Annotated in this window: 46 protein-coding genes, 1 tRNA gene and 2 pseudogenes (1 of these 49 running past the window's edge); 28 read left to right on the top strand and 21 right to left on the bottom strand. The window is 65.7% G+C overall.

Annotation, left to right across the window (positions count from 1 at the left end; genetic code table 11):
• Window positions 1-18, top strand: partial view of an alpha-L-fucosidase gene (locus C8J25_RS06795; protein ID WP_244186894.1) — the 3' portion only. It extends 1,614 nt beyond the left edge of the window; only the last 18 of its 1,632 coding nucleotides appear in the window; its start codon lies off the left edge, out of view; it ends in the stop codon at window positions 16-18.
• A 65-nt stretch (window positions 19-83) separates the two neighbouring features.
• On the opposite strand, the gene C8J25_RS06790 is transcribed toward C8J25_RS06795, so the two are convergent.
• The 4 genes from C8J25_RS06790 to C8J25_RS06775 are packed head-to-tail and all read right to left on the bottom strand — an operon-like array spanning window position 84 to window position 8,581.
• Window positions 84-2,333, bottom strand: a complete 2,250-nt coding sequence (locus C8J25_RS06790) for a WD40/YVTN/BNR-like repeat-containing protein (protein WP_244186849.1) — start codon at window positions 2,331-2,333, stop codon at window positions 84-86.
• Entirely contained in the window at window positions 2,330-3,874 is a 1,545-nt protein-coding gene (locus C8J25_RS06785; protein ID WP_107953533.1) for a tryptophan halogenase family protein, read from the bottom strand. Before C8J25_RS06785 ends, C8J25_RS06790 begins: the two co-directional genes overlap by 4 nt.
• Window positions 3,871-5,421, bottom strand: a complete 1,551-nt coding sequence (locus C8J25_RS06780) for a tryptophan halogenase family protein (protein ID WP_107953531.1) — start codon at window positions 5,419-5,421, stop codon at window positions 3,871-3,873. Before C8J25_RS06780 ends, C8J25_RS06785 begins: the two co-directional genes overlap by 4 nt.
• Window positions 5,422-5,476: 55 nt before the next feature.
• Window positions 5,477-8,581, bottom strand: a complete 3,105-nt coding sequence (locus C8J25_RS06775; protein WP_107953529.1) for a TonB-dependent receptor — start codon at window positions 8,579-8,581, stop codon at window positions 5,477-5,479.
• A gap of 415 nt (window positions 8,582-8,996) precedes the next feature.
• Here C8J25_RS06775 and C8J25_RS06770 point away from each other — a divergent pair, with 415 nt between their 5' ends.
• Window positions 8,997-10,541 carry a GH39 family glycosyl hydrolase gene (locus tag C8J25_RS06770; RefSeq protein WP_244186848.1) on the top strand — a complete coding sequence of 515 codons (1,545 nt, stop codon included), beginning with the start codon at window positions 8,997-8,999 and terminating at the stop codon, window positions 10,539-10,541.
• A 466-nt stretch (window positions 10,542-11,007) separates the two neighbouring features.
• Window positions 11,008-11,266, top strand: a pseudogene (locus C8J25_RS06765) (aldo/keto reductase); the annotation flags it as partial.
• 144 nt (window positions 11,267-11,410) lie between these two features.
• Here the strand turns inward: C8J25_RS06765 and C8J25_RS06760 are convergent.
• Complete coding sequence (locus C8J25_RS06760) at window positions 11,411-12,085, bottom strand: outer membrane protein (RefSeq protein ID WP_167397680.1); 675 nt, start codon at window positions 12,083-12,085, stop codon at window positions 11,411-11,413.
• Window positions 12,086-12,262: 177 nt separating this feature from the next.
• Between C8J25_RS06760 and C8J25_RS06755 the strand changes: the two genes are divergently transcribed.
• The 9 genes from C8J25_RS06755 (at window position 12,263) to C8J25_RS06710 (ending at window position 22,854) form a co-directional block, all read left to right on the top strand.
• The gene (locus tag C8J25_RS06755) at window positions 12,263-12,958 is read left to right on the top strand and encodes a response regulator (RefSeq protein ID WP_107953521.1); all 696 of its coding nucleotides are present in this window, start codon (window positions 12,263-12,265) and stop codon (window positions 12,956-12,958) included.
• Window positions 12,943-14,088 (top strand): sensor histidine kinase, encoded by a 1,146-nt coding sequence (locus C8J25_RS06750; RefSeq protein ID WP_107953519.1) that lies wholly within the window; start codon window positions 12,943-12,945, stop codon window positions 14,086-14,088. Before C8J25_RS06755 ends, C8J25_RS06750 begins: the two co-directional genes overlap by 16 nt.
• A 145-nt stretch (window positions 14,089-14,233) precedes the next feature.
• Window positions 14,234-14,662, top strand: coding sequence for a DUF2147 domain-containing protein (locus C8J25_RS06745; protein ID WP_107953991.1), 429 nt, complete (start codon window positions 14,234-14,236; stop codon window positions 14,660-14,662).
• A 24-nt stretch (window positions 14,663-14,686) separates the two neighbouring features.
• Window positions 14,687-15,511, top strand: a complete 825-nt coding sequence (locus C8J25_RS06740; protein ID WP_107953517.1) for a TauD/TfdA dioxygenase family protein — start codon at window positions 14,687-14,689, stop codon at window positions 15,509-15,511.
• Between the two features lie 268 nt (window positions 15,512-15,779).
• A complete protein-coding gene (locus C8J25_RS06735) occupies window positions 15,780-17,273 on the top strand; it encodes an FAD/NAD(P)-binding protein (RefSeq protein ID WP_146173306.1) in 1,494 nt (497 codons plus the stop codon).
• Window positions 17,270-18,202: an AEC family transporter gene (locus C8J25_RS06730; RefSeq protein WP_107953513.1), complete on the top strand. Its 933-nt coding sequence runs from the start codon at window positions 17,270-17,272 to the stop codon at window positions 18,200-18,202. The genes C8J25_RS06735 and C8J25_RS06730 overlap by 4 nt, the downstream gene beginning before the upstream one ends.
• Before the next feature lie 1,283 nt (window positions 18,203-19,485).
• The gene (locus tag C8J25_RS06720) at window positions 19,486-20,583 is read left to right on the top strand and encodes an Acg family FMN-binding oxidoreductase (RefSeq protein WP_107953509.1); all 1,098 of its coding nucleotides are present in this window, start codon (window positions 19,486-19,488) and stop codon (window positions 20,581-20,583) included.
• Window positions 20,584-20,614: 31 nt separating this feature from the next.
• On the top strand, window positions 20,615-21,349 hold the full coding sequence (locus C8J25_RS06715) for a DUF6920 family protein (protein WP_146173305.1): 735 nt from the start codon (window positions 20,615-20,617) through the stop codon (window positions 21,347-21,349).
• A complete protein-coding gene (locus C8J25_RS06710) occupies window positions 21,346-22,854 on the top strand; it encodes an acetyl-CoA hydrolase/transferase family protein (RefSeq protein WP_107953505.1) in 1,509 nt (502 codons plus the stop codon). The genes C8J25_RS06715 and C8J25_RS06710 overlap by 4 nt, the downstream gene beginning before the upstream one ends.
• 6 nt (window positions 22,855-22,860) lie before the next feature.
• On the opposite strand, the gene hemN is transcribed toward C8J25_RS06710, so the two are convergent.
• Window positions 22,861-24,180, bottom strand: coding sequence for an oxygen-independent coproporphyrinogen III oxidase (gene hemN / locus C8J25_RS06705; protein ID WP_107953990.1), 1,320 nt, complete (start codon window positions 24,178-24,180; stop codon window positions 22,861-22,863).
• Window positions 24,181-24,312: 132 nt separating this feature from the next.
• Here hemN and C8J25_RS06700 point away from each other — a divergent pair, with 132 nt between their 5' ends.
• Entirely contained in the window at window positions 24,313-25,005 is a 693-nt protein-coding gene (locus C8J25_RS06700) for an OmpW/AlkL family protein (RefSeq protein WP_244186893.1), read from the top strand.
• Between the two features lie 59 nt (window positions 25,006-25,064).
• Window positions 25,065-25,793, top strand: coding sequence for a sterol desaturase family protein (locus tag C8J25_RS21070; RefSeq protein WP_107953989.1), 729 nt, complete (start codon window positions 25,065-25,067; stop codon window positions 25,791-25,793).
• Window positions 25,794-25,890: 97 nt separating this feature from the next.
• Here the strand turns inward: C8J25_RS21070 and C8J25_RS21065 are convergent.
• Window positions 25,891-26,298, bottom strand: a pseudogene (locus tag C8J25_RS21065) (ATP-binding cassette domain-containing protein); the annotation flags it as partial.
• A 1,019-nt stretch (window positions 26,299-27,317) separates the two neighbouring features.
• Window positions 27,318-29,105, bottom strand: coding sequence for an ABC transporter ATP-binding protein/permease (locus C8J25_RS06685; protein WP_107953988.1), 1,788 nt, complete (start codon window positions 29,103-29,105; stop codon window positions 27,318-27,320).
• Between the two features lie 120 nt (window positions 29,106-29,225).
• On the opposite strand from C8J25_RS06685, the gene C8J25_RS06680 reads away from it, so the two are divergent.
• From C8J25_RS06680 to C8J25_RS06665, 4 genes are read left to right on the top strand one after another with little or no spacing between them, the layout of a single operon-like run.
• Window positions 29,226-30,797, top strand: a complete 1,572-nt coding sequence (locus tag C8J25_RS06680; RefSeq protein WP_107953500.1) for a cytochrome ubiquinol oxidase subunit I — start codon at window positions 29,226-29,228, stop codon at window positions 30,795-30,797.
• Window positions 30,798-30,811: 14 nt separating this feature from the next.
• Complete coding sequence (gene cydB, locus C8J25_RS06675; protein WP_107953498.1) at window positions 30,812-31,951, top strand: cytochrome d ubiquinol oxidase subunit II; 1,140 nt, start codon at window positions 30,812-30,814, stop codon at window positions 31,949-31,951.
• 25 nt (window positions 31,952-31,976) lie between these two features.
• Window positions 31,977-32,099, top strand: a complete 123-nt coding sequence (gene cydX, locus C8J25_RS06670; RefSeq protein WP_107953496.1) for a cytochrome bd-I oxidase subunit CydX — start codon at window positions 31,977-31,979, stop codon at window positions 32,097-32,099.
• A gap of 55 nt (window positions 32,100-32,154) precedes the next feature.
• On the top strand, window positions 32,155-32,865 hold the full coding sequence (locus tag C8J25_RS06665) for a Crp/Fnr family transcriptional regulator (RefSeq protein WP_107953493.1): 711 nt from the start codon (window positions 32,155-32,157) through the stop codon (window positions 32,863-32,865).
• Here C8J25_RS06665 and C8J25_RS06660 read toward each other — a convergent pair.
• Both C8J25_RS06660 and C8J25_RS06655 read right to left on the bottom strand, forming a co-directional pair.
• Entirely contained in the window at window positions 32,862-33,398 is a 537-nt protein-coding gene (locus C8J25_RS06660; RefSeq protein ID WP_107953491.1) for a hemerythrin domain-containing protein, read from the bottom strand. The genes C8J25_RS06665 and C8J25_RS06660 overlap by 4 nt on opposite strands.
• A gap of 60 nt (window positions 33,399-33,458) precedes the next feature.
• Window positions 33,459-34,073: a hypothetical protein gene (locus C8J25_RS06655; RefSeq protein ID WP_208622539.1), complete on the bottom strand. Its 615-nt coding sequence runs from the start codon at window positions 34,071-34,073 to the stop codon at window positions 33,459-33,461.
• Window positions 34,074-34,239: 166 nt separating this feature from the next.
• Here C8J25_RS06655 and C8J25_RS06650 point away from each other — a divergent pair, with 166 nt between their 5' ends.
• Complete coding sequence (locus C8J25_RS06650; protein ID WP_107953489.1) at window positions 34,240-34,803, top strand: GNAT family N-acetyltransferase; 564 nt, start codon at window positions 34,240-34,242, stop codon at window positions 34,801-34,803.
• Here the strand turns inward: C8J25_RS06650 and C8J25_RS06645 are convergent.
• From C8J25_RS06645 to C8J25_RS06625, 5 genes are all read right to left on the bottom strand, one after another.
• Entirely contained in the window at window positions 34,795-36,399 is a 1,605-nt protein-coding gene (locus C8J25_RS06645) for a SulP family inorganic anion transporter (protein WP_107953487.1), read from the bottom strand. The genes C8J25_RS06650 and C8J25_RS06645 overlap by 9 nt on opposite strands.
• The gene (locus C8J25_RS06640; protein ID WP_107953485.1) at window positions 36,396-39,014 is read right to left on the bottom strand and encodes a cation-translocating P-type ATPase; all 2,619 of its coding nucleotides are present in this window, start codon (window positions 39,012-39,014) and stop codon (window positions 36,396-36,398) included. The genes C8J25_RS06645 and C8J25_RS06640 overlap by 4 nt, the downstream gene beginning before the upstream one ends.
• On the bottom strand, window positions 39,011-39,952 hold the full coding sequence (locus C8J25_RS06635) for a L,D-transpeptidase (protein ID WP_107953483.1): 942 nt from the start codon (window positions 39,950-39,952) through the stop codon (window positions 39,011-39,013). The genes C8J25_RS06640 and C8J25_RS06635 overlap by 4 nt, the downstream gene beginning before the upstream one ends.
• Window positions 39,953-40,108: 156 nt before the next feature.
• Window positions 40,109-40,810, bottom strand: a complete 702-nt coding sequence (locus C8J25_RS06630; protein WP_107953481.1) for a VIT1/CCC1 transporter family protein — start codon at window positions 40,808-40,810, stop codon at window positions 40,109-40,111.
• A 1-nt stretch (window position 40,811) separates the two neighbouring features.
• Complete coding sequence (locus tag C8J25_RS06625; protein WP_107953479.1) at window positions 40,812-41,462, bottom strand: BON domain-containing protein; 651 nt, start codon at window positions 41,460-41,462, stop codon at window positions 40,812-40,814.
• Window positions 41,463-41,635: 173 nt separating this feature from the next.
• Between C8J25_RS06625 and C8J25_RS06620 the strand changes: the two genes are divergently transcribed.
• The 8 genes from C8J25_RS06620 (at window position 41,636) to C8J25_RS06585 (ending at window position 51,271) form a co-directional block, all read left to right on the top strand.
• Complete coding sequence (locus C8J25_RS06620) at window positions 41,636-42,454, top strand: universal stress protein (RefSeq protein WP_107953477.1); 819 nt, start codon at window positions 41,636-41,638, stop codon at window positions 42,452-42,454.
• A gap of 262 nt (window positions 42,455-42,716) precedes the next feature.
• Window positions 42,717-44,291: a PAS domain-containing sensor histidine kinase gene (locus C8J25_RS06615; RefSeq protein WP_107953475.1), complete on the top strand. Its 1,575-nt coding sequence runs from the start codon at window positions 42,717-42,719 to the stop codon at window positions 44,289-44,291.
• A gap of 7 nt (window positions 44,292-44,298) precedes the next feature.
• Window positions 44,299-44,931 carry a response regulator transcription factor gene (locus tag C8J25_RS06610; RefSeq protein WP_107953472.1) on the top strand — a complete coding sequence of 211 codons (633 nt, stop codon included), beginning with the start codon at window positions 44,299-44,301 and terminating at the stop codon, window positions 44,929-44,931.
• A gap of 80 nt (window positions 44,932-45,011) precedes the next feature.
• The gene (locus tag C8J25_RS06605; protein WP_107953470.1) at window positions 45,012-45,428 is read left to right on the top strand and encodes a response regulator transcription factor; all 417 of its coding nucleotides are present in this window, start codon (window positions 45,012-45,014) and stop codon (window positions 45,426-45,428) included.
• Window positions 45,429-45,467: 39 nt separating this feature from the next.
• Window positions 45,468-47,114 (top strand): oleate hydratase, encoded by a 1,647-nt coding sequence (locus C8J25_RS06600; protein WP_107953468.1) that lies wholly within the window; start codon window positions 45,468-45,470, stop codon window positions 47,112-47,114.
• Between the two features lie 69 nt (window positions 47,115-47,183).
• Window positions 47,184-47,774: a general stress protein gene (locus tag C8J25_RS06595; RefSeq protein ID WP_208622538.1), complete on the top strand. Its 591-nt coding sequence runs from the start codon at window positions 47,184-47,186 to the stop codon at window positions 47,772-47,774.
• Window positions 47,771-50,275 (top strand): magnesium-translocating P-type ATPase, encoded by a 2,505-nt coding sequence (gene mgtA / locus C8J25_RS06590; RefSeq protein ID WP_107953466.1) that lies wholly within the window; start codon window positions 47,771-47,773, stop codon window positions 50,273-50,275. The genes C8J25_RS06595 and mgtA overlap by 4 nt, the downstream gene beginning before the upstream one ends.
• Entirely contained in the window at window positions 50,276-51,271 is a 996-nt protein-coding gene (locus tag C8J25_RS06585; RefSeq protein WP_107953464.1) for a lysylphosphatidylglycerol synthase transmembrane domain-containing protein, read from the top strand.
• Here the strand turns inward: C8J25_RS06585 and C8J25_RS06580 are convergent.
• From C8J25_RS06580 to C8J25_RS06560, 5 genes are all read right to left on the bottom strand, one after another.
• Window positions 51,268-51,552 carry a hypothetical protein gene (locus C8J25_RS06580; RefSeq protein ID WP_107953462.1) on the bottom strand — a complete coding sequence of 95 codons (285 nt, stop codon included), beginning with the start codon at window positions 51,550-51,552 and terminating at the stop codon, window positions 51,268-51,270. The two genes, C8J25_RS06585 and C8J25_RS06580, sit on opposite strands and share 4 nt — an antisense overlap.
• Window positions 51,553-51,681: 129 nt before the next feature.
• The gene (locus C8J25_RS06575) at window positions 51,682-52,707 is read right to left on the bottom strand and encodes an acetate/propionate family kinase (RefSeq protein ID WP_107953460.1); all 1,026 of its coding nucleotides are present in this window, start codon (window positions 52,705-52,707) and stop codon (window positions 51,682-51,684) included.
• Window positions 52,695-55,079 carry a phosphoketolase family protein gene (locus C8J25_RS06570; RefSeq protein ID WP_107953458.1) on the bottom strand — a complete coding sequence of 795 codons (2,385 nt, stop codon included), beginning with the start codon at window positions 55,077-55,079 and terminating at the stop codon, window positions 52,695-52,697. Before C8J25_RS06570 ends, C8J25_RS06575 begins: the two co-directional genes overlap by 13 nt.
• 2 nt (window positions 55,080-55,081) lie before the next feature.
• Window positions 55,082-56,113 (bottom strand): alcohol dehydrogenase AdhP, encoded by a 1,032-nt coding sequence (adhP, locus tag C8J25_RS06565; protein ID WP_107953455.1) that lies wholly within the window; start codon window positions 56,111-56,113, stop codon window positions 55,082-55,084.
• 26 nt (window positions 56,114-56,139) lie between these two features.
• On the bottom strand, window positions 56,140-56,823 hold the full coding sequence (locus tag C8J25_RS06560) for an NAD(P)H-dependent oxidoreductase (RefSeq protein WP_107953453.1): 684 nt from the start codon (window positions 56,821-56,823) through the stop codon (window positions 56,140-56,142).
• 220 nt (window positions 56,824-57,043) lie between these two features.
• Between C8J25_RS06560 and C8J25_RS06555 the strand changes: the two genes are divergently transcribed.
• Window positions 57,044-57,238: a hypothetical protein gene (locus C8J25_RS06555; RefSeq protein ID WP_107953451.1), complete on the top strand. Its 195-nt coding sequence runs from the start codon at window positions 57,044-57,046 to the stop codon at window positions 57,236-57,238.
• Between the two features lie 338 nt (window positions 57,239-57,576).
• On the opposite strand, the gene C8J25_RS06545 is transcribed toward C8J25_RS06555, so the two are convergent.
• Window positions 57,577-57,653 (bottom strand) — tRNA-Met (locus tag C8J25_RS06545).
• Between the last annotated feature and the right edge of the window lie 18 nt (window positions 57,654-57,671).

The following is a 57,671-nucleotide window of genomic DNA, read 5'->3' as shown; positions in this document are numbered from 1 at the left end:
GGCCGTGGCCTGGTCTAGCATTCGACGATCTGCTCGTTCGAGCCGCCCCTAGCGACGCATGCCGGGCGTTCGCGAGTGCCGGATTATCGCACTGCCACCGGATCACCGTAGAACAGGCCGCGGCCGTCCGTGCCAATATAGACCCGCCCCTCGCGCCTGGGATCGCCGGAGATGACGCGGTAGCGGCCGCCCCAGCGATGCGCGTCGTCGTCGATCCGCGCCCAGGACCGTCCTTGATCCACCGAGCGCCAGGCCCCCCGGACACCGGCGAGCGTTCCTATCGCGAACATAGCGTTCCGGCCGAGACCGAAGAGTTCGACCCGCAGCTCACCATTCGCGAGCGTGAAGCTCGCGCCGCCGTCGACGCTCCGGAACAGTCGCTCGCCCGCCAGCAGCCACAATGTTCCCGTGCGGTCGGGGTCGGCCACGAGGCCGCTTTGCGCTTCGCGACCTTGCCTGCCGACCGGCTTGAGATCGGCCGGCAGCCCTCGTCCCGCGACAACGGAAAAACTGGCCGCAGCATCGCGCGACACCAGCACCCGCCCATGCAGGACGTCGACCGCGTAGAAAATCCTTGGGTCGCGTTTGTCGGCGACCGCACGGATCTTGCCCGGCAGCCCGGCGACGATCGACCAATGGCGACCAGCGTCGCGCGACACCTGCGGGACCGGGGTCGCCACGACCATCGTCGTGCCGTCGGCGGATACGGTGATCGGCCAATCGCCGTTCATGTCCTCGCGCCGCGGCGGGTTGCCCATCGGCGGCACGGTGATCTCGGTCCAGGTGCGGCCGCCGTCCTCCGACCGCCCCATCGACGCGTCACGCGGCCTGTCCAGGTAGAGGCTGCCGCTTCGGACGATGACGTTCGGCGCCATCCCGGCGTAGTCGATGGTGTTGGTGTTCGACATGTACGGATCGACGAACGTCGGCCGCGGCGAGCGGTCGAGATCGTCGTGTACGAAACCGGCGAGATCGCCGAACCCCGAGATCAATGGCGCGCCCCCGGTCGGCGACGCGAGCGTGATGATCGCCGTCTGTTCGATCCCGCGGGTCCAAGGCATCCAGTCGACCGCGCCCGAACGCCTGAGCGCCCGGGTCGCGTAGACCGTCGCACCGGTCGTGTAGGCGACATGATCAGGATCGAACGGATCGATCGCAAGGCCGGAAATCCAGTGGCCGAAATCGGCGCCCTTGCCCTCATGCAACAGGAACGGCGTCGCCGACACGTCGCGCCGGCTGCGCGGCCCGACATCGTCCCAGCTTCGGCCGTCGTCGCGGCTGATCCAAAGCGAATCCCGGTGTTTGTAGCGGTCGACGGTGCTGACCGCGACGGTTCCCGGCGATATCGCGGACACCGCAACGCCGAGGAATGCGCCCTCCGCCCCGGTATCGCGCCACGCGGCAGGGGTCACGTCGCGGCCGGTGCCGTCGGGATCGTAGCGCCACACCGCGCCGGTCGCGATGCCGCTCGGCCCCAGCCCGCTCGCATAGCCGACCCACAGCACGCCCCGCGGATCGATGACGCCCTTGGCCGCGAGCAGCGCCGGGCCCGTCACCGCGACCCACGTCTCGCCGGCATCGTCCGAACGATACAGATGCGTGGCGCCGGGATCGGCAACTCCGGCCCACACGCGCCGCGACGGTCGGCCTGCCCTGCCGCTGGTATCATCGACCACGACGAAGGCGACCCCGCCATGCGTCCGGTGGGAACCGGGGCGTCCCAGCCCCGCGACCGGAAAGCGCGCGACCTTTGCCCATGTCGCGCCCGCATCGTCGCTGCGCCACAAGCCGTCGTGCCGCGAGCCGAAGAACAGTCGCTGCGTCGCGTTGGGATCGATCGCGAGCCGCTCGCCGAGCCCGCGACCATCCTCATTGCCACCCATCGCGAACGGGACGGGCGTTATCCGCCAGGATCGTCCCCGGTCGGAGGATCGCAGGATTGCCGCGGGCTGGCTGGCACCCACCCCTGCCGCCATGTAGACGACATCGGGATCGCGGGGATCGGGCGCGATGCTCTCGATACCCATGTAGCTCGGCACCGCGTTACCGTCCTGCAGCGGCACCCAGCGGGCGTTCTTGTCGTCCCAGCGATACGCGCCACCCATGTCGGTCCGGAGATAGACGAGCCCCCGCTCCACCGCGCTGAAGACGATGTTGGGCGCGTACCCGCCCGCGCCGACTGTCACGTTGGTCCAGCGATACGGCATCGCGTCCGGCGCACGGGCGGACCCCGGCGTTGCGAGGGACGCCAGTAGCAACGCCGTCGTCGCGACGATGCGCAGCCGCCTTGTCGAGGCCAGCCGTCCGCCTGTGCGCCGCCGCGACGGGATCATGCCGCCTGGTGCGTTCGTGCAGCGCAGTTCTGGGCGATGAACGCCTCGTGCGTCGGCATCGCCGCAGCGGTCTTGTCGATCATGTCCCGAACATGCGCCAGGAACCGCGCGGACTCGTCGGCCGGCAGCGCGCTCGCCAGGGGGTCGAACGACACCGGCCGGATGCCTTGACCGAGCAGCACGGCGATCCAGCTGTCGGGCGTGAACAGCTCGCCCTGTTCACGGAACACCCGCGCCTTGTCCGACCACAGCGCCAGCTTGGCCTCCAGTGAGGCGGGCAGCGCCATGGTCCGGCAATGCTCCCAGAATGCGGAGTCCGACCGTTCCGTCGCGTGATAATGCAGGATGATGAAATCGCGGACCTGCTCGTATTCGCGCAGCATTACGCGGTTATATTCGTCGATCTCGACCGCGCTGAAGCCCAAGTCGGGAAACAGGCTCATGAGTCGCGTGATCCCCGACTGGATCAGGTGGATGCTGGTCGATTCGAGCGGCTCGAGAAACCCGCCCGACAGCCCGATCGCGACGCAGTTCCGATCCCACAATCGATCGCGCCGACCGGCTTCGAAACGCAGTTGCCGCGGCTCGCCCATCGCTTCGCCGTCGAGCCCCGCCAGCAGCGCCTGCTTCGCCGCGTCGTCGTCGACATGGGCGCTGGAATAGACATAGCCGTTCCCGACCCGGTGCTGGAGCGGGATGCGCCAGCGCCATCCGGCGACATCGGCAGTCGCGCGCGTGTACGGAATCAACGCGCCGCGTCGTGCGCTGGGCACGGCCCAGGCCCGATCGCATGGCAGCCACTCCCTCCAACTGGTGAAGGGAACGTCGAGCGCGCCACCAAGCAACAGCGACCGAAATCCGCTGCAGTCGATGAAAAGCTCGCCCTCGATACGGCGATCGCCGGCAAGACGCACCGCCTCGACGAAGCCGGTCCCGGCGTTGCGCTCGACGTCGACGACCCGGCCCTCGACGCGAACCACGCCGTCCGCCTCCGCAAGGTCACGCAGGAACCGCGCATAGAGTCCTGCGTCGAAATGAAATGCGTAGGACAGTGTCGACAGGACCGACTGGGGATTTGCGCTCGGCCGCGTAAACCGCCCGCGCCGCGCCGCCACCGATGACAGGCAATAATCGCCGATCGGTCCGGCACCGGCCCCGTCCGTAGCGGTGTCCAGCGCGGCCTGCCGCAACCAGAGCTGGTGGAACGATACCCCGCCAATATCGCGGCCATGCGTCCCGAACGGGTGCAGGTACGCGTCGCCGAGCCGAGCCCAGTCGCGAAACTCGATCCCCAGCTTGAACGTCGCACCGGTCGCGCGAACGAACGCGTCCTCGTCGATCCCGAGCATGCGGTTATAATCGAGCAGCGACGGAATGGTGGCCTCGCCGACACCGACTGTGCCGATCTCCTCGGATTCGACGAGCGTGACGGATACGCCGCTCGGCACCAGCCGCGACAGCGCAGCGGCGGTCATCCAGCCGGCCGTGCCACCGCCGACGATGACGACCTTCGTGATACGGCCGGCCCCGTCGCTGGTCATGCCGCGGCCCGCGCACCAAAGCTGTGAGTCTGGGCGTACGCGACGAGGTCCCGGTTCGACGGGAGGTTGGCGATCGCGTAGCGCGCCTGACGCTCCACCTCGGCGAACGCCCGCCGCGCATCCTCATGATAGCGCAGGGCACCGGCTTTCGCGCTCAGGTCCGTCTTCCACCCCATGCCGTACAGCACATACTGCCAGCTCGCCTCGGTGAAGATGTCGACCTGGCCATCGATGTCGAGCTCGTTGGGCGGCCGGAAGCGCCACCGGTCGAGCAGTTCGAGCAGGCTGTCGGGCACCGACGCATCGGCCACGTTGTCGCGCCAGAACGCCGTGTCGCGCCGTTCCGAGATGCAATAATGCAGCTTGATGAAATCCAGCGCTCGCTCGTAGCGGCGGAGCATGTTGGCGTTGAACTGCCGCGCGGACGTTTCGTAGTCGCCGCCCCACGGGAACAGGTTTGCGATCATCCCGGCGGATACTTCGGCAAACGCGATGCCCGTGGCCTCAAGTGGTTCGAAGAAACCACTCGACAGCCCGACCGCGACGCAGTTCTTGTACCAGTTGACCTCGCGATAGCCGGCATCGAACTTGAAGTGGCGAACGTCGGCCTTCTCGCCCGCCGCGCCGAGATAGCCCCGCAGGACGCGCTCCGCCGTCTCGTCGTCGCCATGATCGGACGAGTAGACATGACCGATGCCCCGCCGGCGATCGAGCCCGATATCCCAGATCCATCCGTTCTTCTGAGCGGTCGAGATCGTGTAGGAGGCAATCGGATCGTCGGGCCGCGCATAGGGTAGCTGCGCCGCGATCGCGCGGTTGCAGAACAGGACGTCCCGGCACGAGCGATACGGAACCTTCATCGCCTTGCCGATCAATTCGGCGCGAAAGCCGGTGCAGTCGATATACAGATCCGCGTCCAGAACGCCGTTCTGCTCGGTGCGCACGCCGCCGATCGCGCCTTCGGCATCAAGTAGCACCTCGCTCACGGTGTCGGTCAGGTGCCGTACGCCGTTCTTTACCCCCTGCTCGCGCAACAGCCCGGCCAGCGCGACGGCGTCGAAGTGGAACGCGTAGTTGAGCGGCCCGACATAATCGGGATTGGTCGGCAATTTGGGTGCGCGATGCCGGTCGGAGGCTTTTTTCTGCGGATTGGAGACCTCGTCCCAGTTCTCCGTGCCGCCAAGCCCCAGCAGCCAATACGGCAGCAGGTCGAGGCCATCGCTCGAATCCGCGACCTGGAAGGGATGCGAGTAATGATCGGTTGCCCCCTGCCCCGGCGCGTGGCGCCAATGCACGAACTTGGCACCCTGCTTGAACGTCGCACCGCAGCGACGGATCAGGTCCGCCTCGTCGATCCCGATCGTCGCCAGCGTTCGCCGGATCGTTGGGAACGTCCCCTCACCGACGCCAAGGATCCCAATGTCTTGCGACTCGACAAGCGTGATCGCGACGCCGCCCGGCAGGTCCGCGCCGAGCCGCTTAGCGAGATAGCCCGCGGTCAGCCATCCGGCGGTCCCGCCGCCCACGATCAATATCCGCTTGCCCATTGCAGCCTCGCTACGCCCGCTCGCCGACACGGTGTCGGCGAGCGGGCCATCATCGTCAGAAGGCGAGGTTGATACCAGTGCTGATCCGACGATCGGCCTGGAACCAGCTACGCCCGACCAGCTTGCCGCCGGGATAACCGCCCATCAGCGTACGCTGCGTCGACGCGGTCAGGTTGGTACCCTGCACGCCGAACGACAGATAGTCGGTCACCTTGAAGCGGACGCCGGCATCGATCGACCCGTAATTGCCGCCATAGATCGGCAGCGCGATCTGGGTCGAGGCATCGAGGCCGCCATCCTGATTGCTGACGACGCCCGGCGCGCTGTAATAGGTGTACGTACCGTTCGTGCCGTTGCTGTTCGTCGACAGCAGATATTGCGAGCGCCACGAGTACGCGATCCGCAGCGAGATCGGGTTACGCTCGTACAACAACGTCGCGTTCAGGTTGTGCTTCGACAGGCCCACGAGCGGCGCATCGTTCCTGCTGGCACCGGTGATATCGCGGTAGGCATCGCCCGGATTGCTGCTCTTGATGAACGTGTAGTTGCCCTCGAACCCGATCCCGGCAAGTGCACCCGGCAGCATGTCGAGGAAGAAGCGCCCCCCGACTTCGACGCCTTTGACCGTCGCCGCCTTAGTTGCGTTGCTATAGTCGGTCGCGGACGCGGAGACGTTCTCTGTGGTCCCATCGGTGAACTGAACAGTCACCTGCCGAGTTGTTAGCGCGTAGATCGGCAGGTTCGTCAACCGCTTGTAGAACGGCGCGATGTGGAACGACGTCCCCGCACGCCCGTAATATTCGAGCGATACGTCGAAGTTGTTCGACAACGTCGGCTTCAGCAACGGATTGCCGGTGTCGGCGGTGAAGTTGTTGAACGTCCCGATCCCGCCCGGAGTCTGGCTAGGCGTCGTCGCCACGCCGATCGACCCCGAGGCGCGCAGCGCGTTGAAGGTCGGCAGATCCATCGTGATGTTGTACCCGCCGCGCACCTTGATCCGGTCGGTCGGCGAATATTCGACATTGACCGACGGCAGGACGCGCGTGAAGTCCGCCTTGCCGCCGCGTGCCAGGAAGGTATTCGCAAGCGAAACCTGAGCGCCATTGCGGAAGAATACGGTCCCGCCATTCTGCTGGATGAACCCGCTGCCCTCGTTCTCGATGTGCACGACCCGCACACCGATATTGCCCGAGACGCCGCGCGCATCGCCCTGGGGCCCGAACCGCACCAGCGCATAGCCCGCGATGTTCTTCGTACGGTTCTCGACCTGGTCGCCCGGGAGGACGAAACCGACTGGCCGGATCGCCAGCGTGCCGTCCGGATTGAACTGACCACCATAGCCCGTCTGGGGCAGTGGGCCCGAAGCCGAACAGTCGAACTCGCGGCCGGTGCAGAAGCCCGCCGGCGGTGCGGTCACCAACCCGGTACGATTGACGTTGAACCGGTCCGCCAGACTTTCCGACGCGAACATCAAGTTGCCAGGCAGCGTTGTGTCGCCGCGGAAGAAGTCCTTGAATGCGTGGCTGGCGACGTCGCCCGGTGCGGCATTCGCGTAGGTCAGCTGCGGATCGCCGTTCCAGCCGCGGCCGAGCGCCGTCCAGTTATAGCCGTTCGCCAGATCGCGCTCGGTCCGCTTGGCGTAGCGCCCGCCGACCTTGACCGATCGGAAGAAGCTGTTGTCGAACGTGTATTCGGCATCGAGTTGGCCGGCATCGAGGCGGCCCTTGTTGCGCTCGTTGTGCGGCATGGACGCCGTCCAGAAATAATTCGCCGGATTGGCGAACGATGCCTGGGTTGCCTGGCTGACGCTGATCTCCGGCAGGTCGCCCGTCAGGTCCATGCCGAAGCTCTGGCCGAAGCCGATGTCACGGAAGATGTCGACGCGATCATAGATCTGGCGTGAATCGACACGCTGCAGCGAGCCCTTGAGCGACAGATGGCTGTCCTGCGGCGCCCACGCGAACGACAGCGAGTAATCGCGCGTGCGCGTATTGCTCTCTACGAAACCCTTGTTGCCGCTGCTGTTGACCGAGCCGCCGGTGGGCAGGAACGTCCCCGTATCGCGATTGAACAGCGCGTTCGTCTTCGTCAGCAGACCATTGCTGTCGAACGTGCTGCTCGCCGGATCGACCGCCAAGGTCTGCGAATCCAGCTGCGTGCCGTAATCGCTCGACTGGCTCTTGTAGCGCGACTGGAAAAAGCTGCCGGTGAAGGTCAGCGAATCGGCCGGCTGCCACTGTGCCGCGCCATAGATGCCGTAGCGCTTGTACTGGAACGCCTCGTCGCCATACGCAAAGCCGCTGGGAACATAGCGCTCGTTGCCATCGCTGAGCTTCGTCTTGAAATACGGGCTGACGCGGATGAACTGCGACAGCGAGCTGAACTGGCTGAACGCGACGTCGCCGAGCAGGCCGATCCGGCCGATCGGCGTATCGAACGAGTCGGTGACCAGCACAGAGCCCGAAGGATCGGCCTTGTTCGCCATGTCACCGAGCGCGAGTTCGCCGGTGCCCGCGACGTGGAACTTGCCGTTGAAGTCGAACGGCAGCTTGGTGCGGAGATCGATCTGGCCGCCGGTGCCGCCCTCGATTAGGTCCGCCGTCGAGGCCTTGTAGACGTCGACCGCCGACATCAGCTCCGGTGTCACGTCGCTCCACAGGATCGCACGCCCATTGTTCGCGCTGAAGATCTCGCGGCCGTTGAGGCGCGACGCCACGCCGGTCAGGCCGCGGACCTGCACGCCCGAACCCTGGACGGAATAGTGATCGGGATCGCCGAGTGCCGCAAAGCGCACGATCGACACGCCCGAGACACGCTGAAGAACCTCGGTGATCGAGTTGTCGGGAAGCTTGCCGGCATCGTCGGCCACGATCGAGTCGACGATCGTCTCGCTGCGACGCTTGCGCTCGTCCGCCGCCTCCAGTGCGGCGCGGCGACCGGTGACGACGATGTCGCCATCGCCCTGGTCAGCGGCCGGATCGCCGGGACCCTGCCCCGGTGCTGCTGCCTGCGTCGTGTTTGGCGATATGGCCTGCGTCTCGGCCTGTGCCCAGGCATTGCCGCTAACGCCGGCAGCGAGCAGCGCCGCCAAGGATACACCGGCGCGCATTGCGGCTGCGGCATGCCAACGTCGATCGGAATCGGTAGTGAAAACGCTCATAAATCCCCCCCATTATGCAACACCCTTTGGGACGCCACATCCTCTAGCTGCATCTTCTCGTCACGATGCTTCTACGCCGCCGTTAGCCCTAACATTATTATAGGACAATTGAATAATGTCATTTTTTATGCAGCCTGCCTCGCCGTCGTGGTGAGGTCCCTTGGACTGCCGCCAAACGCGCGGCTTCGTCACAATTACCCCTCATCTCGCTGCCATCACTCCAAATTTCGCCTGTCGCGCCACGAGCCGTGGCCTGGATATTGCCGGCCCTGCTTCGCCGCTCCGGCACTCAAAAAAAACGGCAGGCTCTTGTTCCGGCACCATGAAATTGCCTTGGTAAGGCTATTATCGTACGTCGACGGGCTCAGCGGGGTAGCACAGAATGCATTTTCGGTACGCAGCACAGGTATCCGCATTGGCAACCGGGATCGTTCTAGGCGTCTCAGTTCCAAGTGACGCGATCGCGCAAAAGACTGCGCCCCGCGTCATTACGGTGAATGTTCAAGGTAAAACCCAACCGCGAAATCGAATGGCGGAAATGTCCGTCGGCGCAGATTATCCGGGCACGCTCATCCGTCCTGATAGTCTGAAGCAACTGCGAACTGTCCAGAAGGAACTTCGCTTTCGACACATTCGCTTCCACAATATCTTTGCCGATCAACTGCATGTGTATCGGGAAGTTGCCGGCAAACCCGTCTATGACTGGCGTCGCACTGATTATCTGTATGATAATTTGTTGAAGATGGACTTGAAGCCGTTTGTGGAACTCGGCTTCACGCCCGACGGCATGAAACAATCCGACCAAACGCTCTTTTACTGGAAGGGTAATACGTCCCACCCAGAGCCCGCAAAATGGACGGCTTTGATCGATGCGTTCGTTCGGCATGCGGTGTCGCGCTATGGGGCGAAGGAAGTACGCAGTTGGTATTTCGAATTCTGGAACGAGCCGAACCTCAACGATTTCTGGGAGAAAGCGGACCAGCAGGCGTATTTCGATTATTATGCCCGGACGGCGCGTACGATCAAGGCGATCGACTCACAGTTGCGCATCGGTGGACCATCGACCGCCGGCGCGGCATGGATTCCCGAATTTCTCGCATACGCAAAGACGACCAGCGTTCCTGTAGACTTCATAACTACGCACACCTACGGCGTCGAAGGCGGCTTTCTGGACGAAAAGGGCGGGGACGACAACAAACTCTCGCGTGATCCGGATGCTATTGTTCGCGACGTGCGTAAGGTTCGCAAGGAAATGGAAGCCGCCGGGCGATCCAGCCTTCCGCTTTTTTTCACCGAATGGAGTACCAGCTACAGCCCGCGCGATCCCATTCACGATGATTATCTAAGCGCTGCGTACATCTTGTCGAAGCTGCGTCGGACCGAAGGGCTGGCACAGGGCATGAGTTACTGGACGTACAGCGACTTGTTCGAAGAGCCAGGCCCACAAGCCCGACCGTTCGAGGGCGGCTTCGGATTGATGACGCCGCAAGGCGTGCGCAAGGCATCGTGGTTCGCGTACAAGTATCTGGCGGATCTCGGCGACCGCGAATTGCCCACCGGTGACGATCAGACCATCGTAGCATTGAAGGATGGAACATTGCAGGTACTGGCCTGGCGAGAGGTGTTGCCAAATCAGCCCGTCAGCAATCGCCCGTTCTTTACCAAGCTGCGCAAGCCTGCACTGACCACGCCGCTCACGCTCGACCTGACAGGATTGAAGCCGGGATCATACCAGCTACGGACGCGGCGCATCGGTTTCCAGCAGAACGACGCGTATTCGACCTACCTGGAAATGGGCCGCCCCGCCAAGTTGACTGATGCGCAACTGCAAAAACTGCAAAGCGTCACGACCGACGCTCCGCTCATCAGCACCATTCATGTCCGCGCGGGACAGCCTTATCGACTGATGCTACCAATGCGCGAGCACGACGTCGCGATGGTGGAACTGCGCCACAAGTAACTGCAAGTACGGCAAGAACGACTTAGGTTGCTGATGCCCTTCCCCACCATATTAACAAACGGCTGCTTTATCCTGAGCGTCGTCCGTAAGCGGCCGGGCCGCTTTCCTCACAGTGGTCAGATGTGCGAAAAACCCGGTCGTAAACATGAATGTGCGTCAAACAGGTGAGTTCGGACGGCAGCCCCTCGATCATCGCAATACACCGTCGACAACACTGATTGGCGACCATCGTGTGTATTGCGACGGGGTTGTAATGGACAGTGGGCAGTCAAAAGCGGCCAGACCGCTTCCGCCGACACCCTCATCGATTATCGGCATAGGCCTGCGCCAACCAAAATGATCACACCTGTATTCATGAGTAAATACGATAAGCTCATGTCGTGATCGGCGTCTAATGCTCGTGACGCTGTAAGCCCATCTGGAACCGGAAGGTCGAGCTTTGATAGCCGGCGTGAAGGAGACAATCATGAAGACTCGGGAACTGGGTAAGAGCGGACTAAGAGGTTTCATCCCTTGGCTTCGGCTGCATGCGTCTCAACTTCGGCCACGGCCATGCACTCGACAATCGCGATGCGATCGCGCTGATCCGGCAGACCGTGGAGCGCGGCGAGCGGTTCTTCGATACCGCTGAGATCTACGGCTTTCGCACCAATGAGGAGATCGTCGGTGAAGCGCTAACACCGTTCCGCGGCGACGTGGTGATCGCCACCATATTCGGGTTCGATAGGTGAGCTACCCGGCAAGCTTGCGCCATCTGAGCATCGCAAATGACGATCGGAATCTGGATCGGCATGCGCTGCCTCCTTAAGAGAATTGGGGAACAAGGTCGCCCCGGATCGCGCTCGTCTGCGAGCGGGGCGAAGCCTTTCTCAGAAGATGTGGCGGACGCCGATCGTGCCGGACAGCGTGCGCGGCTTGGGTTCGTAGCGCGTGGCGGCACCCGCATCCTGGCCGTCGAATGCGAGCTTGCTGGTCTGCGAATACCGACCGCCGACCTCGATCGTGGTCTTCGGCGCGACGTTGATGCCGATGCCCGCGTCGCCGTGCCACGTCATGCCCCAGTCCTTGCCGGCATAGCTGCTGCTCAGTCCGTTCGCACCGGTGCGGGAGAGGTTCGCGTCGACCCGCGACGCGCCGATGCCGCCACCGAGATACGGCACGAACACGGCATGGAGCGGGATATCGACATAGCCCGACACGCTGACGTTGTACGACCGCGTGCGACCCGACGCCGGCAGATTGTCCGTGCCCAGGTCCTTCAGGTTGAGGCTGTTGCCGTTATAGCCGATCGTCTGCTCGACGCGGAACATCCCGAAGTCGTAGCCGCCGCCGATCTCGCCGGTCAGCCCGGTCTTGTACTTGGTCTTGTCGTCGAATTGCGACGGCAGCGAGTCGACGTCGAACTTCTGCTCGGAATTGACCGAGGCACCGGCGCGCGCCACCGCATAGATGCCGCGCGCGGGTTCGTCCTGCGCCTGCGCGACGGACGAAAGCGACGCGGCCGCACCAAGAGCGATCAGGCTGGCGAAAACGAAACGAGTCATGGGATAAGGCCTTTCGAGTGGTTCCCGCCTTGGGCTGGCGGGGTCGAACAGGCTGATGCCGGACGGCGATGAAGACGCGTCGTGGGTATGATGGACGAACGATGGAGCGCCGCCTCCATCGTTCGTCCACACTTCGCGGCAAAAGCCCTGACAATCGAATGAGCCGAGGAACATCAAGTGACCGACCGTATCCTGATCGTCGAGGACGAGCGCGAGATCGCCGAACTGCTCGCGGCCTATGTCGAGCGCGCCGGCTTCGAGGTGGTGAAGGCGGGTACCGTACAGGACGCGATCCGCGCGCATGCCCAGTCGAACCCGGTGCTGATGCTGCTCGACATCGGCCTGCCTGGTGGCGACGGGCTCGACGTACTGACGACGATCCGCCGCCGCGCCGACACGCCGGTCATCATGATTACCGCGCACGACGACGAAGTGACCAAGCTGTCGTCGCTCCGGATCGGCGCGGACGATTACGTCGTGAAGCCGTTCAACCCGTCGGAGGTCGTCGAGCGCATCCGTGCAGTACTGCGTCGGGCTCAGGGCGCGACCAACCGGCGGACGCTGTCGGTCGGCACGTTGTTGATCGAACTTGACGCGCGCGTCGTCAGTTGCCGCAACGCCGAGGGCGACGAGCCCGCCCGCATCCCGCTGACCCCGAGCGAGTTCGAGATTCTCGCGTACATGGCACGCCAGCCGCGCCGTGCCTTTTCACGTGCCGAACTGCTCGAGGCGGCGTCGCCCGACAGCGACGCCTATGACCGGGTGGTCGACAGCCACCTGTCGAAACTGCGCCAGAAGCTGGCGGCGGCGGGCTGCATCGACATGATCGAACCGGTGCGCGGGATGGGATATCGCCTGTGGCCCGCCTCCTGAACCGCATCGTCACGCGGATGGTCGTGCTCGCCGCAGCGACGACGATCATCACGATGCTGCTCGGCATGGTCGCCTATATCGCCGCCGTCCATTACCGGCTGAGCGTCACCACGCACCACATGCCGCCCAAGGCACGCGAGCAGCTGGAACTGCTGGTGCGGACGCATCAGGAGGGCAGCGATCGCTATTTCGACCTGTTCGATCGCTATGGCGCGAAGGCCCCCGCGCTCACCGATCTAGGGTTCGTCGCGACGATCGCGCTGGTCTCGATCCTGGTCGGTGGCGGGGTGGCGATGGTCTTCGCGCGCCGGATCAGCCGGCCGATCACCGCCGTCGCGAACGCCGCCGCGCGCGTCTCCGCCGGAGACCGATCGGTGCGGGTGGAGCGCGGCAGCACCTCGGGCGAAACCGGCGAGCTGATCGAGAGCTTCAACCGGATGGCGGCAGACATCGACGCATACGAACGCGAACGCACCGTCCTGACCGCGGGCATCGCGCACGAACTGCGCACCCCGCTGACGATCTTGAAAGGGCGACTGCACGGGCTGGCCGACGGCGTGATCGATCCCGCGACCGGCGAGGCCGACCGACTGCTCCGCCAGGTCGAGCACCTCTCGCATCTGGTGGAGGACCTGCGAACGCTCGCGCATGCCGATGCGGGCGAACTCGATCTCGACCGGCGCCCGGTCGATCTGGCGGTGTTGCTCGGTCTGGCGGTCGGCGATCTCCGAGGATCGGCGAGCGAGCGCAGCGTCACGATCGTCGAGTCGTACGAGACGGCAATGGCGCACGGCGATCCGGTCCGATTGATGCAGGTAATGACCAACATCCTCACCAACGCGATCAAGCACGCCCCCGATCGCAGCCGGATCGACGTCGCCGTCTTCAGCGCGTCCGGCCACGCGATCGTCAGCGTGACCGATGAGGGCGACGGTTTTGCGATCGACGACGAGGCGCGCATGTTCATGCCGTTCTGGCGCGCCGGCAGCGACAGGCTGGCCGGTCGCCCCGGCAGCGGCGTCGGCCTGACGCTCGCCGCGAAGATCACCGAGGCGCATGGCGGGCGTATCATGGCGAAGAACCGCGTCGACCGATCCGGTGCGTGCTTCTCGGTATGGCTACCCCTCTGACCTGACACGTTCGCCGTTTCAACACCGTCGCTCCATCGCGCCTCCATCACCCACTGCTTTGTACGGACCGCCGGGATCGTCCCGGTCGACAAACGGCGTGCCTCGCTTTGGCTAGTCTGGGCGGCGGCGCTTGGGAGATAGAATGATGGCGATATTCCGTAAGCTTGGCGCAGGCACGCTCGCGGGGCTCCTGATCGGCTCGGCATCGGGCGCGATCGCCGCGACGCCGGTGATCGGCACCTGGCTCACCGACGGGGGCAAGGCGCTGGTCCGGATCGAGCCGTGCGGCCCGGCGGTCTGCGGCAGGATCGTCAAGATCCTCAAGCACGAACCCGGCAAGCCGACCACCGACATCGCCAACCCCGACCCGTCCAAATGCCGCAACCCGATCGAAGGCAGCTTCATCCTGACCGGGTTCACCGACGCGGGATCGGTCTGGAAGGGCAAGATCTACAATCCCGACAGCGGCAAGACCTACACGGCGAAGCTCGCCCGCAACCCCGACGGCACGCTGAAGGTCGAGGGATGCGTCGCATTCCTGTGCCGTGGACCGACGTGGCAACCAGCGCGCTGACCCCCCGCATCGCAGGAGCATGACATGACGACGCTACGCACCGAGATCGTGAAGGACGCCATCGCCAGCCGCGTCCTCAACGACAAGACCAGCTTACTTGCGGGTCATCTCGCCAAGGATATCCGCGCGCTGCTTGAGGCTCGCGGCGTGCTGATTTTCCCCGAGATCCACTTCACCGAAGCCGAACAAATCGCCTTCACCCGGACGCTTGGCATGCCAGCGTCGGAAGGCGGCGATGGCAAGACCACCACAAAGATTTCGCTCGATGCGAAGCAGAACCCGGCGACGGCAGAGTTCCTGAAGGGTTCGCTCTACTGGCATATCGACGGCACCAACAGCGACGTGCCGATCCTCGCTTCGCTCCTGTCCTGCGTCGTGCCGGCACCGAGCGGGGGCAACACCGGTTTCTGCAACACCTATGCGGCCTACGACGCCCTGCCCGCCGCTAAACAAGCGGAATACGATCCCCTGCGCGTCGTCCATGCACCTTGGGCATCGCTGTTCTACTACCGCCCTGAACCCAGCCTCGACATGCTGACGGCGATGCAGGCGCTCGGCGAGAAGGAGTTGCCCCTGGTGTGGACGCACGCCTCGGGACGCAGATCGCTGATCCTCGGCTGCACCGCCCGCAACGTGGTCGGACTGGACCCGAAAGACAGCAGCGCGCTGCTGGTTGGCTTGCGCGAATGGGCGACGCGCGACGAGTTCAGCTACAGCCATGCCTGGAAAACTGGTGACCTCGTCATGTGGGACAACACCGGAACGATGCACCGTGCCGAACCTTATGACCCCGCATGCGGCCGCCTGATGCTTCGGACGAAGATCGAGGGTGACGAACCGTTTGCGTGATACCGGGTTTGGACTCCGGTAAAGTAACGTTGTCCAGAAGCGGCCACTCTTCTGATCACGCACCTTTCGCACAATCGTTCAGCTGTACTGTACGTCGCTAAGAAAAGTGGCTGACATACTAATAGCTGCACTGCGAACGATCGCGCTCTGGCGTGACGTGCTACGGTTGACGATCTGAACGAGAAAAAATTGTGACAAAATTTTCACGTTCGCCGTGGCACGAAACAGCGCCCACGCGTTGTCGCCGTTCCTCAGTGAACGGGATATCATGCCGAAAACATTGACAATTATCGGCATGGGCGCCTGCGGGGTCGCTGCGTTCGCCGAAGCGGTAACGCGGCTATGTTATGATCCAGGCGAAGGGTGGAGCATCCATCTAATCGAGCGCGACGATGAACTCGCGCGCGGGTTGGCGTTCGGCACGGAACAGCCGGGCCATCTCCTGAACACGGAATCCCGTCTTATGGGACTGTACGACCGCGAGCCGGGTCATTTCCGAACCTGGCTGGAGACTCGGCGCGCGGCATCGAGCGCGCTGCTCGATCCCGATGGCGTGGAATACCCGCAACGCCGCGAATACCGCGTCTATATGCAAGAGGTTCTCGACCGTGCGCTCGATCAGGCGCGGACCGCCGGTATCGATGTCCAAGTCCACCGCGAGGAAGCTATCGCCATCGAGGGCGATCATGCCGCGGCGACGGTTCGGCTCGCCAACGGGTCGACGATCGCGACGGACGTCGTCCTTCTGACGATCGGCACGCCTGATCCGGATCGGTTCGGCAATTTGAACGATACGCCTGGCTACTTCGACTCGCCCTATCCCGCCCACCGCATGACCGAGGGGATCGAGCGGGATCAGTCCGTCGTTATTCTCGGCAGTGGCCTGAGTGCCATCGACGCAGTGATGACACTGCTCGACGATGGACATCGCGGTCACATCCACCTGATATCGAAGGAGGGGATGTTGCCGCGCGTCGAAATTCCGGCGCCCGAGACAGGTTATGACCGTCAGCACCTTACGCTTGGAAACGTCCATCGGCTGATCCGCGAGCGGGGCAGCGCCTTCTCGGTGGTAGACCTGTTCCGCCTCTTTCGTCTTGAAGCCGAGACTGCTGCCGGACGCGCGGTCGACTGGCAGGCAGAGGACCGCTACGACGGTGACGCCAAGGCTGCCTTGCTGCACGACATTGCCGTAGCGGAAGCCGGAGACGAACCGTTCCAGCGCATCCTCACCGCCGCGCGCCATGACTCGACGGCAATATGGAACCTGTTGCGCCCCGCCGACCAGAAACGGTTCGGGCAATGGCTGGCGCCGCATTTCGCTGCGGCGCGCTTCGTCACGCCGATGGCGAACGCACGGCGCTTGGCGGATGCCATGACGCGCGGACTGCTCAGCGTGCGCGGACGGATCGATGAAACCGTTCCCAGCGGGACCGGTACGAGCTTCACGGTCCGGTTCGAGAATGGCGACACGCTCGACACGCCAATCGTCGTCAACGCCACGGGCCAGGCCACCGCGTTGGACGAGATGAAGGAGACGCTGATCAAGGACCTGCTCGCGAAGGAATGGCTGCAACCGCATCCGGTCGGCGGTGCCATCGCGCATCGGGCGACGTGTCGGATCATATCCGCCACGCGCGACGCACCTCGGTTGTACGCGCTCGGCCAATTGCTGAATGGCGAGTTGCGTGACACCAACGCGGTCTGGTTCAACGTCGAATGCGCCGGTCGTGCGGTCGACGATATCCTGCGCCAACAATGACCGCGCTCGGTAACATCGCAGCGGCGCTGCTGCCGCTCTACGGCGTGATCCTGCTGGCATGGGCTTTCGGCGCGCGCGTCCCCTGGGCGGCGAAGCTGTGTTCGGAGGTCCTCGTCTTCGGCCTCATCCCGTTGCTGGTCATCGACAAGGTGCTCGGTGCGGAAACACGACAGCTGTTGGTGATACCGCTGCTGATGTTCGTGGTCTCAGCCCTGATGAGCATCCCCGCATACCGGTTGGCCAAGCGGCTCGGCGACGACTTCGACCCCAAACTGCTGTCGGCGTCCTTCTCGTTCTTCAACGTCGCGTTCTTCGGCGTGCCCGTCAGCCAGGCGTTGTTCGGCGAGGTGGGCGTATCGACAGTGATCTGCGCGTATATCGGCAGCGCCCTGTACGGCAACACGATCGGGTACTTCCTCATTGCCCGTACCAAGGAGGGTACGCGAACGGCCGCGACCAAGGCGTTGCGGGTGCCGCTCGTCTATGTCGTCATCGGCTCCTTCATCGCGAGATGGAGCGGCGTGACGATGCCTGAAGCGGCAGCGCCTATCGTCTCGATCGCCAGCACTTTGGTGTCCGTGCTCGGGATGGCGGTTATCGGCCTCAACCTCGCTGAAACCGGCCGTGACGATTGGCGGCCTAAGCTGATGACGCGCATCCTCGCGGTCAGGCAGGTTGCCGGCCTGATACTGCTCGGCGCAGCGCTCGCACTCGAAGCGGCATTCGTCGGCGTACTAAGTCCACGCGACCACGTGATTGTCGGACTTGCCGCCCTGTTCCCGATCGCCAGCAACGTGACCCTGTTCGCGACCCTCCTCGATACGAACCGTAAAGCGGCAGCGATCCTTGTGGCGCTGTCGAGCGTTGTGTCCCTCGTCCTCGTTCTGCTGGTCGTGGGCATGTTTCACTCGGCCTTGCCGACGAATTAAATCATCGGAACCTGCCGGATGTACCTTCTTCTTTCCACCTTGGCCGCAACGCTAATGCAATCGCCGGTTGCTGCGTCCGTGGTTAAGCCAGGCACGATAGCGATCGTTGCTGCCGATAGTCCGACCACGTCTCCCGCTGTCACGAAAACGTTCACAGACGCCGTTCAGCGAACCCTCCTCCGGACACCTTTCCTGCCCTTGCCCGACGCAAACCACAGCCTCTACGTCGCCAAGGTTGAGGTATCGCAGACACAGCGCGGTGTTGTCCGGTCCGGCAACGACCGATCGGATCGGCCGGGCGTGGCGGCTGGGTTTGGAGGCTTGTCGCTGACTTTGCCCTCGGGGAAGGATCAGTTGCACGGTCTGATCGTGACCCGTCTTAAGGTGACCGTGTCGCTGCGCCGCGATAGTCACGTCGTGTGGACAGGACAGGCGACCACGGTCCGCGCCAGCGGCACACGAACGGGCGATCCCTCTGTTGTCGCTGCGGCGTTGTCGGACGCTCTTCTGACGTGGTTTCCCCGGCAGCTGCCGGGACCGCTGTCCGTGCCATAAGACCTACCGAGTAAGGCGGTTATCAGCCTCTGATCTTCGACAACACGCGCGCGGCGACATTGCTCCTGGCGGCAAGCGGGCGCCGGTAGCGCAGAAGACGCGCAGCACCTGTGCAATGCCGACGCCGTCCTCGCTGGCCGCAAACAGATCCTGCGTAAGCCCAACCCGGAGCGTATGACTCGACAAGGCGCGCGCCGCTTTCTCGACCTTAGCGATCGGTATCTCCAGCCCCTGATCGAATGCGCTCAACGCCACGCGCCGATAGCCCCCCTTTGGCACCCTGATGACTATGCGAGGCGGTCCCGCGGTGTAGACGGTCCGCGCCGGTTCCGCCTTTTTGCCCTTCAGCTTTTTCTGGCGGTGGCGCGTGTGTCCTGGGATCGCCTAGTACGCCATCGGCGGAACCGTGGCGCGCAAACCGCACCGATTGCGCGAGAACGCGGATTTGAGACGAGGCTCGCCGAAGCACGCCACCGGTTCGCGGAGTGCACGTTGGGCGAACGTCTCTGCATCGGAGGATCGGGCGACGCCGGACGCCGCCGGAGCCGTTGTAACAGCGAACGATCTGGCAGCCTGTCTCTCGAAGTCGACACCCGGCGCCGGGCAGCATCGGAAACTACGCAAAGGCCGATGCGTCTACGTAATTAACGTCGGTTCTCGGTCGCCATGGAAAGTAGCAGGCTGCCTCATCGGGAGCGTCGGTGCGTCCGTGATATCGGAGACAGACGGTGAACCGACGGCACGTGCTGATTGGTGCGGGAGCGACCGCCCTGGTTGGCGGTGAGGCGGCTTATCTTCTTGATCGACAAGCGAACACCTCATCGGCCTACGCTGCTCGAGCCACCGCCCTGCGCACGCCGTTGGCTGATGAGGCGTCTGCCCATGATCTCATTCGCTACGCGACGCTCGCGCCGAACGGCCACAACACGCAGCCTTGGCGCTTTCGGATCGGCGAACGGCGGATCGACATCATCCCCGACTTTTCGAGACGGACAGCGGTCGTCGATCCAGACGATCACCATCTCTTCGTCAGTCTCGGTGCGGCGACAGAAGCGTTGTCGTTGGCGTCGGCGGCACGCGGTATGCCCGCTACCATCACCTTCGATCCGCGGAACCAGGGATCGGTCGCAGTCCACTTCGAGACGGCACGTCCGACCCCTTCCCCGATGTTCGACGCGATAACCAGGCGTCAATCGACCCGCGCCGAGTATGATGGTCGGGCTGTTCCCGCGAGAGACCTCGACACGCTGGTCAAGGCCGCGGCCGTCCCCGATGTCGATCTCGTCCTGCTCACCGATCGGCATCGGATCGATCGCCTGAGCGACCTCGTCCTCGCCGGCAATACGCTGCAAAGGACCGACCCCGCCTTCGTACGCGAACTCAAGGCATGGCTTCGGTTCAATCCGCGACAGGCGCTGCGGACTGGTGATGGGCTCTACAGCGTCGCGAGCGGTAATCCCGCGCTGCCCGACTGGCTCGGGCCTCACGCGTTCGACTGGATCTCGACGGCGCGATCGGAAAATGAGGCCTATGCCGCCCAGCTACGATCGTCGGCGGGCGTCGCCGTGTTCGTGGGGGCGGGAGGAACCGCGGCGGATTGGGTTGCGGTAGGGCGTGCGTGCCAACGCTTTGCGCTTCAGGCGACTACGCTCGGATTGCAGCACGCCTTCATCAACCAGCCGGTCGAGGTCCCCTCGCTCCGTCCGGATCTGGCGGCGCTGATCGGCATACCCGGCAGGCGCCCGGATATGGTGATGCGGTTCGGCTATGGCCCGACGCTGCCGTGGTCGTTGCGGCGATCGGTGGATGCGGTGATCGTACCATGAGGGCGTCGATCGCTGCGATGAGGACTCGCGTATGAGCAGTACTGGAACCATGCCGACCGCCATCATCGATCTCGCCATGCGACTGGGTATACCACCGCCAGGGGCCGGTTCACCGCGCGTCAGCCTGACACAGACCGGGCACATGAAACGAACGCTCGAGTCCGACTCCTGGATCGCGTTCAAGGCCTCCCAAACCATCGCGACGGACCGTTGCGCGTTCGACTGGTGCGCCAAGGTCGGGCCGTTCGGGCTGATCTCCGGACGCGACGCGCTGGAGGATGGCGACGGGCGGTTCGACATCACCGCGCTCGGCGTCATCCCGCTTGCACGCGCGCACCATACGCCGGCGCTCGTGCGCGGCGAATTGATGCGCTACCTCGCCGAGATAGCTTGGGCGCCACACGCCATTCTCCACAATTCCGAACTGCGCTGGCGGGTCGACGGCCCCGACTCACTGTCGGTCAGCGCGGGTGTTGGAGCGACGGCGTCCGAAGTGATCCTCGGCCTGGATAGCGACGGACGGATCGCAACCGCCTTCGCGCTGGATCGTCCGCGATCGGCAACGCCGCCGATACTGCCTACCCCGTGGCATGGTCGGTTCTCCGACTATCGACTGGTCGATACGATCTGGGTCCCGATGGTGGCCGAGGTAGCATGGACGCTCCCGGCGAAGGATATCGTCTACTGGCGGTGCCAGGTGGAAAGTTGGCGCGCAGATGCCGACCATGACCGATCGAAGCGCAACAGGATGACAGGAACCTCATGAGCCGAATTGCGAACGACAGCCTGCGCGACAGGATCATGAGCGCCGACGACGCCGCGGCGCTGATCACCTCGGGATCGACGGTCGGGCTGACCGGGTTCACCGGCTCGGGCTATCCCAAGGCCGTGCCGATGGCGCTCGCCGCGCGGATCGAGGCGGAGCATGCCGCGGGCAACCCGTTCCGCATCCGCGTCTGGACCGGCGCGTCGACCGGGCCCGAACTCGATGGCGCACTGGCCAAGGCGGACGGCATCGAATTCCGCTTGCCGTATAATTCTGATCCGATCGCGCGCGAGAAGATCAACCGTGGCGAGATGGAGTATTTCGACATGCACCTGAGCCAGGTCGCGCCGATGGCGTGGCAGGGCTTTCTCGGGCCGCTCGATACCGCGGTGGTCGAGGTGTCGGGCATCCGCGCCGACGGATCGCTGATCCCATCCTCGTCGGTCGGCAACAACAAGACCTGGCTCGATCGCGCCGACCAGATCATCCTCGAGGTCAATCGCTGGCAGAACCCCGCGCTGGAGGGGATGCACGACATCTATTACGGCACCGCGCTACCGCCGCACCGCGTGCCGATCCCGCTGGTACGACCCGACGACCGGATCGGCGATGCGTATCTCAGGGTGGACCCTGCGAAAATCGTGGCAATCATAGAGACCGAAGCCCCCGATCGTAACCTGCCGTTCGCCGCGCCCGATGCGTCGGCTCACGCGATCGCGGGCCATCTGATCGAGTTCTTCCGCCACGAAGTCGCGCGCGGTCGCCTGCCCGCGTCGCTGCTGCCGTTGCAGTCCGGTGTCGGCAACATCGCCAACGCGGTGCTGACCGGCCTCGTCACCGGGCCGTTCGACGCCATAACTTCCTATACCGAGGTTATCCAGGACGGGATGCTCGACCTGCTCGATTCCGGCAAGCTGCGGATGGCGTCGGCGACCGCGTTCTCGCTCAGTCCCGAGGCGGCGGCGCGGTTGAATGCGGACATGGGCGCATATCGCGACCGTATGATACTGCGCCCGCAGGAGATCAGCAACCATCCCGAACTGATCCGGCGGCTCGGCTGCCTGGCGATGAACGGGCTGATCGAGGCGGACATCTACGGCAACGTCAATTCGACGCACATCGTGGGATCACGTATCCAGAACGGCATCGGCGGCTCAGGTGATTTCGCGCGTAACGCTTATGTCTCGATCTTCATGACGCCGTCGACCGCGAGGAACGGCGACATTTCCGCGATCGTGCCGCAGGCGAGTCATGTCGATCACATCAGCCAGGACGTGCAGGTGCTCGTCACCGAACAAGGCCTCGCCGACCTGCGCGGGCTGAGTCCCAAGCAGCGTGCGCTGACGATCATCGAGAACTGCGCGCATCCCGACTATCGCCCGGCGCTGGCGGATTACTATCGGTGTGCTCGCGAAGGCTCGTATGGACAGCAGACGCCGACGCTGCCGGGCGAGGCGCTGTCGTGGCACCAGCGGTTCCTCGACACCGGCACGATGCGGATGTGAGCCGCCTTACACGGCAGTGCTGAACTGTCGTGTGCCGGGATATCTGTAGGTATCGATCGTCGCGGCGATCGAGCGGGCATAAGGGCGAGCGTCGGCCGAAAGCTTGAGCGTCGCGCTCTCCCACTTCACCAAGCCCCAGTGTTCGAACGGGGCGAGGCGATCGCGCACCGGGCCTATATTCGGTATTCCGGACAGGTCGGCGATGCCCCGCGTCAGGATTGCCTCGATCGCGCGGCCCCGTACGCGATCTTCAGCGGTTCGGCGAAGTCCCCGGACCGTGGCGAACCGGCCCGCCGAAAGCGCAATGTGATAGCGGCCGGTGTTCTTCTCGTTCTGAAGCAGGGAGCCCGGAAACTCGCTGATCGCGCTCGCGCCCAGTGCGATCAGCGTGACCGCGGGGTCTTCGGTAAAACCCTGGAAATTGCGACGTAATCTGCCGTTCCCGCTGGCTTGGGCGAGCGCATCGCCGGGCTTCGCGAAATGATCGAAGCCGATCGCGGTGTATCCCGCCTCTGTCAGCGTCTCGTGCGACAGCGCAGCCTGAGCGAACCGCGCCTGCCCATCCGGAAGCGCGGTCGCGTCGATCCGGCGCTGGCGCGGGATCATGCTCGGTACGTGCGCGTAGCCGAACACCGCGAGCCGATCGGGGCCCATCGCCAGGCTCTCGATCAACGTTGCTTCCAAAGCAGCTTCGGACTGACCCGGCAGGCCGTACATCAGGTCGAAGTTGATCGATTCAACATCGGCGCTACGGAGCAACCCCATCACCCGGCGGATCTCATCCGCCGTCTGGACGCGCCCGATCGCAGCCTGGATTCCCGGATCAAGCGTCTGGACGCCGAGGCTGACGCGGGTCACGCGGTGTGCGGCGAGCATGGCGGCCCACTCCGCGGTGAACCCGCGCGGGTCGATCTCGACCGACACGACCGGATCGTCGCAGCGGAAGCTGGTCACGATGCGCTCCATGAGCCGCGCGAACTGTGCCGGGGCGACCGCGTTCGGACTACCGCCGCCGAACGCGATCCGGCCGATCTTCGCATGTCCGACGCGCTCGGCGACCAGCGCGATCTCGTCCTCCAGCCGCTCCAGATACGCGTCGAGCCGGGCGCTGCGATTGGCCGCGCCGGTGTTACACCCGCAATACCAGCAGATCTGCCGGCAATAGGGGATGTGCACGTAGAGCGAGACGGTTTCATCCGTGGCGATTCGTGCCAGCGCGGCGTGCATGTCCGCGTGGCCGACGGCGTCGGTGAACTCCGCGGCGGTCGGATAGCTGGTGTAACGCGGCACCGGCACCGCGAGCAGTTCTGGATGATAGGTCCACATGGCCGCGAAATGGGCGGCGGTCGGCGTGACGTCTTTGACCGCGGTCAACCCGATCCTTGTCCGCGATCAACGCCGGCGCCGCGCCGCGTGCGTAGCTCGACGGCATTGGATTGCAGGAGCCGGACCATGAACGTGTCGATCAAGAGCCTCGCCCTCGGTGCGACCTGTGCGGGTATGGCCGTCGCCGCCCCTGCCCTGGCGCAGACCGACGTGGGCCCACGCCAGGGCATTGCCGCCGGCGACGTGCTGCTGCGCGTGCGGACGATCCTGGTCGCGCCGAACGAGAAGTCCGGCAGCGTGCTGCCCGCATTTCCCGGCGAGCATGTCCGCGTCAACGACAGCTTCATGCCCGAGGTTGACGTCACCTACATGGCGAGCGATCACATCGGCTTCGAGCTGATCGCGTCGACCACCAAGCATCACGCCGACGGCCGTACCGGCACGACGGGCTCGATCGGCAAGCTCGCCTCGACCTGGGTCTTGCCGCCGACGCTGACCGCGCAATATCACTTGAACCCGAACGGCAAGGTCCGCCCCTATGTCGGTGCCGGCGTGAACTACACCATCTTCTGGAACGAGAAGGCGTCGGACGGTCTCGTCGCAGCCGTGGGACCGACCGACGTCCACATGAAGGACAGCTTCGGATGGGCGGCACAGGCCGGCGTCGATATCGACATCACGCCGAAAGTGTTCCTCAACCTAGACGTCAAATATATCGACATCGACACGACCGCGCGATTGCGAACCACGGCGGCCGGCACGCAGCGGGTCGCGATAAGCCTCGATCCGCTGGTGTTCGGCATCGGGCTCGGCATTCGGCTGTGACGACCGGGACGACGAAGCGAGTGGCCCCGTTCTGGGGCCGCTCGCATCACCTCGACCGGATGACGTTGCGCGAGCTGGTGATCGCGTATCTGCAGCATCATGTGATCGTCGCGTATCTGGCGCTGGTAGCGGCGTCGGCCAGCGTTTTCGCATGGCGTCCCGCGGACGTGGTGCCGACCGTCGCAACGATCACGCTGGTCGTGGTCGCCTATCCGCTGATCTGGTATGCCCTGCACCGCTGGGTGCTGCACTCGCAGTGGATGTTCAAGACGCCGCTGCTCGCAGGCACCTGGAAGCGGATCCATTACGATCATCACCGCGACCCCAATCATCTCGAGGTACTGTTCGGCGCGCTCCACACGACGGTGCCGACGCTGCTGGTGGTCGCCGCGGTTCCGGGTTGGCTGATCGGCGGGCTCGGCGGCGCGGCCGCGGGGTTCGCGACCGGGCTGCTGTGCACCTGCTTCTACGAGTTCTTCCACTGCATCCAGCATCTTTCGTACAAGCCGCGGGTGAAGTGGCTGGCGGTGATGAAGGCGCGTCACATGGAGCATCATTTCCATGACGAGACGGGCAATTTCGGGATCACGAATTTCGCCTGGGACCGCGTGTTCGGGACGCTCTATCGCCGGGTCGAACGGCCGGCAAAGAGTCCGACGGTCTTCAATCTCGGCTATACCGACGCGGTCGCGGTGCGATATCCCTGGGTAGCGCAACGATCGCACTCGGCACCGGCACGACCGCGAGTTGCCGATCGCACATCGCGACCATCGCCGGACGGTGGCTGACCATGAGGAGCCCCTGCCCGGTTCTGGCAAGCCGGGCGGACAGGCGTTCGGCGACGCAGCGCTCGGTAGCGGCGTCGAGCCCTTCGGTCGGTTCGTCGAGCAATAGCCACGTCGCGCGAACGAGGTAGGCGCGGGCGAGTGCAAGCCGCCGGCGTTCGCCACCCGACAGGCGCACGCCGTGTTCTCCGATCCAGGTGTCGAGACCGTTCGGCAGGGCTTCGATCACATCGGTCAGCGCAGCGTCGGCCAGCACCGCCCACATCGCAGCATCATCGGCTGGCGCGTCGCCGAGCGCGAGGGTGTCGCGGACCGTACCAGCCAGCAAAGCGGCGTCCTGCGGTGCCCAGCCAAACGTCGCGCGGCGGACGGCGAGCGGGACGTCGACAATATCCTTGCCGTCGATGAAGGCGGTGCCCGGGTTCGCGCCACGTAGGCCGAGCAGACTTTCCACGAGCGTGGTCTTGCCCGTCCCCGATGCCCCGACCAGCGCGACGCGGATGCCCATAGTGAGGTGCGTTCCGAGCAGATCTAGCGATCGCGCGGCGCCGAGGCACGCTGTCGGCTCATCCTCCGTCGTCTCGCAGGGCAACAGATCGTCGAGGCGGGCTGTGGCCTCGCGCACGGCGCTTCGCTGGGCCAGGCTGCGCAACACCGGTCCGGCGCCGTCGATCGCCATGACCGCCGCCAGCGCGCACAAGGCCGCGATCGGTGCGCCCGCGGGTGCAGCGAGGATCAGCGCCGCAACGCCTGCCACGCCGAGGGCGACCGCCTGGATGAACTCGAACCAACCGGCCACGCCGGCCTGCGCGCGTTGCGCTTCCGCGAGGCGCAGGCTGCATGCATCGACGGCGTCCATCGCTTGCGCCTCCACTCCATAGCAGCGGAGTTCGGCCGCAGCATCGGCGACGCCGGCAAAGGCGTCCTTGAGCGCCCCGCTCGCACGCTGCACCTCGCGCCCGGGTGCATCGAGGCGACGGGCCAGGACGCTTGCAACCGCCAGCACACCGGGGATGCACAGCACGAGCGCCGACGCCGGCCGCCACCCTCCCAAGGCACACAACAGCAGGCCGCTCGCCAGCGCCGCGATCATGCCGGGCATGGCGGAGAGCCGGACGAACTGCGCCTCGACGACATTCACGTCCTGCACGATGCGCGCGGTCGCCTCGCCCTGCGTCAGCGCGAGCGCGTGTTCCGCCGGACCGCGCGCGAGACCGAGAAACAGCGCGGGGCGGATGCGGGCAAGCGCGCCGAACGCCGCCTCGTGGCTGGCCAGCCGCTCGCCGTAGCGCCCGGCGGTGCGGAGGATCGCGAGCAGGCGTATACCCGCGCTTGGCAGCATATAGTTGAAGCCCTGCGCGGCGATCGGCCCCGCCACTCCAGCGAGCGCCGCGGCGGTGATGAACCAGCCCGACAGGCCGAGCAGCACGACCGATGCTATCGCGACGATCGCCGCATAGCTGCTTGCGCGCCACAGGCCGCGTCGTTGCCGTCGGCGTTCGTTTGCAATGAGGGTATCGAACGCAGTCATGCCTGCTCTCCGAGGTCAATGACGATGTCCGCGATCGCAGCGAGCCCTGCGCTGTGCGTCGCGATGATCGTGGTGCGCCCGGTGCAGGCTCGCGCGATCGCCTCGATCAGGCGCGCCTCGGACTCGGCGTCGAGATGCGCGGTCGGCTCGTCGAGCAACAGCACGGGGGCGGGCTTCAACAACGCGCGGGCGAGTGCGATCCGGCGTCGTTCTCCCCCCGAAAGCCCACTACCACGTGCATCGATCACCGCGCCCAATCCTCCGCGTGCGAGCAGCATCGGTGATAGCCCCGCGGTCCGTGCGACTTCCGCGATCCGATCGGCCGACGCGCTTGGGTAGGCCAGAGCGATGTTCGAGCCGATCGTCCCGGGCAGGATAAGCGGCGACTGCCCCATCCACGCGGCGATCGGCGCGATGCTGCCGATCTCGGCGAGGTCGAGGACCGTCCCGGCATCTGCTGCGCCCTTCCCTGAAAGGGAGGGGTTGGGGGTGGGTTGGTCGGCTTGTGTCACTGCCGTTCGAACATGCGGAAGTCGACCCACCCCCAGCCCCTCCCTTCCAGGGAGGGGGGGACTGCCAATGGTGACGCGGCCTTCGGACAAAGGCGCAAGTCCAAAGAGCAGGTGAAGCAGGCTACTCTTGCCGCTACCTGACGAGCCGACCAGCGCGACGATCATGCCGGGGTGCGCCTCGAACGAGACACCGGATACCGCAGCGCTGTCCTGACCAGCGTAGCGGATCGTAACGGAATCGAAGCGGATCGACGGCACCGTGTTCGACCAGACGGGCACGACCGGGAGCGGCGCTCCCTTGTCCCGCTCAACCGCTGCCAGCCGCTCGGCCGCAGTCTCTGCTGCCTGTCGGTCGTGATACGCCGCCGCCAATCGGCGCATCGGTGCGTAGAATTCGGGAGCGAGCGCCAGCACGAAGAACGCGCGACCGAGGTCGAGCTTTTCGGGCACTGGAAACGGGAGCAGGCCCAACAGGTTGAACCCGGCATACACGGCCACCAGCGCGACCGACAGCGCGGCGAAGAACTCCAGCGCACCCGACGACAGGAACGCGACGCGCAGCACGCACATCGTCCGTCGTGCCAGATCCTCCGCGGCGTCGCCGAGCGCAGCAGCCTCGCGCCCCTCCGCCCGAAAGGCCAGCACGATCGGCAGCGCACCGATCCGATCCGCGAAAAGCCCCGACAGCCGAGCGAGCGCGATGAACTGGCGGCGTGACGCATCCGCGGCGGCGCCGCCCGCCAGGATCATCGCAACCAAGAATGGAAAGAACGTCGCCACCAGGATCGCGGCCGCGATCGGACTAGCGAAAGCGGTCGCGGCAAGCACGATCAGCGGCGCGATCGACGCCGTCATCCTCGCGGGCAGGAAGCGCGACACATAGCCGTTGATCGCGTCGACCTCGTCCACCGCGGCACTCATCAGCGTGCCGGTCGTCGCCTCCGAACCCGGCGCGCGGTGCAGCGCCGCGGCGACGATACGCTGCCGCAACCGCGTCTTCGCCTGGTACGCACCGCTCGCGCCAACGCGGGTCGCCAGCATCGCAAACGCACCGCGCGCGATCGCCGAAACGCTCGCCAGCAAAGCCCACGGCGCCATCACGCCTTCGGGCACCGCGACCACGCCACCCGCCAGCCCTGCGGCGAACCCAATTGCCGCGACGGTGTCGAGCAACAGCAGGCTCGTCGAAACCCGCACCCCGCCGCCATCCGCGACGGCGGCCTTCAGATAGGCGCGGGAGACGCGCGCGCGGCCTTTGGCGATACTATTCATGTCCTCCGCATTCGAGGCCAAGCCCGCGCGCGTCTTTGACCGCGGTCAATGTTCGCGCCGTCGCCCGCGCCTAGCCCATCCCCAGACAGGGCCGTCGACGGTCGTGTGGGGAGCATAATCATGGACCTTGGGGTCATCGATCTGTCGCGGCTGCAATTCGCGCTGACCGCCTTGTACCATTTCCTGTTCGTGCCGCTGACGCTCGGGCTGTCGATGATGCTGGTCATCATGGAAGCCGTGTACGTGATGACGGACCGGCCGATCTGGCGCGTCATCACGCGGTTCTGGGGGCGGATCTTCGCGATCAACTTCGTGCTGGGCGTCGCCACCGGGCTGACGATGGAATTCCAGTTCGGCACCAACTGGTCGTATTTCTCGCATTATGTCGGCGACATCTTCGGCGCCCCGCTGGCGATCGAGGGGCTGATGGCGTTCTTCCTCGAGGCGACGTTCGTCGGGCTGATGTTCTTCGGCTGGGAGCGCCTGTCGAAGCTCGGCCATATGTTCGTAACGTTCATGGTCGCGCTCGGCACCAATTTGTCGGCGCTGTGGATCCTGGTCGCCAACGGCTGGATGCAGAACCCGACCGGCGCGGAATTCAACACCGACACGATGCGGATGGAGGTCAGCGATTTCGGCGCGGTGCTGTTCAACCCGATCGCGCAGGCCAAGTTCGTCCACACCGTCAGCGCGGGCTATGTCTGCGCCTCGGTCGTGGTGCTCGGCATCTCCGCCTTCTGGCTACTCAAGGGCCGCTACACCGCGGTCGCACGCCGTTCGATGACCGTCGCCGCGGCGTTCGGGCTTGCCGGCTCGCTCTCGGTCGTCGTGCTCGGCGACGAGAGCGGTTACGCGCTCACCGACAACCAGAAGATGAAGCTCGCCGCGATCGAGGCCGCCTGGCACACCGCCCCCGCCCCCGCCGGGCTGACGCTGTTCGGCCTGCCCAATGTCGCCGCACGCGAGACGCGCTACGAGGTGCAGGTACCCTGGGTCCTTGGCGTGATCGCGACGCGCAGCCTCGACAAGGAGGTGACGGGGATGTCCGAACTGGTGCTGAAGGCGCAGGAGCGGATTACGTCGGGCGTCATCGCCTATGACGCGGTCCAGCATCTGAAGGTCGACCGTACCGACGTCGCGCAGCGCGCGCGGTTCGAGGCGCATAAGCGCGATCTCGGCTATGCGCTGTTGCTGAAACGCCACGTCGCCGATCCTCGCATGGCGAGTCCGCAACTGGTCGCGGCGACTGCGTGGGACGTGGTGCCGAACGTGCCGCTGATGTTCTGGAGCTTCCGGATCATGGCGTTCATCGGCTTCTTCATGATCGCGCTGTTCGGTGCCGCGTTCGTGCTGACGTCGCTCAGGATGCACACGCAGACGCGCTGGTTCCTGAAGCTCGCGGTCATCGCGATCCCGTTGCCGTGGATCGCGATCGAACTCGGCTGGATGCTCGCCGAGATCGGCCGTCAGCCTTGGGCGATCGAAGGTGTTCTGCCGACCTTCCTGGCCGCGTCGTCGCTGACCCGGGGGGTGCTGTGGACGACGATCATCGGCTTCACCGCGATCTACGGTACGCTGGCGGTGATCGAGGTGCGGCTGATCCTCGCAACGATCCGCAAGGGACCGTTCGAGCATGACGAGGATCCACAGCCCGCGCCCGGCCCGATCCCAGCCGCCGCAATAACCGCCTGACAGGAGACACGACGATGTTCGATTATGAAACGCTGCGTCTGATCTGGTGGGTGTTGCTCGGAACGCTGCTGATCGGGTTCGCGCTGACCGACGGCTTCGATCTCGGCGTCGCGGCGCTGCTCCCGTTCGTCGGCCGCACCGATGCCGAACGGCGCATGGTGATCAACGCGATCGGACCGACCTGGGAGGGCAACCAAGTGTGGTTCATCGTCGGCGGTGCCGCGATCTTCGCAGCGTGGCCGTTCGTCTACGCGATCAGCTTTTCCGGCTTCTACCTCGCGATGTTCCTCGTCCTGGCGGCCCTGATCCTGCGCCCGGTGGGGTTCAAATATCGCTCGAAGCGGCCCGACGCGGCATGGCGGTCGCGCTGGGACTGGGCGCTGTTCGTCGGCGGGTTCGTCCCCGCGCTCGTGTTCGGGGTGGCGGTCGGCAATGTCCTGTCGGGCGCGCCGTTCCGCCTCGACAGCGACCTGCGCGCGTTCTTCGACGGCAGCTTCCTTGGGCTGTTCACCCCGTTCACGCTGCTATGCGGGCTGTTGTCGGTCGCGATGCTGGTGCTCCACGGCAGCGCATGGCTGGCGATCAAGGTCGAGCACGGCGCGGTGCACGATCGCGCGCGCAAGTTCGGTACGATCGCGGGCCTTGCGTCGCTCGCGCTGTTCGCAGCCGGCTGGGCGTTCGTCGCCTATGGCGACATCGGCTACCGTATCGTCGGCGCGATCGATCCGTCGGGGCCGTCCAATCCCTTGCGCACCACCAGCGAACTCGCGCGCGGCGGCTGGCTTGCCAATTACGGCCTGTATCCCTGGATGATGATCGCCCCGGTGCTCGGTTTCGGCGGCGCGGCGCTCGCGCTGTTCGGCATCCGGCGCGGATCGGAGAGCGCGGCGTTCGCAGGATCGTCCGCCTCCGCGCTCGGAATCATCGCGACGGTCGGGCTGTCGATGTTCCCCTTCATCCTGCCGTCGAGCATCGACTCGCACTCCAGCCTCACCGTCTGGAACGCATCGTCGAGCGCCAAGACGCTGGGCATCATGCTGTTCGTCACGGTCGTCCTGCTGCCAATCGTAATCGCCTACACCGCTTGGGCGTACAAGGTGATGTTCGGCCGCGTGACGACGCAAGAGGTCGCGACCAACCCCGATTTCTACTGACCACGAACGCTAAGGATATCTGATCATGTGGTATTTTACCTGGGTGCTCGGCCTCGGCCTCGCGGTCGGCTTCGGCATCTTGAACGGCATATGGCATGAGTTCCACTTGCCGATCGAAGACGATGCGGAAGCGCCTGGGAACTCGTAACGGTCGCGTAAAGAATTCGCGCGGATATCGCGGGCCTTCATACTATACTCGATCAATGGCTCACCACGACATCTGCGCTGATTGCGCGGTCCGCGACCAAGCCCTGTGCAGCAGCCTCAGCGACGTCGAGCTGAGCGCACTGAATACGCTCGGCCGCCGTCGCAAGATCGCGCGCGGCCAGACGCTGATCTGGGCAGGCGACGAGAGCGTCATCTGCGCGAACCTGTTGTCGGGCGTGCTCAAGCTGGTGGCGGCGACGCCCGATGGTCGCGAGCAGATCGTCGGGCTGCTGTATCCCGCCGATTTCGTAGGGCAACCCTATGCGGGGCAAGCCGACTTCACGATCACCGCACTGACCGAGTCCGAGTTGTGCATCTTCCCGCGCGACGCGTTCGAGCGCGTGCTGGAGGATCATGTGCGGATGGAGCGGCTATTGTTGCAACGGACGCTGGCGGCACTCGGTGTTGCCCGCACGCGGATATTGTCGCTCGCGCGAAAATCCGCGCAGGAGAAGATCGCCGGCTTCCTGCTCGACATGGCATTGCGCGCCGATGCGACGGGATGCCGCGCGACGCCGGACGCGCCGATGACGTTCGACCTACCGCTCACCCGCGGGCAGATCGCCGACGTTCTCGGGCTGACGATCGAGACGGTCAGCCGCCAGATGACTCGGCTCAAAACCGCCGGCGTGATCGCCTTACCCGGCGGCCGCGCGATCACGATCTCGGACCCCGATGCGCTGCAAGGGCGCGCCGAGGCGGCTTAGACCGCGTTCCGCTCGCCAAGCCCACGCACGAGCATGTCGCGCGCGCCCTGCGTCAGCCGCCCCGCGCCAAGTGTCAGGATCGCGAGTTGGGTGAAGTCCATCGCCTGCCGGGCCCCGTCGAAGAAACTCCGCAACATATAGCCGAACGCTTCCGCGCACGGCGTCGAAAGGCCGGACAAGGCGGCAAGTATGTCGTCAGCCTGGATCGCATCGCTGATATGGCGCGCACGCACGCGCCTCATCACTGCAGCCGTGAGCGGATCGCCTACGGCCCGCGCGAACAGCGCATCGATCACCGCAGTCTCATCGCGCGCGTGGCTGACTACAACGGCGCGCAGGTCGCAGCAGATCGCATTGGCGTCAGCACTGGGCAATCGACCGGGCAACGCATCGGCGTATCCCTCCAGCCGATTGCACATGCCCCGAAGCCTGGCATGAGCGGCCAGTAGCGGTTCCAAGTCGAGTTCGCGGATGAAATGCCGGCACCCGGAAAACAGTACGACGCGCGTGGCAAACTCGTCATGCTCGATCATCGAGGCTCTCCCTGAGCCTCAGTGGCACGTCCCCCCGCGCATGACATTGACGTTGGTCAATCAAGCCGATCGTTCCGCTGCCTCCGGCTCGCGAAGGCGGTCGCGAAACTGCGTCAATCGTGAGCGATAGCCGTCTGCGTCACCATATTCGAGGAACTCGTAATAGCGGTGGAGAGGATCGCTGACGCGCAGCGCATGCTTGATCGGGCACCAATATTGCTCGGTCCGGCTGCTGACTTCGCGGACGAACCCGACAAGCCCGTTGGCGTAGGAGCAGAAGGCGCAATTTAGCGCCTCGATCCGGTTCAGATAGGCCAGGTGCGCGCGGTCGAATATGATGTAGTCGCCGCGTCGGACCCGCGCGATCCCGTACGCGCGAAAGCAGATCGCCTGGTACAGGCTCACCCACGCATCGACGATCAGCAGCGGCACGATCAGCGAGTAGATCACCGGCGCAGTCACGATCGAAATCAGATCGGAACGCGCTACGAACCGCAGCACCGATACTTTCAACCGCCGTTGCGCATCGAGCACGCCGTGTTCGAACCCGACGATCCGGCCGGTGAGCTCGATGCCGAGCGCACGCCGCCGGCTTTCGATCTCGCGGTCGAGTTCGCCCTGGAGCCGGACGATCTCGTGCGCGAGATCCTGCATCCGCTGGATATCGATCGTCATGCGGTCTCCTCGCGGGCGGAGATCGCCCTTCGAAGCCAGCCTAGCCTCCGCCAATTGTTTCGGTAGCGTCGGAAACTACGTGTTTCCCGACGCTGAGGGAGCATCGACTTTATCGGTAGGCCGGGGTGTATCGCCATCGCGGCGAGCAATCGCAAAGGACAACACGATGGTCGAACTCGTCAGCGAGCGTGCGGGCGTCACGCAAACGCCATCGGCCGTGTCGTGGAGCACCGACCTGACGACGCGCGACGGCTATGTCTTTCACGTCCGCCCCGCATCGCCCGCCGACGAACCCGCGCTCGGCGAGTTCTTCGAGCATGTCGACAAGGAAGACCTGCGGTTCCGCTTCCTCAGCGCGATCCACAAGGTCGGCCACGACCAGCTCCTTGCGCTGGTCACGGTCGATCACGAGCATACCGAAAATTTCCTCGCCTTCGATCCCGCCACCAACCGGATCGTCGCGACCGGGATGCTGGCCGCCGACGAGAGCCTTACCCGCGCCGAAGTCGCCATCGCGATCCGCACCGACTTCAAACGCCGCGGGATCAGCTGGACGCTGCTCGATCATGTCGCAGCGTTCGCCCGCGCGAAGGGGATCGCGACGCTGGAATCGATCGAGAGCCGCGACAACCATCAGGCGATCGAGCTGGAACGCGAACGCGGCTGGATCGCGTCGGCTTGTCCGGGCGATCCGGCTTCGATGATGCTGCGGATGACTCTGTCAGCCTGACATCGCGAGCGCCTCGTCAAAGGTCTGGGTGCTGACGATCGGCCCGAGCCGGGCGCGGGCGAGCATTGCCGCCGGTTGCGCGGCCATGCCGCAGAGGATCACACGCGTCTGCGTCGTCCCGGCTCGCCGCAGCAGTTCGGCGATGGCGGCGACACCGCTTGCATCGAGCATCGGCACGCGCTCCAGCCGCAGGATCAGCACGCGCGGCACGCTGCCCAACCGGCGATAGGTGTCCATCAATCCGGCCGCGACGCCGAAGAAGAACGGCCCGTCGATCCGGAACATCTCGACGCCCTCCGGCAGCGCGTCCCGTTCGGCTAGTATGTCGTCCTCGGGGCCAGTGATCGCGACGGTCTCGCTCATCCGCGCCATGAACAGCAATGCGGTGAGCGTCACGCCGACGCCGATCGCCACCGTGAGGTCGACGAGCACCGTCAACCCGAACGTCAGCAGCAACACCGCGCGGTCGCCATTGGGCATCCGCAACAGGCCGACGAACCGCTCCTGCTCGCTCATGCCCCAGGCGACGACGAACAGGATCGCCGCCAGCGCCGCCATCGGCACGAACGCCATCAGCCGCCCGCCGAACACCACGAACAGCAGCACGAACACCGCGTGGAGCATGCCTGCGACCGGGGTCCGCGCGCCGGCCTTGATCGCGGTCGCGGTGCGCGCGATCGCGCCGGTCGCGGGCAGCCCGCCGAACAGCGCCGAGGCGATGTTGGCGACACCTTGCGCGACCAGTTCCTGGTTCGATCGATGACGCGATCCGATCACCCCGTCCGCGACGACCGCGGAGAGGAGCGCCTCGACGCCGGCGAGAAACGCGATCGTGAACGCCGATGGCAGTACCGCCTGGAGCTTCGCCAGCGTCCAGACGGGGAAAGCCGGTATCGCAATCCCGCTCGGCATCGCCGGAAAGCGTGAGCCGATCATCGCGACATGCGCGCCGCTCGCAATGACGAAGATCGAGGCGAGCAGGACCGCGACCAGGAACCCGGGCACGCGTGGTGCGACGCGCTTGAGGATCAGGATGACTGCGAGTGCGCCCATGCCGACCACGACGGTCGCGGCATCGATGGTTCGGATCGCTCCGACATAGGCTAGCCATTTCGGCAGGAAGTCGGCGGGCACCGCGGCCATATCGAGCCCGAGAAAATCGCGGATCTGGCTCGAGGCGATGATCACCGCGATGCCCGCCGTAAAGCCTGTGACGACGGTGTAGGGGATAAACCGGATCAGCGCGCCGAGCCGCGCATAGCCCGCAACGACTAGGATGATGCCTGCGAGCAACGTCGCCAGGATCAGGCCGTCATAGCCGTGCCGCGCGATGACGGTGAACACCACGACCACGAACGCGCCGGTGGGTCCGCCGATCTGGACCCGCGATCCGCCGAGCGCCGACACAAGGAAGCCCGCAACGATCGCGGTGACGAGCCCCTTGTCCGGCGAAGCACCGCTGGCGATCCCCAACGCCATCGCCAAGGGCAGCGCGACGACCGCGACCGTCGCACCCGCGATCGCATCCGCGCGGAGCGTGGCGAGCGAATAGCCTTCGCGCATGGTCGTGACGATCTTCGGGACGAAGGCGGTCATCGGCGTCGCTGCCAGATGACGACGGCTTGCTTTGTCGCTTCTGTGACCAAAACTGTCCCCAATACCGCGGCAACGCAGAACCGCAGCGTCGAGGCAGAGACCGGTGCGGTCCCAAGCACGCTGCCGAGCGGCGGCCAGAGCATCGCAGTCGCCTGCAACGCGAGCGCAATGCCTATTCCGAGCAGCAACCAGGCATTCGACAGCACAGGCTCGCGGTAAATCGAGCGGCGCTCGCTGCGCATGCACAGCACATAGACGTTCTGGAACAGCACCGTCATCAGCAGCACCGCGTTCTGGATTTCGGCGAGCGGGCGCCCCTCGCGCTGCATGTCCGCAACGAGATACAGCGCGAGCCCGGTCATCAGCAGCGCGGGCGGGATCATCAACGCAATCGCACTCCGGTCGAGGATCGGCGCGCTCGGCGGTCGCGGCGGCTGGCGCAGTTCGTCGCCCTCGCCGCGACCGAACCCGAGCATCACGTCCTGCGCGCCGTTGGTGACGAGGTTCAGCCACAGCAACTGCACTGCGGTCAGCGGCATCGGCAGGCCGAGCACGACCGCGCCGATGAACATGCCGATCTCCGCAATCCCGGTCGCGAGCAGGATGATGACGATCCGCCGGACATTGGCATAGGTGACGCGGCCCTCCTCGACGCCTGCAACGATCGACGCGAAATTATCGTCTGCGAGCACCAGGTCAGCGGCGCCCCGCGCGACGTCGGTGCCAGCGACGCCCATCGCCACGCCGATATGCGCCGCCTGGAGCGCGGGCGCGTCGTTGACGCCGTCGCCGGTGACCGCGACAAGTTCGCCACTCGTGGCGAGGATGCGGACGATCTCGAGCTTCTGCACCGGTTCGATCCGCGCGAACACGAGTCCGCCGAGGATGAGCGCCGCGAGCTGCTCAGGCTGTTCTGCAAGCTCCGTCATCTGCGCGCCGGTAACGACTTGATCAGCCGCGACCTCAAGCCCGAGCCCGCGCGCGATGGTAAGCGCCGTGCCCGGATGATCGCCGGTGACCATCCGCACGCCGATCCCAGCCTCGGCACAGCGCGCGATCGCGGCGGGAACTTCAGGACGGACGGGGTCGATCAGTCCGATCCAGCCGAGCAGCACGAGGTCACTCGGTGCCACCGGGTTGGTCTTGGTCGCGCCGTCCGACGCGGCGACGGCGATCACGCGGTAGCCTTCGCTGGCCATCGCGGTGGCGGCGGCGAGCGCGGCGGGATCGATGGCGCGACACATCTGCCGGATGATTTCAGGAGCGCCTTTGGCAAACACGCGCACGCCGGCCACTTCCGCGATCGCGACGGTCGAGAATTTGCGGACTGGTTCGTACGGCAGCGCCGCGGTCCGCACCACCGCATGCAGCGTGGCCAGATCTGCGCCGCCATCTCTCGCGAACCGCAGCAAGGCAACATCTACTGAGTCCCCGACAAGTTCGCCGTCGAGTCCGATAGATCCCTCGTTGCACAGCGCGGCGGCCTGGCGCATCCCCGCCAGACTGTCCGTAGGCCAGTCCGCACTCGCGAACGCGCGTCCATCGGCGAGCAGTATCTTCTCCACCGACAGTATGTTCCGCGTCAGCGTCCCCGTCTTGTCGCTGGCGATGATCGTGCACGCGCCGAGCCCCTCGACCGCGGGCAGCGAGCGGACGATCACGTTGCGCGCCGCCATCCGCCGGGTCCCCGCCGCCAACGCCACCGTCACCGCGATCGACAGGCCTTCGGGGATCGCCGACACCGCCAGCGCCACCGCAAGCAGCAGGATCTGGTCGCCCGGCCGCCCCTGCACCAGCAGGACGAACGCGAACGGGATGATCAGCGCGATCGTTCCGATGCTGATCTGCCGCGCCAACCGATCGAGCCGAATGACGAGCGGCGGCGGGGTCGGCTTGGCGGTCCGCAACGACGCGTCGATCGCGCCGAGTGCGGTATCCCCGCCCGTCGCGACGACGATGCCGGAGCCACGCCCCTGCTCAATCATCGTCCCCGCCAGCGCCATCGTCGCGCGCTCGCCCGGCGGCGTCCGGTCGGGGACAAGCGCCGCGTGGTCCTTGACGACCGCGACGGATTCGCCGGTGAAGGTCGACTGGTCGATGCTGAGCGCGCTGCTCGACGACAGGCGGATGTCGGCGGGGACGGCCATACCGCTTTCGAGTTCGACGACGTCGCCGACGACGATATCGCGCGCATCGATCACCGATACCGCATCGTCGCGCCGGACCATCGCGGTCTGACCGATCATCCGCCCGAGTGCCGCGAGACTGCTCGCGGCCTTGCTCTCCTGCACCGTACCGATCGTCGCGTTGATGACCAGGACGACGCCGATGAACCCCGCATCAGTGTGGTGCCCGAGGCCCAGCGAGATCGCCGCCGCTACGATTAGCAGGTAGATCAGCGGATTGTTGAACTGCCGCACGAACAGCAGCAGAACGGACGGCACCGGCGGCGGCGCGAGCGCATTGGGACCGTTCACGATCAGGCGCGCCGCCGCGACTTTCGCGCTCAGGCCTCCGCGACCCGTCTCGAGGAATGTCGCCACTTGGTCGATCGACAGCGCATGCCATGCCGTCAGGTGTGCGCGCGCCTTGCCGATCGGTCGCTCGGCGATCATTGCCCGACCGCCTCAATGATTGTCACGGGCGTGCCGGTGCCCGCACTCGCCAGCGTCTCGCGCGTCACCAGCAGCGTCGTGCCGGGTGCCATCACGCTTGCGATCGCCGTGCGAAAACTTTCCGGGAGGTGCCCTTTCGCGCGGTCCGCCGCGGTCAGTTCGCCGGTCCTCGGGTCACCGGGCAACGGCAGGCGCAGCCAATGCTCGCCGCCCATATCGACGGATTGGAGCGTGAACGCGGAGGTCCGCTCAATTCGTGCATCAAACGTGATCGCGCCGGAACCGATCTCGATGCCGTTGCGCAGGACGACCACGCGCCGGTCGCGTCCACTGATCACGATCGAAACCGGCCCCGTGGGCGACAGCGCCGGGTTCCAGGCAAAGTCCCCGCCCGCCGATCCCGCCGACGTCAGTATGCGAGGTGCAACTGCAACGACCGGAACGCGCGCGTCCTGCGTGATGACGACGGTGATCCCCAGCCGGGTAATCCCGAACAGCAGCTTGGCGAACGCAGGCGGCAGGCGGATACAGCCGTGCGACGCGGGATAGCCTGGTAGGTTGCCCGCATGCATCGCGATCCCGCCCCAGGTCAGCCGCTGCATAAATGGCATCGCCGCGTCCTTGTAGACGTTCGATACGTGATCCGCGTCCTTCTGGAGCACGGTGAAGACCCCGGTCGGCGTCGCATGGCCATCGCTGCCGGTCGACACGGTCGAGACCCCGATCGGCACACCGTTGCGGTAAGCATAGGCCTTTTGCGTGGCCAGGCTGACGATCACCGTGACCGGACCGGCGGGAGCGATCTCCGGTGCCCAGAGATATTCGCCGGGCTTGAGCCGTTCGATTTGGCCATCGGTGCTCGGCGGCACCTGCGCCGAAGCCGTCGTGGCGAACGTCAGCGCGAGCGCGAGGCGGCACGTCAGGCGGCGCGTCGTCATGATAGGGTCCGATCGATAAGGTGCCGCCAAACAAGCGGTCGACCAGACGCTATCGATCGCGCCGCGCCCGCATCACCATCGGAAACTACGCATCGGATTTCCGATCCCCCCAACTAGGGGGAGGATCGTCAGGTCAGTCGACCAGTCAGATGCGGATCACACAGTGCCGCCGATCAGGCGCCCGATCGCGGCGGTCGCTGCCATTGCGAACGCACCCCAGAAAGTGACGCGGAGCGTGCCGCGCCAGACGCTCGCACCGCCGGTCTTCGCACCAATCGCGCCGAGCAGCGCGAGGAACACCAACGATCCGCCCGCCACCGCCCAGACCAGCAACGCGGGCGGCACGATGAACACGGTCAGCAACGGCAGCGCCGCGCCCGCCGTGAAGCTCGCCGCCGAGGCGAAGGCGGCCTGGACCGGCCGCGCTCGGATCCCCAGCGTGATGTCCAATTCGTCGCGTGCATGTGCGCCTAGTGCGTCCCTCGCCATCAACTGCGCTGCGACTATCATCGCAGTGGCAGCGTCCACCCCCCGCGCGACGTAGATCGCCGCGAGTTCGGCCAGTTCGCCGCGCGGGTCATCGGCCAGTTCGCGTCGTTCGCGCCCGAGTTCGGCGGTCTCGGTATCCGCCTGCGCGCTGACCGAGACATATTCGCCCGCCGCCATCGACATCGCGCCCGCGACCATCCCGGCCGTTCCCGCGATGACGATCACGCCGACCTGACCACCGGCGACGGCGACGCCGATGATCAGGCTTGCGGTCGAGACGATCCCATCATTGGCGCCGAGCACCGCCGCCCGCAGCCAACCGATCCGATCGGCCACGTGGCGTTCGCGGTGCGACGACAGCGCGCCCATGTCAGGCGATTTCGAGCATGTTCTCGACCTTCACCGCGCCGGGTGCTGCCCAGGCCGTGCGTTCGGCGACCATCCGGTCGTGCGGGGAGTCGACCGAGCCGGTGAGCCGCACCGTGCCGCCGTCGACCGACACCTTGATCGTGTCGCCGTCGAAGAACCACGAGCGGTGCAGCGCGGTGCGGATGTCGTTGCTGACGTCGGTCACATCGACGCGCGGTTTGAGCGTGATGTGGTTGATCACGCCGACGACACCCGCGAGCGGCCGTACCGCCGCCTCGGCCGCGTCCTTCTGGAAATGCCAGCGCACCTCGCCGCGCAGGCTGACCCAGCCGTCCTCGACCTGTGCCTTGATGCTGTCGTGGGGGACGGTAGTGTCCCAGGACAGCCGCTCGACGATCGCGCTGGCGATCGCCTCGTCGCCACGCTTGAAGCGATCTTCGAGTTGCACCTCGATCTCCTCCGCAACCGCCTTCACACCATCGACGCGCGCGGCGGCGCGTTCGGCGGCGTATTTCGCGGCATAGCTGCCGGCGTGGCCGCTGAGCGTGACGACGCCGTTGTTCGCGGTGACGCCGATATGCCCGGCGGGGACGCTCGGGTCCCAGTTAAGTTCGGCGAGCACGGCTTTCTGCAATCTGGCGTCGTGGGACATGACACTCTCCTGAAACAGCGCGGAGAGGCCCGAGCCGATGATCGCAAGCCTATCGATACGACCGGTCGCGGACAGCGTCGGGAACTACGCACATGCGGCGCGCCTGCGTAGTTCCCGATCCTTTCCCGCCCCCATCCGAACGCCGAGAGCAGTGCGAAAGAGGGAGACCGTGCATGACCTATTCGACCCTGATGGTGCATCTCGACGGCGGACGCCCCAACGCCACCTTGCTTGACGTCGCGGCCACGCTCGCCGACCAGTACGACGCCGCGGTGATCGGTATCGCCGCGTGCCAGCCGGTGCAGATCGGCACGTGCGACGGCTATCTCGGCGGTGAATATGCGATGATCGAGCGCGATATCGTCGCCGACGAACTCGCCCGCGCCAAGACCGAGTTCCACGCACATGAACGGCTCGCACACCACGTACTGGAATGGCACTCGATCCCGACGCTAGCCAACCTCGCGCACGTCGTCGCCGAGAATGCGCGATCCGCCGATCTCGTCATCACCAGCGCCGGGCCCGGCTTCGCCGATCTCGCGACACATGCCGACACCGGCGACCTGATCCTGCGAGCGGGCCGCCCGGTGCTGGTCGTCCCTGACGGCGCCGCTACCGCGACCTTCTCGACCATCATGGTCGCGTGGACCGACACGCGCGAATGCCGCCGCGCGATCAACGATGCGCTGCCGATGCTCCAGGCCGCCGACCGCGTCGTCATCGTCGAGGTCGCGATCGACGCGATCGATGCGCGCAAGCCGATCGAGGACGTTACCGCCTGGCTCGCGCGTCACGGCGTCGACGCGGACAAGGTCGTCGCACGAATGAAGGGCACCAGCATCGACACGCTTGCCGGCATCGCGAACAACGTCGAGGCCGACCTCGTCGTCGCCGGCGCCTATGGCCACAGCCGGATCCGCGAATGGGCGTTCGGTGGCGTCACCCGCGACCTGCTGCTGCGCGATCGGCGTTGCACGTTGTTGTCGCACTAGGCCGTGGCCGCACCCGCGATCCGCAAATACTTCGCGCCGGTCGCCAGGGCGAACCGAAGACTAGTCGTCGGCGCCACGATCCTGTCGGCCATCTCAGTCATTGAAGGACTATTAGCATATAGCGGATCCTTGGCTTAACATGCGTCATGTTTCGAACGAGGGTATCGCACGATTGCCCCCCGCCGGATCGGACCAGTGTGTCGAACAAGGCCCGCGTCTCAATGACTTGCCTCTGCGCCCCCCGAGCTACCGCACCGCCCGCATGATCGCGTCGCAGTCCTCGCACGATACCGACGTTCAGGCGGTGGCGCGCGGCGATGCCGCGCTAGCGGAGGAACTGGGCCTGCTGATCGACGGCGCGACGACCTATGCGATCTACATGCTCGATCCCCAGGGCCGCGTGACGATCTGGAACCGCGGCGCCGAACGGATCAAGGGCTGGGCCGAGGCGGAGATCATCGGCCGCGATTTCGCGATCTTCTACCCCGCCGACGATATCGCCGCGGACAAGCCCGAAGCCGACCTCGCCCGCGCCCACCGGGATGGCCGGATAGAGGAGGAAAGCTGGCGAGTCCGCAAGGACGGCTCCGAATTCCTCGCGCACGTCACGATCACCGCGCTCCACGACGACGCCGGCGCGTTGCGCGGGTTCGGCAAGGTGATCCGCGACATCACGCATGAGAAGGCCGCAGAAGCCGCGATCGTGCGCCGCGAACACCACCTCCGTTCGATCCTCAACACCGTTCCCGACGCGATGATCGTGATGAACGAGAACGGCATCGTCGCCTCGTTCAGTGCCGCCGCCGAACTGGTCTTCGGCTATGCAGCGAGCGAGGTGATCGGCCAGAACGTCGCGATGCTGATGCCGCAGGCCGAGGCGCGCGACCACGACGCGCACCTGCGCAAATACAGGCATACCGGCGAGCGCCACGTGATCGGCAATGTCCGCCTCGAACGCGCGATGCGCAAAGGGGGCGAGACGTTCCCGATCGAACTGGCGGTCGGCGAAGCGTCGATCGCGGGCGAACGCATCTTTACCGGTTTCATCCGTGACCTCACCAACCGCCACGCGACCGAACGCCGCATGCAGGAGTTGCAGTCAGAACTCGTCCACGTCTCCCGCGTCAGCGCAATGGGCACGATGGCGTCGACCCTTGCGCACGAAATCAACCAGCCGCTGACCGCGATCGCCAACTACCTCGAGGCAACCCGCGCGATGATCGACGAGAGCGCAGGTCCTTCAAGCCACCCGTTGCTAGCCGACATTGCCGAGGCGCTGGAACTGGCCGCGGCGCAATCCCTGCGCGCGGGCACGATCGTCCGCCGGCTGCGCGCGTTCGTCGATGGCGGAGACACCGGGTTTCTCGACGAACGGCTCGATCTGCTCGTCGAGGAGGCAACCAGCCTCGGCCTGCTCGGCGCGCACGAGGCGGGCATCACGGTCGTCAACAAGGCGTCACCAAGCCCGGTCATGGTTCGCGTCGATCGCATCCAGATCCAGCAGGTGCTGGTCAACCTCATCCGCAACGCAATCCATTCGATGGCCGGGTCACCCGACCGGACGTTGTCGATCGCTACCGCCCCCGAGCGCGAAGGCTGGGTGCAGATCACCGTCGCGGACACTGGCTTCGGCATCGACAGCGAAGTCCGCGCGCGCCTGTTCGAAGCGTTTGCGACCACCAAGGAGGACGGCATGGGCCTTGGCCTGTCGATCTGCCGAACGATCGTCGAGGCACATGGCGGGCGAATCTGGGCAGATGGCGTCGCCACCGGTGGCACTGCGTTCCACTTCACCGTGCCGCTCGCCGCACCTTCTGAAGGGGAAACCCATGACTGATCCCACCATGGCGGACCCACGCCGCACGGTGCACATCGTCGACGACGACGAGGCAATCCGCCAGTCGGTCGGCTTCCTGTTGCGCAAGGCGGGCTATGCCGTCGAGACCTATCCGGCGGGCACGCACTTCCTGAAGTCCGTGACGCGCGAAACGCGTGGTTGCGTGTTGCTGGACGTTCGCATGCCTGACCTCGACGGGTTGGAGGTACAGGCTCGCCTCGCGCATAGCGGCATCGCGCTGCCGGTGATCATGCTGACCGGCCACGGCGATGTCACGCTGGCCGTTCGTGCAATCAAGGCGGGCGCGATCGAATTCCTGGAAAAACCGTTCGAGCGCAGCGTCTTGCTCGCCGCGATCGAGACGGCACTGGCGCACGCTGCACGGTCCGACCGCGAGCACCTCGCCGCCGCGGATGCGCTCGTTCGCCTCGCAGCCCTCACCCCGCGCGAACGCGACGTGCTCGACGGCATGGTACTCGGCCGCCCCAACAAGCTGATTGCCTATGACCTCGACATCGCGACCCGCACCGTCGAAGTCCACCGCGCCAATCTGATGGAAAAGCTCGCCGCACGCAGCCTGTCGGACGTGCTGCGCATCGCGTTTTCAGCCGGGTTGGGCGAAACCGCGGAACCGGCCTGAGCCCCTCCACGCCCCTCGTCTTCTACGTACAGACGCGGGATTGCCCGCGTGTCATCGAAGGTCGCAACGAGGACCGACTGATGACCGACCAATCTACCCACACCAATGACGGCATCGGCGTTTCGCTGGTCGATGGCGATCCCGCGATCCGCCGCGCGCGCCAGATCATGCTGCTGTCGGAACGCTACGACGTACGCTCCTACGCGACCAGCGCGGCGCTGCTTGCCGATCCGCGCTCGCGTGACTTTCCGTGCATCATCGTGGACGTCGAAAGCGCAGACGGCAGCGGGATGGAAACGCTCCACGCGATGCGCGCATCTGGTTGGCGTGGCAAAGCGATCCTGCTCGACGGGATCGTCCCGCTGCCCGAACTGGTCCACGCCGCCGAACGCCACGGCGACCGCATCCTCGACCGCAGCACGGGCGATGCCACACTCCTCACCGCGATCGCCGCGTCGATCGATCGCAGTTGGTCCGGCTGGAACGCCGAGGGTTGAGCCGGCCGAACCACCCCCCTCTCCACCAAGGACGTTCCTATGCCCACCACTGACCCATTCCACGAAGACCCCGACACCGCGCCCGTCCCGCGCGACGAGGGACGGGCCTTCCTGGTCGGCGGCGGGATCGCATCGCTCGCGGCGGCCGCGTTCCTGATCCGCGACGGCGACATGCGCGGGGCGGATATCACGATCATCGACGAAGGCGCGCTGCTCGGCGGCAGTCTCGACGGCGGCGGATCGGCAGAAAACGGCTATTCGCTGCGCGGCGGGCGGATGCTGGAATCGAAATATCTCTGCACGTTCGATCTGTTCGGCTCGATCCCGACGCTGGACGGCGACAAGACCGTGACGGAGGAGATCTTCGACTGGAACGCGGTGATGAAGACATCGTCGCATTCCCGGTTGTTTTCGGGCGGCAAACGCCATGTCGCGCCCGAATTCGGCCTGACCGGCCACCAGATCCGCAGCCTCGAACGGCTCGCGATCACGCCCGAGGCCATCCTCGACCGCTCGACCATCGCCGACCAGTTCGACGACGCATTCTTCAAGACCAATTTCTGGCTGATGTGGTGCACCACCTTTGCGTTCCAGCCGTGGCACAGCGCGGTCGAGTTCAAGCGCTACCTGCTCCGCTTCGCGCACATGGTCGGCGGCTTCAACCGGCTCGAAGGGATCATGCGGACGCGGCTCAACCAATATGACTCGCTGGTCCGCCCGCTTCACGCCTGGCTCGTCGCGCGCGGCGTGCACTTCCGGACGAACACGGTCGTTACCGATCTGCGCCTCGCCGACGAGGATGGAATGACCGTCGTCCGCGGCATCCGCATCGCCGAGGGTGCGAAGACGAGCGAGATCCGCGTCGATACGGACGATTACGTGCTGCTCACGCTCGGCTCGATGACCGAAGGCTCAAGTCTCGGATCGATGGGCACCGCCCCAACCCTCCTCGGCGCGAACGCCGGCGGCGGGTGGGCGCTGTGGGAGAAACTCGCGGACGGGCGGCCGCAGTTCGGCAGGCCGGCGGTCTTTACCAACGACGTCGACCGCTCAAAATGGGTATCGTTCACGACCACGCTCCACGACGCGACCCTGCTCGCGCTGATCCGCGACGCGACCGGCAACGTCCCCGGCGAAGGCGGGCTGATCACCTTTCCCGACTCCGCTTGGCTCGCCTCGATCGTGATCCCCTACCAGCCGCATTTCCTCGGCCAGCCCGACGACGTCGCGGTGTTCTGGGGATATGGACTGACCGTCGATACACCCGGCGATTTCGTGCGGAAACCGATGGCGGACTGCACCGGTCGCGAGATCATGGCCGAGATCCTGGGTCATCTCGGCATCGTCGCGGAGACCGAGACGATCCTCGCCAGCGCGACCTGCATCCCGTGCATGATGCCGTTCATCACCAGCCAGTTCATGCCGAGACGGCACAGCGATCGGCCGGACGTCATACCGGCAGACACCGCCAACCTCGCGGTCATCGGTCAATATTGCGAGCTCCCCGACGACTGCGTCTTCACCGTCGAATATTCGGTGCGGTCGGCGCAAACCGCGGTGTACGCGCTGCTCGGCCTGCGTCGATCGCCGCCCGCGGTCTACAAGGGCGCGTTCGATCCGCGCGTGCTGTTCAAGGCGTTCGTCGCGCTTCACGATCTCGCGCCCGCCAGCACGCACGGTAGGTAGTTCCCGACGCTGGTGCCGCCGCACCCCGATCGTACGGTTTGGCAACGCTCCCTTACCGAGGATCACGCCATGAAATTCAGCCATTCGATCGTCGCCGTGTTTGACGACCACGCCCAGGCCGATGCCGCGGTGAAGGCGCTTGCCGCGTCGGGGTTCGGGCTGCGGCGGTTGAGCATCGTCGGTAAAGGCTATCACAGTGACCAGACCGCGACGGGCTTCTACAATAGCGGCGACCGCATCCGCTTCTGGGGCTCGCGCGGCGCACTATGGGGCGGCCTGTGGGGACTGTTCATGGGTGGACTGTACGCGACCGTGCCGGTGGTTGGCGGGGTCGTGCTGCTCGGGCATCTGGCCGCGACGGTGATCGCGGCGATCGAGGGTGCGGTCGTGCTCGGCGGCACCGGCGCACTGGTCGCGGCGCTCGCCAGCCTCGGCATCCCCGAGGATTCGATCGTCAGCTACGAGACCGATATCGCAGCCGACGGGTTCCTCGTCATGGCGCACGGCAGCGAGGCGGAGATGCAACGCGCCAAGCTTGTGCTCGAACCGCTTAGCCCACGTCGGATCACCGTCCACCACGACCACAGCGCGAATACCAGCGGGGCGTCGCCGCATGCGCAACTGACCGGCGAACTCCCGGTCGCCGAGCCGGTCGCCTGACGCAGGACGCACCGCCGTTCTGGACCCGGTCGGCCGATGCGCTGCTCGCCGATCTCGGGACGTCGCGTGACGGGCTGAGCGCGCAGCAGGCCACGCTGCGTCTCGCACGCTACGGGCCGAACAGCGACAGCGCGGAGACGCATACCGGTTCAGCACGGGCGATCGCGCGCCGACTACTAGAACCGTTGTCGCTGATCCTGCTTGCCGCGGGGCTCGTCTCGGCGGTGACCGGCGATGCGGTCGGCGGGTCGATCATCGTCGTGATCCTCGGCTTCTCGGTGCTGCTCGACACCTATCAGGAGGGGCAAGCGGTCCACGCCGCGGCGATCCTGCGTCAGTCGGTCGCGGTCTCCGCGCGCGTCCGCCGCGACGGCGCGTTTGTCGCAGTCGCGATCGAGGCGGTAGTGCCTGGCGACATCGTCGAGGTCCATACCGGCGACATCATCCCCGCCGACGCGCTGATCCTCGCCAGCACGGCGTTCACGGCGAACGAAGCCGCGCTGACCGGCGAGCCCTATCCTGTCGACAAGCGTGCCGGCTTTATCACCGCGACGACCGCCGCCGAAGCCACGAACGCGCTGTTCCGCGGGGCAATCGCGCAGACCGGGACGGCGACCGCGTTGATCGTCGGCACGGGCCGCGCAACGCTGTTCGGCTCGGCCGCCGCCGCGCTGGCGACCGCCGCCGCCCCCTCCCCGTTCGAGCGCGATCTCCACGCGTACGGCCTGCTGACGACGCGGCTGACGCTGGCGCTGGTTGTGGTCGTGCTGACGGCCAGCATATTCCTCGGTCGGCCGCTGCTCCAGTCGCTGCTGTTCGCGGTCGCGCTCGCGGTCGGGCTCACGCCCGAGCTGTTGCCGATGATCACCACCGTCACGCTGTCGCGCGGCGCGCTGCGGATGGCGAAACGCAAGGTGATCGTGAAGCGGCTCGCATCGATCCACGATCTCGGCGCGATGACGATCCTGTGCACCGACAAGACCGGCACGCTGACCTCCGCGCAGATCAGCCTCGCGCGGAGCATCGGCCATACGGGGGCGGACGATCCCGAAGTTGCGCGGCTGGGGGCGATCGCTGCAGCGCTCGGCGGTGACCGCGGCGCACTAGATACGGCGTTGGCTGCCGCATCGCCGGACGCCGTGAAAGGGTGGACGCTGGCCGCGCAGAGCGTGTTCGACTTCGACCGCCGGCTCGCGACAGTGCTGGCGACCGGTGCAAGCGGCACGGTCCTGATCACCAAGGGTGCGCCCGAAGCCGTGCTCGCCGGATGCGTTTTAACCGACGCCGATCGCGCAGCGGTCATAGCGCAGGTCCACACGCTTGCCCAACAAGGCCTGCGCGCCATCGCGATCGCCTCCCGACCATGGACAGGCTTAACGCATGCACCGACCGCGGACGACGAAACCAACCTCGTCTATGCCGGTCTCTGCGCGTTCGCCGATCCGCCGAAGGAGACGGCCCCCGCCGCTGTAGCCCGCCTACAAGCCGCAGGCATCCGGTTGAAGATCCTGTCGGGCGACGACCCCGTAGTGGTCGGCCGTCTCGCCGGACTGGTCGGCCTCGCCACATCGCGCGTGCTGTCCGGCGCCGACATCGCCAAACTCAGCGACGACGCGCTGGCGGTGCAGGTCCGCGACGTCGATGCCTATGGCCGACTTGCCCCCGACCAGAAGGCGCGGCTGGTGCGCGCCCTCCAGGCAAGCGGTGCAATCGTCGGGTATCTCGGCGACGGGATCAACGACGCGCCTGCGTTGAAACTCGCAGATATCGGCCTGTCGGTCGCCGGGGCGGCCAGTGTCGCGCAGGCGTCGGCGGACATGATCATGCTCGACAGCGATCTGGGCGTGGTCGCGGACGGTGTCGAGGAAGGGCGGCGGACGTTCGCCAACATCCTGAAATACGTCCGGATGGGCGCGAGCTCGAACTTCGGCAACATGCTGTCGATGGCTGTCGCTTCGATGTTCCTCCCTTTCCTACCGATGCTGCCGACGCAGATCCTGCTCAACAACCTGCTCTACGACGTGTCCGAGATCGGCATTCCGTTCGACGGCGTCCGCCCCGAAGCGGTCGCACGGCCGCAGGTGTGGAGCATGCCCGCGCTGATCCGCTTCGCCGCGGTGATGGGTCCGCTGTCGTCGGCGTTCGACCTGCTGACGTTCGCGGGGTTGTCGCTAGCCTTCCATGTCGCGGCGCCGGAGTTTCACACTGCCTGGTTCCTCGAATCGATGGCGACGCAGATCCTGGTGATCTTCGTGATCCGCACCAACGGACGACCATGGGCGGACCTGCCGCGGCCCGCGCTTGCGCTATCGTCTCTAAGCGCGCTTATGGTGGCAATGGTGCTGCCGTTCACGCCGGTCGGCAGCTGGTTCGGGTTCGTCGCGCCGCCGCTCGTCGTGGTTGCGAGCCTTGGTGGCGTCACGCTCGGCTATCTTGTGCTGGCCGAGCTGTTGAAGACCTTCCTGTTCGATCACCGCCCCACCAAGCGCGCGCGTCGCTGAATGAGCCTGGCAAGCCTTTGGCGCGGGGTGTTGCGCCACATCGGCTGGGTGCTGGGCCTCGCGGTGATCGCGATCGTCGTCGGCGCGGTTCTGCGGATCGGCGACCTGCACGCGTTCGCGACGATGCTCGAAGATGCGCATCCCGGCTGGCTGATGGTCGCGCTGGGCTTGCAGGCGACCACCTATGCGAGCGTCGCGGCGGGCTGGAAGATCGTGCTGGGTCAGACCGATACGCCACAACCGCTGCGCCGGCTCTACTTGATCGCGGTCGGCAAACTGTTCGCGGATCAGGTCATTCCGGTCGCGGGCATGGGTGGCAACATGTTCCTCGTCGACCAGTTGACCGCGCTCGGGGCCAAGCGCGGCAACGCCGTAGCGACGCTGCTGGTTGCGATGATCGGCTTCTACACGGTGTACGGAATTTGCGCGCTGACAATGCTGGCGGTGCTGTGGACGAAAGGCTTGGCGTCCGTCTGGATCGCGGGCTTCGTGCTCGTGTTCCTGATCGCCGCGACCGCGATTCCCGGGTTGGCGCTGTGGATCCGCCGGCGCGGACGGCGCCCTGTCTCATCAATGCTCGCCCGGTTCGCAAGCATTCGCGCACTCGTCGCGATCGTTGGCGAGGCACCCAAGCGGCTGCTGGTCGACCGCCGGCTCATCGTCCGCGTTGCGGCGGTCAACGGCCTCGTCTTCCTCGCCGACGCCGCCAGCCTGATGGTATGCTTTCTTGCGCTCGGGCAGCCGGTCGCATTCCCGGTGGCGTTCGTCGCGGTGATGACCGCATCGATGATCGCGACACTCGGCCCGATCCCGCTTGGCCTCGGTACGTTCGAGGCGGGCGCGACGGGCATGCTGGCGCTGATGGGGGTATCGGTGGAGGAAGCGCTCGCCGCGACGCTGCTACTGCGAGTCTTCACGCTATGGCTGCCGCTAATCCCCGGTTTCGTACTGATCCGGGGCGCGCTGCGGACCAAGGCCGCGCTACAACGCGCCTAGCAGGCGAGCTTGAGCGTCAGGCGCGAGCGCGGCATTGCCGGACGCAGGACGCGCAAACCAACCGACCGGTCCGATCGCAGTGCGCGCGATGCGAACGTCAGCGGCGCCTCCGCGATCAGGCACTCCAGCTGCGCAGCGAGCGCCGCCAGCGTATCGGCATAGAGTCCTGCGAGCGTCTCGTGCGCGACCCGCGCGCATGGCCCCGCCGCGGCATCGGCCATCGCTTGCGTGGCATCCAGGCGGCGCTGGATATAGAGCATCTCGGTATGGATAGCGTTCATCACGAACTCCCCGCCGGCTCGTCCTCGCTACCGCACGATGCGGGTGTCGATGGGCTGATCCGTATCAAGACGATAGCGCGATCGGGCGAAGGCGTCGGGACTCGGAAAGCACGTACATCGCGAAGTTGGTCAGGTAAGCGCGACGGCGTGGAGCGCGATCTGCACGTCCTCCTGCGAGGGAAGTATGCGGATCTCGAGACCTGGAACCCAGCCTAAACCCGCACGGATTGCCTGGCCGGTAGACGCGTCGTTCTCCCCTATGCCCCCCGTCAGGACGAGCATGTCCGCGCCCCCGAGAGAAGTGATCATCGCCGCGGTCTGCTTACATACCGAGCGCTCGAACATGCGTATGGCGAGATCTGCATCGTCGGCGCTGGAAGCGCGCAGGACCCGCATGTCCCCGGACAGCCCGGATACTCCAGCCATCCCCGATCCGTGATCGACCAGTCTTGCCAGCGCGTCTCCATCCAACCCTGCCTCACGAGCAAGGTACAGCAGCACGCCCGGATCGATATCGCCCGTCCGCGTCGCCATCATCACGCCGCCGGACGGGGTCAGCCCCATGCTGGTGTCGATCGAGTGACCATCGTGAACGGCGGTCACGCTCGCGCCGTTGCCGAGGTGCGCGATCACCAGTCGGTCCGGCCTGTCTTCGCCGAGTTGGCGGACGATCGACTCGCAGGACAGGCCGTGGAAGCCGTAGCGCCGGACTCCGCTTGCCTGATAAGCCCGAGGGATCGGCAGCGTCTGCGCAACGTCCGGCAGCTTCGCATGGAACGCGGTATCGAAACACGCGACCTGCGGCATGCCTGGATAGCGTGCCTCGGCCGCGTGGATCAGCGCTAGCGAGGCGGGCCCATGCAGCGGTGCGAACGCGCACGCCGCCTGCATATCCGCCAGGACCGCGGCGTCGATTCGGCAATGCACGTCGCGGTGCGGGCCGCCATGGACGATCCGGTGACCGATCACCGTCGGGGTCGGCCACCTCCGTAACGCCATCTCGATCGTATCGAAGAAGCGCGCATGATCGTCGCCATCTTTCTCGGGCGTCTCAATCGTTCCGCCAACGAGCAGGACCGGATCGCCATCGACCGCGTACAGTCCGTATTTCAGCGACGACGATCCGCTGTTGAGCGCCAGCGCTACCGCGACCATTGCCAGTCGCGCACCTCCGGCAGATCGTCGCCTTGCTCGGCGATGTAGAGTTTGTGCCGCTCCATCGTCGTCCAATACCGCGCCGTCTCGCGCGGCACCTGCCCACGAAACCGCGGAATCCGTTCGATCGCGTCGAGTGCCAGCCGGTACCGGTCGAGATCGTTCAGCACGACCATGTCGAACGGCGTCGTCGTCGTCCCCATCTCCTTGTACCCGCGAACGTGAATATTGGCGTGGTTCGCGCGCCGGTACGTCAGCTTGTGGATCATCGCCGGATAGCCGTGGAACGCGAAGATCACCGGCTTGTCCGCGGTGAACATCGCGTCGAACTCGCGCTCGTCGAGCCCGTGCGAATGTTCGGAGCGTGGCTGCAACACCATTAGGTCGACTACGTTGACCACCCGGATGCGGACATCGGGCACGTACGCACGCAGCATCGTCACCGCCGCCAGCGTTTCCAGCGTCGGCACGTCGCCCGCGCACGCCATCACCACGTCGGGGTCGGCGTCGTCGCCCGCCCACGCCCAGATCCCCGCGCCCGCGGTACAATGCCGGACCGCCGCGTCGATTCCGAGCCATTGCCACTCCGGCTGCTTCCCCGCGACGATCACGTTCACATAGCCGCGACTGCGCAGGCAGTGATCGCCGACCGACAACAAGCAGTTCGCATCGGGCGGCAGATAGATCCGCGCGACGTCAGCGGTCTTGTTCGCGACGTGATCGATGAACCCCGGATCCTGATGCGACAGCCCGTTGTGATCCTGCCGCCAGACATGCGAGGTCAGCAGGTAATTGAGCGACGCGATCGGCCGCCGCCACGGGATCGTCCTGGTCGTCTTCAGCCACTTAGCATGCTGGTTGACCATCGAATCGACGATGTGGACGAACGCCTCGTAACACGAGAACAGCCCGTGTCGCCCGGTCAGCAGATACCCTTCGAGCCAACCCTGACACAGATGCTCGCTCAGCACCTCCATCACGCGTCCGTCGGGCCCGAGATGCTCGTCGACCGCCTCGACCTCCGCCATCCAGACCTTCCCCGACACGTCGTACACGTCGGCGAGCCGGTTCGACGCGGTCTCGTCCGGCCCGAACAGACGGAAGTTTACGCTGGCCAGGTTGAGCTTCATCACGTCGCGCAGATAGCGCCCAAGCACGCGCGTCGCCTCGACTTTCACCGTACCCGGCGCGTCCACCGCCACCGCGAACTCACGGAAATCGGGCAGCGACAACGGCACCATCAGCTCGCCGCCATTGGCATGCGGGTTCGCCCCCATCCGCCGATGCCCGGTCGGCGCGAGCGACGCATACTCCTCAAGGAACTTGCCCGTCTCGTCGAACAGCTCTTCGGGCCGGTAGCTCCGCATCCACGCCTCGAGCTGGCGCAGATGCTCCGGATCCTTGAAGTCCGCGATCGGTACCTGGTGGGCACGCCACGTACCCTCGACCGGCTTGCCGTCGACGAACTTCGGGCCGGTCCAGCCCTTCGGCGTGCGGAACACGATCATCGGCCAGCGCGGTCGCTCGGGCGTCACGCCTTCGACGCGCGCCACTGCCTGGATCGCCTGGATCTTCGCCAGCGCCTTGTCGAGCGCCGCGGCGAGTTGCTGGTGGACCGCCGCCGGATCGCTGCCGCCGACATAATAGGGTTCATGCCCACAGCCGCGGAGCAACGCGTCGAGCTCATGCCCGTCGATCCGGGCGAGGATCGTCGGGTTGGCGATCTTGAAGCCGTTGAGGTGCAGAATCGGCAGCACCGCACCGTCGCGCGCGGGGTTGAGGAACTTGTTCGAATGCCAGCTCGCCGCCAGCGCACCCGTCTCCGCCTCGCCGTCGCCGACCACGCACGCGACGATCAGGTCCGGATTGTCGAACGCCGCGCCATACGCGTGCGCGAGCGAGTACCCGAGCTCGCCGCCTTCGTGAATAGATCCCGGCGTCTCGGGTGCGACGTGGCTCGGAATTCCGCCCGGCCACGAGAACTGCCGGAACAGCCGGTGCATGCCGCTTCGGCTCCGCTCGATCGCGGGATAGCGTTCGGTGTACGAGCCCTCCAGATAGGTGTTCGCGACAAGCCCCGGCCCGCCATGCCCCGGCCCGATGATGTTGATCATGTCGAGGTCATGCTCGACGATCAGGCGGTTGAGATGGACGTACAGGAAGTTCAGCCCCGGCGTCGTCCCCCAATGCCCGAGCAGCCGCGGCTTGACGTCGGCGATCGTCAGCGGCCGATCGAGCAACGCATTGTCGCGCAGGTAGATCTGCCCGACCGACAGGTAATTCGCGGCACGCCAATAGGCGTCCATCCGGCGTAGCATGTCGTGGGACAGCGGGTGCGTCTTCGCAGGTGCCAGCGTTGCAGTATCGGCCATGTTCAGATCCCGAAGTCGAGGACGACGCGCGACGCGACCTGTCCGTGCTGGAGCCGGTCGAAGATATCGTTGATCGCCGACAAGGGCTGCACTTCGATGTCGGCCTTCACCTTGCCATCGGCAGCAAAGGCGAGCGCCTCCGCCATGTCCTTGCGCGTGCCGACGAACGATCCGCGCACCGTAATGCACTGCGCCACCACGTCGAACAACGGCATCGGAAAGTCGCCCGGCGGCAGGCCGACGAGCACGCACGTCCCCTTGCGCCGCGTCATCGCCACGCCCTGATTGAACGCGGTCAGCGACGGTGCGGTGATCAGCACGCCGTGCGCGCCGCCCCCGGTCCCGTCCTTCAGCGCCGCGATCGCGTTGGGCTTGCGCGCGTCGATCAACAGTTCCGCGCCAAGCGCCTTGGCATGGGCGAGCTTGCCCTCGTCGACATCGACAGCGGCAACGCGCAACCCCATCGCCTTGGCGTACTGCACTGCCAGATGCCCCAGACCGCCGACGCCCGAGATCGCGATCCACTCGCCCGGCTTCGCGCCGGTTTCCTTGATGCCCTTGTAGGTAGTGATCCCCGCACAGATGATCGGCGCTGCCTCGATCGCGGACAGGCCGGCGGGAATATGCGCGACGTAGTTCGGGTCGGCGAGGATATAGTCCGCGAACCCGCCATTGCGCGTGTAGCCGCCGAACTCCGCCTCGGCGCACACGGTTTCCCACGCGGACAGGCAATATTCGCAATGCCCGCACGCGGAGTAAAGCCACGGCACGCCAACCCGGTCGCCAAGCTTCACGATCGTCACCCCCGCGCCGACCTCGACGACGATGCCGATGCCCTCATGCCCCGGAATGAACGGCGGCGTAGGTTTGACCGGCCAATCGCCGTGCGCGGCGTGCAGATCAGTGTGGCACACCCCGCATGCCTCGGTCTTGACGACGACTTGGCCCGGTCCGGCAACCGGCACCGGCCATTCGCGCAGGGTCAGCGGTGCGCCGAACGCCTCGACGACGGCGGCTTGCATCATACGGGTCATGGACTGTCCTTGAAGATGCGAAGAACTCAACGCGCCATCCGCGCGACGAGCTTGGGATCGGCCAGCAAAGCCTCGTCCCCGAACGCGATCTGCGCGCAGGTCCGTTGCGCCTGGGCTGCAACCTCGCGCAGATACTGGTCGGCAAAGCGCGCGTTCAGCCCCGGCACGATGTGTGCAAACCGCCGATGCTCCTGCGACCGCATCCCGAACGCGTGGACGATATACTGGTCGAAGACGCTGTTGAGCCCTTGTGCCTGTCCCTGTTCGTCGAGCCAAACCTTGCTAGCCGCCGACGTCGAGAAGCTCACCAGTCGCTTGCCGCCGAGCAGGTCGGTCCGCACCCGCCCCTGCAACGCTTCCGGCTGGACGCTGGCACCGAACACGCGCTCGACATAACCCTTCAGCATCGCCGGCGGCGTCCCGAACCAGATCGGGTAGACAAGCACGAACACGTCGCACCCCGCGATCGCATCCACCTCGGCCAGCACGTCCGTGCCATACACTGCGGCAACATTAATTGGCCGCTCCGCCGCCTTCAGCACGGGATCGAAGCCGATCGCATACAGGTCGCGCAGCACAACCTCTTGCCCCGCCGCACGAACCGCGTCGCAATAGGCGCTCGCGATCGCGTGATTGAAGCTCGCCGGATCGGGATGGCACAAAATCACGGCATGCCGGCCTCCCGTCGCACCATGTTCGGCAACCACCATCGTTCCATCCTCGCCTGAGCGTCACGATCCCTGCAGGCTGCGGCGAAGAGCGGCGCTGTCGTACAGGGTTCTGGTCTAGGAGGGTATGCGCTGAAAGCCATCGAAGTGACCCTCGGAAACTACGCATGCCGGACGGCGCCAGCGGAGTGCCGGTCCGCCTTTTGAACGTCACGGATTTCCCGACATTCCTGACAACGACCACAACGCCAATCCCCGCGGCATGGCGATCCGCTTCGGCTCGGTGGCATTTCCCATGTTCGATATCGTCACGCATGATTTACATGGCTTGCCGACCCGCACGGCGGGGGAATTCGGCGCGTTGCCGAGGGCGATCGGGACTAGCGGCACGGGCGTCGCGAAGCCCAAGCCGCTCGATCTGTCCCTTGCCAGCCTTCCGTCGCCAAGACCTTCCTGACAACCCGGCATCCCGCGCCCATGAGCTACGCGACCACTGTACATTCTGGCGTGAACGCGGTCACTTTCGCAGATCGCAGGGCCGCACTGCTGCACGCAGCCTTTGCCGCGTCTATGGCGAGAAGGTCGAATTGCTCACCGCAGCATTCCAGAAGGCGCTCAAGGCGCAGGCGTTCGACCGGTTGCGCGCACTCATTGAGACTGTGGTGCTGACGCCGGAAGACGGCCATCTCGCGATCGACCTGCACGGCGAGCTTGCGTCGATGCTGTCGCTATGTGCCGGAGCGGAAACGCAAAAAGCCTCCGTCGGTGTTACCGAGGAAGTGTTGCAAATCAAGATGGTTGCGGGGACAGGATTTGAACCTGTGACCTTCAGGTTATGAGCCTGACGAGCTACCGGGCTGCTCCACCCCGCGACGGTTCCTGTTGAGGAA

The sequence above is a fragment of the Sphingomonas faeni genome (assembly GCF_003053745.1).
Taxonomy (GTDB): Bacteria; Pseudomonadota; Alphaproteobacteria; order Sphingomonadales; family Sphingomonadaceae; genus Sphingomonas; species Sphingomonas faeni.
The sequence above is the reverse complement of the archived record's forward strand: the minus strand, read 5'-3'. Positions and strand labels throughout refer to the sequence as shown.

What these genes read in the sequence shown, in the direction of transcription:
- C8J25_RS06785 (WP_107953533.1), bottom strand. Translation starts at nt 3,874, where the DNA reads ATGACCAGCGACGGGGCCGGCCGTATCACGAAGGTCGTCATCGTCGGC.
- C8J25_RS06790 (WP_244186849.1), bottom strand. Translation starts at nt 2,333, where the DNA reads ATGATCCCGTCGCGGCGGCGCACAGGCGGACGGCTGGCCTCGACAAGG.
- C8J25_RS06580 (WP_107953462.1), bottom strand. Translation starts at nt 51,552, where the DNA reads ATGAACGCTATCCATACCGAGATGCTCTATATCCAGCGCCGCCTGGAT.
- hemN (WP_107953990.1), bottom strand. Translation starts at nt 24,180, where the DNA reads ATGTGGACCTATCATCCAGAACTGCTCGCGGTGCCGGTGCCGCGTTAC.
- C8J25_RS06660 (WP_107953491.1), bottom strand. Translation starts at nt 33,398, where the DNA reads ATGATCGAGCATGACGAGTTTGCCACGCGCGTCGTACTGTTTTCCGGG.
- C8J25_RS06615 (WP_107953475.1), top strand. Translation starts at nt 42,717, where the DNA reads ATGATCGCGTCGCAGTCCTCGCACGATACCGACGTTCAGGCGGTGGCG.
- C8J25_RS06680 (WP_107953500.1), top strand. Translation starts at nt 29,226, where the DNA reads ATGGACCTTGGGGTCATCGATCTGTCGCGGCTGCAATTCGCGCTGACC.
- C8J25_RS06570 (WP_107953458.1), bottom strand. Translation starts at nt 55,079, where the DNA reads ATGGCCGATACTGCAACGCTGGCACCTGCGAAGACGCACCCGCTGTCC.
- C8J25_RS06610 (WP_107953472.1), top strand. Translation starts at nt 44,299, where the DNA reads ATGGCGGACCCACGCCGCACGGTGCACATCGTCGACGACGACGAGGCA.
- cydX (WP_107953496.1), top strand. Translation starts at nt 31,977, where the DNA reads ATGTGGTATTTTACCTGGGTGCTCGGCCTCGGCCTCGCGGTCGGCTTC.
- C8J25_RS06775 (WP_107953529.1), bottom strand. Translation starts at nt 8,581, where the DNA reads ATGAGCGTTTTCACTACCGATTCCGATCGACGTTGGCATGCCGCAGCC.
- C8J25_RS06665 (WP_107953493.1), top strand. Translation starts at nt 32,155, where the DNA reads ATGGCTCACCACGACATCTGCGCTGATTGCGCGGTCCGCGACCAAGCC.
- C8J25_RS06715 (WP_146173305.1), top strand. Translation starts at nt 20,615, where the DNA reads ATGAGCAGTACTGGAACCATGCCGACCGCCATCATCGATCTCGCCATG.
- C8J25_RS06600 (WP_107953468.1), top strand. Translation starts at nt 45,468, where the DNA reads ATGCCCACCACTGACCCATTCCACGAAGACCCCGACACCGCGCCCGTC.
- C8J25_RS06760 (WP_167397680.1), bottom strand. Translation starts at nt 12,085, where the DNA reads ATGACTCGTTTCGTTTTCGCCAGCCTGATCGCTCTTGGTGCGGCCGCG.
- C8J25_RS06745 (WP_107953991.1), top strand. Translation starts at nt 14,234, where the DNA reads ATGGCGATATTCCGTAAGCTTGGCGCAGGCACGCTCGCGGGGCTCCTG.
- C8J25_RS06630 (WP_107953481.1), bottom strand. Translation starts at nt 40,810, where the DNA reads ATGGGCGCGCTGTCGTCGCACCGCGAACGCCACGTGGCCGATCGGATC.
- C8J25_RS06555 (WP_107953451.1), top strand. Translation starts at nt 57,044, where the DNA reads ATGGCGATCCGCTTCGGCTCGGTGGCATTTCCCATGTTCGATATCGTC.
- C8J25_RS06655 (WP_208622539.1), bottom strand. Translation starts at nt 34,073, where the DNA reads ATGACGATCGATATCCAGCGGATGCAGGATCTCGCGCACGAGATCGTC.
- C8J25_RS06710 (WP_107953505.1), top strand. Translation starts at nt 21,346, where the DNA reads ATGAGCCGAATTGCGAACGACAGCCTGCGCGACAGGATCATGAGCGCC.
- C8J25_RS06730 (WP_107953513.1), top strand. Translation starts at nt 17,270, where the DNA reads ATGACCGCGCTCGGTAACATCGCAGCGGCGCTGCTGCCGCTCTACGGC.
- C8J25_RS06595 (WP_208622538.1), top strand. Translation starts at nt 47,184, where the DNA reads ATGAAATTCAGCCATTCGATCGTCGCCGTGTTTGACGACCACGCCCAG.
- C8J25_RS06635 (WP_107953483.1), bottom strand. Translation starts at nt 39,952, where the DNA reads ATGACGACGCGCCGCCTGACGTGCCGCCTCGCGCTCGCGCTGACGTTC.
- cydB (WP_107953498.1), top strand. Translation starts at nt 30,812, where the DNA reads ATGTTCGATTATGAAACGCTGCGTCTGATCTGGTGGGTGTTGCTCGGA.
- C8J25_RS06735 (WP_146173306.1), top strand. Translation starts at nt 15,780, where the DNA reads ATGCCGAAAACATTGACAATTATCGGCATGGGCGCCTGCGGGGTCGCT.
- C8J25_RS21070 (WP_107953989.1), top strand. Translation starts at nt 25,065, where the DNA reads ATGACGTTGCGCGAGCTGGTGATCGCGTATCTGCAGCATCATGTGATC.
- C8J25_RS06645 (WP_107953487.1), bottom strand. Translation starts at nt 36,399, where the DNA reads ATGACCGCCTTCGTCCCGAAGATCGTCACGACCATGCGCGAAGGCTAT.
- C8J25_RS06605 (WP_107953470.1), top strand. Translation starts at nt 45,012, where the DNA reads ATGACCGACCAATCTACCCACACCAATGACGGCATCGGCGTTTCGCTG.
- adhP (WP_107953455.1), bottom strand. Translation starts at nt 56,113, where the DNA reads ATGACCCGTATGATGCAAGCCGCCGTCGTCGAGGCGTTCGGCGCACCG.
- C8J25_RS06780 (WP_107953531.1), bottom strand. Translation starts at nt 5,421, where the DNA reads ATGGGCAAGCGGATATTGATCGTGGGCGGCGGGACCGCCGGATGGCTG.
- C8J25_RS06640 (WP_107953485.1), bottom strand. Translation starts at nt 39,014, where the DNA reads ATGATCGCCGAGCGACCGATCGGCAAGGCGCGCGCACACCTGACGGCA.
- C8J25_RS06625 (WP_107953479.1), bottom strand. Translation starts at nt 41,462, where the DNA reads ATGTCCCACGACGCCAGATTGCAGAAAGCCGTGCTCGCCGAACTTAAC.
- C8J25_RS06740 (WP_107953517.1), top strand. Translation starts at nt 14,687, where the DNA reads ATGACGACGCTACGCACCGAGATCGTGAAGGACGCCATCGCCAGCCGC.
- C8J25_RS06585 (WP_107953464.1), top strand. Translation starts at nt 50,276, where the DNA reads ATGAGCCTGGCAAGCCTTTGGCGCGGGGTGTTGCGCCACATCGGCTGG.
- C8J25_RS06575 (WP_107953460.1), bottom strand. Translation starts at nt 52,707, where the DNA reads ATGGTCGCGGTAGCGCTGGCGCTCAACAGCGGATCGTCGTCGCTGAAA.
- C8J25_RS06685 (WP_107953988.1), bottom strand. Translation starts at nt 29,105, where the DNA reads ATGAATAGTATCGCCAAAGGCCGCGCGCGCGTCTCCCGCGCCTATCTG.
- C8J25_RS06560 (WP_107953453.1), bottom strand. Translation starts at nt 56,823, where the DNA reads ATGGTGGTTGCCGAACATGGTGCGACGGGAGGCCGGCATGCCGTGATT.
- C8J25_RS06650 (WP_107953489.1), top strand. Translation starts at nt 34,240, where the DNA reads ATGGTCGAACTCGTCAGCGAGCGTGCGGGCGTCACGCAAACGCCATCG.
- C8J25_RS06620 (WP_107953477.1), top strand. Translation starts at nt 41,636, where the DNA reads ATGACCTATTCGACCCTGATGGTGCATCTCGACGGCGGACGCCCCAAC.